General features: G+C 70.5%; 46 protein-coding genes (1 of these 46 running past the window's edge). 32 read left to right on the top strand and 14 right to left on the bottom strand.

The window, feature by feature from the left end:
• The 3 genes from ACTWPT_RS39335 to ACTWPT_RS39325 form a co-directional block, all read left to right on the top strand.
• On the top strand, window positions 1-791 hold a 791-nt coding region (locus tag ACTWPT_RS39335), incomplete at its 5' end, for a hypothetical protein (RefSeq protein WP_443182599.1).
• Window positions 792-797: 6 nt separating this feature from the next.
• Window positions 798-2,093 carry an ABC transporter substrate-binding protein gene (locus tag ACTWPT_RS39330; RefSeq protein ID WP_443182598.1) on the top strand — a complete coding sequence of 432 codons (1,296 nt, stop codon included), beginning with the start codon at window positions 798-800 and terminating at the stop codon, window positions 2,091-2,093.
• Window positions 2,094-2,262: 169 nt separating this feature from the next.
• Window positions 2,263-3,681, top strand: coding sequence for a hypothetical protein (locus ACTWPT_RS39325; RefSeq protein WP_443182597.1), 1,419 nt, complete (start codon window positions 2,263-2,265; stop codon window positions 3,679-3,681).
• Between the two features lie 46 nt (window positions 3,682-3,727).
• Here ACTWPT_RS39325 and ACTWPT_RS39320 read toward each other — a convergent pair whose 3' ends face one another.
• Together ACTWPT_RS39320 and ACTWPT_RS39315 are read right to left on the bottom strand one after the other, a co-directional pair.
• Window positions 3,728-5,059, bottom strand: a complete 1,332-nt coding sequence (locus ACTWPT_RS39320; RefSeq protein WP_443182596.1) for a hypothetical protein — start codon at window positions 5,057-5,059, stop codon at window positions 3,728-3,730.
• A gap of 169 nt (window positions 5,060-5,228) precedes the next feature.
• Window positions 5,229-5,864, bottom strand: coding sequence for an HNH endonuclease family protein (locus ACTWPT_RS39315; protein WP_443182595.1), 636 nt, complete (start codon window positions 5,862-5,864; stop codon window positions 5,229-5,231).
• A gap of 411 nt (window positions 5,865-6,275) precedes the next feature.
• On the opposite strand from ACTWPT_RS39315, the gene ACTWPT_RS39310 reads away from it, so the two are divergent.
• From ACTWPT_RS39310 to ACTWPT_RS39275, 8 genes are all read left to right on the top strand, one after another.
• Window positions 6,276-6,647: an Hsp20/alpha crystallin family protein gene (locus ACTWPT_RS39310; protein ID WP_443182594.1), complete on the top strand. Its 372-nt coding sequence runs from the start codon at window positions 6,276-6,278 to the stop codon at window positions 6,645-6,647.
• Window positions 6,648-6,669: 22 nt separating this feature from the next.
• Window positions 6,670-7,224, top strand: a complete 555-nt coding sequence (locus tag ACTWPT_RS39305; RefSeq protein WP_443182593.1) for a hypothetical protein — start codon at window positions 6,670-6,672, stop codon at window positions 7,222-7,224.
• 6 nt (window positions 7,225-7,230) lie between these two features.
• On the top strand, window positions 7,231-7,581 hold the full coding sequence (locus ACTWPT_RS39300; protein WP_443182592.1) for a hypothetical protein: 351 nt from the start codon (window positions 7,231-7,233) through the stop codon (window positions 7,579-7,581).
• 39 nt (window positions 7,582-7,620) lie between these two features.
• Entirely contained in the window at window positions 7,621-7,890 is a 270-nt protein-coding gene (locus ACTWPT_RS39295; protein WP_443182591.1) for a hypothetical protein, read from the top strand.
• Between the two features lie 185 nt (window positions 7,891-8,075).
• Window positions 8,076-9,008, top strand: coding sequence for an alpha/beta fold hydrolase (locus tag ACTWPT_RS39290; RefSeq protein ID WP_443182590.1), 933 nt, complete (start codon window positions 8,076-8,078; stop codon window positions 9,006-9,008).
• Window positions 9,009-9,107: 99 nt separating this feature from the next.
• Window positions 9,108-10,496 carry a family 2B encapsulin nanocompartment shell protein gene (locus ACTWPT_RS39285; protein WP_443182589.1) on the top strand — a complete coding sequence of 463 codons (1,389 nt, stop codon included), beginning with the start codon at window positions 9,108-9,110 and terminating at the stop codon, window positions 10,494-10,496.
• Between the two features lie 27 nt (window positions 10,497-10,523).
• A complete protein-coding gene (locus tag ACTWPT_RS39280; RefSeq protein WP_443182588.1) occupies window positions 10,524-11,675 on the top strand; it encodes a family 2 encapsulin nanocompartment cargo protein terpene cyclase in 1,152 nt (383 codons plus the stop codon).
• Entirely contained in the window at window positions 11,675-12,547 is an 873-nt protein-coding gene (locus ACTWPT_RS39275) for a geranyl diphosphate 2-C-methyltransferase (protein ID WP_443182587.1), read from the top strand. The genes ACTWPT_RS39280 and ACTWPT_RS39275 overlap by 1 nt, the downstream gene beginning before the upstream one ends.
• Before the next feature lie 3 nt (window positions 12,548-12,550).
• Here ACTWPT_RS39275 and ACTWPT_RS39270 read toward each other — a convergent pair whose 3' ends face one another.
• The 4 genes from ACTWPT_RS39270 to ACTWPT_RS39255 all read right to left on the bottom strand — a co-directional run bounded on the left by ACTWPT_RS39270 (window position 12,551) and on the right by ACTWPT_RS39255 (window position 15,779).
• Window positions 12,551-13,765, bottom strand: coding sequence for a S1C family serine protease (locus ACTWPT_RS39270; protein WP_443182586.1), 1,215 nt, complete (start codon window positions 13,763-13,765; stop codon window positions 12,551-12,553).
• Window positions 13,766-13,919: 154 nt separating this feature from the next.
• Window positions 13,920-14,579 (bottom strand): class I SAM-dependent methyltransferase, encoded by a 660-nt coding sequence (locus tag ACTWPT_RS39265; RefSeq protein ID WP_443182585.1) that lies wholly within the window; start codon window positions 14,577-14,579, stop codon window positions 13,920-13,922.
• A gap of 104 nt (window positions 14,580-14,683) precedes the next feature.
• Window positions 14,684-15,136 carry an STAS domain-containing protein gene (locus ACTWPT_RS39260; protein WP_443182584.1) on the bottom strand — a complete coding sequence of 151 codons (453 nt, stop codon included), beginning with the start codon at window positions 15,134-15,136 and terminating at the stop codon, window positions 14,684-14,686.
• 73 nt (window positions 15,137-15,209) lie between these two features.
• Entirely contained in the window at window positions 15,210-15,779 is a 570-nt protein-coding gene (locus ACTWPT_RS39255; RefSeq protein ID WP_443182583.1) for a helix-turn-helix domain-containing protein, read from the bottom strand.
• Window positions 15,780-15,850: 71 nt separating this feature from the next.
• Here ACTWPT_RS39255 and ACTWPT_RS39250 point away from each other — a divergent pair, with 71 nt between their 5' ends.
• From ACTWPT_RS39250 to ACTWPT_RS39235, 4 genes are all read left to right on the top strand, one after another.
• On the top strand, window positions 15,851-16,441 hold the full coding sequence (locus tag ACTWPT_RS39250; protein ID WP_443182582.1) for a CGNR zinc finger domain-containing protein: 591 nt from the start codon (window positions 15,851-15,853) through the stop codon (window positions 16,439-16,441).
• Between the two features lie 63 nt (window positions 16,442-16,504).
• Window positions 16,505-16,981, top strand: coding sequence for a protein-tyrosine phosphatase family protein (locus ACTWPT_RS39245; protein ID WP_443182581.1), 477 nt, complete (start codon window positions 16,505-16,507; stop codon window positions 16,979-16,981).
• 36 nt (window positions 16,982-17,017) lie between these two features.
• Window positions 17,018-17,533 (top strand): GNAT family N-acetyltransferase, encoded by a 516-nt coding sequence (locus ACTWPT_RS39240; protein WP_443182580.1) that lies wholly within the window; start codon window positions 17,018-17,020, stop codon window positions 17,531-17,533.
• Window positions 17,534-17,700: 167 nt separating this feature from the next.
• Complete coding sequence (locus ACTWPT_RS39235; RefSeq protein ID WP_443182579.1) at window positions 17,701-18,879, top strand: site-2 protease family protein; 1,179 nt, start codon at window positions 17,701-17,703, stop codon at window positions 18,877-18,879.
• 4 nt (window positions 18,880-18,883) lie between these two features.
• On the opposite strand, the gene ACTWPT_RS39230 is transcribed toward ACTWPT_RS39235, so the two are convergent.
• Complete coding sequence (locus tag ACTWPT_RS39230; protein ID WP_443182578.1) at window positions 18,884-19,072, bottom strand: hypothetical protein; 189 nt, start codon at window positions 19,070-19,072, stop codon at window positions 18,884-18,886.
• A gap of 206 nt (window positions 19,073-19,278) precedes the next feature.
• Here ACTWPT_RS39230 and ACTWPT_RS39225 point away from each other — a divergent pair, with 206 nt between their 5' ends.
• From ACTWPT_RS39225 to ACTWPT_RS39215, 3 genes are all read left to right on the top strand, one after another.
• Entirely contained in the window at window positions 19,279-20,016 is a 738-nt protein-coding gene (locus ACTWPT_RS39225) for an STAS domain-containing protein (protein WP_443182577.1), read from the top strand.
• Between the two features lie 316 nt (window positions 20,017-20,332).
• On the top strand, window positions 20,333-22,438 hold the full coding sequence (locus ACTWPT_RS39220) for a PQQ-dependent sugar dehydrogenase (RefSeq protein WP_443182576.1): 2,106 nt from the start codon (window positions 20,333-20,335) through the stop codon (window positions 22,436-22,438).
• Window positions 22,439-22,449: 11 nt separating this feature from the next.
• Window positions 22,450-23,346 (top strand): sugar phosphate isomerase/epimerase family protein, encoded by an 897-nt coding sequence (locus ACTWPT_RS39215; protein WP_443182575.1) that lies wholly within the window; start codon window positions 22,450-22,452, stop codon window positions 23,344-23,346.
• A gap of 108 nt (window positions 23,347-23,454) precedes the next feature.
• Here the strand turns inward: ACTWPT_RS39215 and ACTWPT_RS39210 are convergent, their stop codons facing one another.
• From ACTWPT_RS39210 to ACTWPT_RS39200, 3 genes are all read right to left on the bottom strand, one after another.
• Window positions 23,455-23,865 carry an ATP-binding protein gene (locus tag ACTWPT_RS39210; protein ID WP_443182574.1) on the bottom strand — a complete coding sequence of 137 codons (411 nt, stop codon included), beginning with the start codon at window positions 23,863-23,865 and terminating at the stop codon, window positions 23,455-23,457.
• Between the two features lie 131 nt (window positions 23,866-23,996).
• Complete coding sequence (locus tag ACTWPT_RS39205) at window positions 23,997-24,833, bottom strand: SAM-dependent methyltransferase (protein WP_443182573.1); 837 nt, start codon at window positions 24,831-24,833, stop codon at window positions 23,997-23,999.
• Between the two features lie 169 nt (window positions 24,834-25,002).
• Complete coding sequence (locus ACTWPT_RS39200; protein WP_443182572.1) at window positions 25,003-25,173, bottom strand: hypothetical protein; 171 nt, start codon at window positions 25,171-25,173, stop codon at window positions 25,003-25,005.
• 97 nt (window positions 25,174-25,270) lie between these two features.
• Between ACTWPT_RS39200 and ACTWPT_RS39195 the strand changes: the two genes are divergently transcribed.
• A complete protein-coding gene (locus ACTWPT_RS39195) occupies window positions 25,271-26,155 on the top strand; it encodes an SDR family oxidoreductase (protein ID WP_443182571.1) in 885 nt (294 codons plus the stop codon).
• 48 nt (window positions 26,156-26,203) lie between these two features.
• Here ACTWPT_RS39195 and pstS read toward each other — a convergent pair whose 3' ends face one another.
• Together pstS and ACTWPT_RS39185 are read right to left on the bottom strand one after the other, a co-directional pair.
• Entirely contained in the window at window positions 26,204-27,277 is a 1,074-nt protein-coding gene (gene pstS, locus ACTWPT_RS39190; RefSeq protein ID WP_443182570.1) for a phosphate ABC transporter substrate-binding protein PstS, read from the bottom strand.
• A 136-nt stretch (window positions 27,278-27,413) separates the two neighbouring features.
• Window positions 27,414-30,905 (bottom strand): hypothetical protein, encoded by a 3,492-nt coding sequence (locus tag ACTWPT_RS39185; RefSeq protein WP_443182569.1) that lies wholly within the window; start codon window positions 30,903-30,905, stop codon window positions 27,414-27,416.
• 366 nt (window positions 30,906-31,271) lie between these two features.
• Between ACTWPT_RS39185 and ACTWPT_RS39180 the strand changes: the two genes are divergently transcribed.
• From ACTWPT_RS39180 to ACTWPT_RS39125, 12 genes are all read left to right on the top strand, one after another.
• Window positions 31,272-31,478 carry a cold-shock protein gene (locus tag ACTWPT_RS39180; RefSeq protein WP_443182568.1) on the top strand — a complete coding sequence of 69 codons (207 nt, stop codon included), beginning with the start codon at window positions 31,272-31,274 and terminating at the stop codon, window positions 31,476-31,478.
• Between the two features lie 266 nt (window positions 31,479-31,744).
• On the top strand, window positions 31,745-32,983 hold the full coding sequence (locus ACTWPT_RS39175; RefSeq protein ID WP_443182567.1) for a DUF5994 family protein: 1,239 nt from the start codon (window positions 31,745-31,747) through the stop codon (window positions 32,981-32,983).
• Between the two features lie 191 nt (window positions 32,984-33,174).
• Window positions 33,175-33,564 carry a hypothetical protein gene (locus tag ACTWPT_RS39170; protein WP_443182566.1) on the top strand — a complete coding sequence of 130 codons (390 nt, stop codon included), beginning with the start codon at window positions 33,175-33,177 and terminating at the stop codon, window positions 33,562-33,564.
• 155 nt (window positions 33,565-33,719) lie between these two features.
• Window positions 33,720-33,923, top strand: coding sequence for a hypothetical protein (locus ACTWPT_RS39165; protein WP_443182565.1), 204 nt, complete (start codon window positions 33,720-33,722; stop codon window positions 33,921-33,923).
• 350 nt (window positions 33,924-34,273) lie between these two features.
• A complete protein-coding gene (locus ACTWPT_RS39160) occupies window positions 34,274-36,073 on the top strand; it encodes a hypothetical protein (RefSeq protein ID WP_443182564.1) in 1,800 nt (599 codons plus the stop codon).
• The gene (locus tag ACTWPT_RS39155) at window positions 36,070-38,001 is read left to right on the top strand and encodes a TOMM precursor leader peptide-binding protein (protein ID WP_443182563.1); all 1,932 of its coding nucleotides are present in this window, start codon (window positions 36,070-36,072) and stop codon (window positions 37,999-38,001) included. Before ACTWPT_RS39160 ends, ACTWPT_RS39155 begins: the two co-directional genes overlap by 4 nt.
• A 16-nt stretch (window positions 38,002-38,017) precedes the next feature.
• A complete protein-coding gene (locus ACTWPT_RS39150; protein ID WP_443182562.1) occupies window positions 38,018-39,490 on the top strand; it encodes a SagB family peptide dehydrogenase in 1,473 nt (490 codons plus the stop codon).
• 63 nt (window positions 39,491-39,553) lie between these two features.
• The gene (locus ACTWPT_RS39145) at window positions 39,554-39,733 is read left to right on the top strand and encodes a hypothetical protein (protein ID WP_443182561.1); all 180 of its coding nucleotides are present in this window, start codon (window positions 39,554-39,556) and stop codon (window positions 39,731-39,733) included.
• Window positions 39,734-39,785: 52 nt separating this feature from the next.
• Window positions 39,786-42,323: a lantibiotic dehydratase gene (locus tag ACTWPT_RS39140; RefSeq protein ID WP_443182560.1), complete on the top strand. Its 2,538-nt coding sequence runs from the start codon at window positions 39,786-39,788 to the stop codon at window positions 42,321-42,323.
• Window positions 42,320-43,255 (top strand): lantibiotic dehydratase C-terminal domain-containing protein, encoded by a 936-nt coding sequence (locus ACTWPT_RS39135; protein WP_443182559.1) that lies wholly within the window; start codon window positions 42,320-42,322, stop codon window positions 43,253-43,255. The genes ACTWPT_RS39140 and ACTWPT_RS39135 overlap by 4 nt, the downstream gene beginning before the upstream one ends.
• A gap of 3 nt (window positions 43,256-43,258) precedes the next feature.
• Window positions 43,259-44,311 carry a thiopeptide maturation pyridine synthase gene (locus tag ACTWPT_RS39130; RefSeq protein ID WP_443182558.1) on the top strand — a complete coding sequence of 351 codons (1,053 nt, stop codon included), beginning with the start codon at window positions 43,259-43,261 and terminating at the stop codon, window positions 44,309-44,311.
• Window positions 44,312-44,481: 170 nt separating this feature from the next.
• Window positions 44,482-44,868 (top strand): hypothetical protein, encoded by a 387-nt coding sequence (locus ACTWPT_RS39125; protein ID WP_443182557.1) that lies wholly within the window; start codon window positions 44,482-44,484, stop codon window positions 44,866-44,868.
• 46 nt (window positions 44,869-44,914) lie between these two features.
• Here ACTWPT_RS39125 and ACTWPT_RS39120 read toward each other — a convergent pair whose 3' ends face one another.
• Together ACTWPT_RS39120 and ACTWPT_RS39115 are read right to left on the bottom strand one after the other, a co-directional pair.
• The gene (locus tag ACTWPT_RS39120) at window positions 44,915-45,211 is read right to left on the bottom strand and encodes an antibiotic biosynthesis monooxygenase (protein WP_443182556.1); all 297 of its coding nucleotides are present in this window, start codon (window positions 45,209-45,211) and stop codon (window positions 44,915-44,917) included.
• A 123-nt stretch (window positions 45,212-45,334) separates the two neighbouring features.
• Window positions 45,335-46,141 (bottom strand): MOSC domain-containing protein, encoded by an 807-nt coding sequence (locus ACTWPT_RS39115; protein WP_443182555.1) that lies wholly within the window; start codon window positions 46,139-46,141, stop codon window positions 45,335-45,337.
• Between the two features lie 110 nt (window positions 46,142-46,251).
• Here ACTWPT_RS39115 and ACTWPT_RS39110 point away from each other — a divergent pair, with 110 nt between their 5' ends.
• Window positions 46,252-46,819, top strand: the 5' portion of a protein-coding gene (locus tag ACTWPT_RS39110) for a LacI family DNA-binding transcriptional regulator (protein ID WP_443182554.1). The gene runs 461 nt beyond the window's last position; only the first 568 of its 1,029 coding nucleotides appear in the window; the start codon lies at window positions 46,252-46,254; its stop codon lies off the right edge, out of view.

The raw sequence follows: 46,819 nt of genomic DNA, 5'->3' as shown, positions 1-46,819 counted from the left end.
TCTTCGGCCCGTACGAGGACCGCATCGTGCTGCGGCAGGGCGGCACCGACGTCAACGGCCCGCACCAGGGCGGCTGGGTGGACACCCCGTCCGGCGAGCACTGGTTCATGCACTTCCAGGACCGCGGTCCCTACGGCCGGGTCGTCCACCTGCAGCCCATGGCGTGGAACGGCGGCTGGCCGGTCATGGGCGCGGACGGCGAGCCGGTGCCCGGCGGACCCATGCCGGTCCCCGGCGGCACCCCCAGCACGCCCGCCACCTCCGACGACTTCTCCGGACCCGAGCTGGGGCTGCAGTGGAGCTGGCAGGCCAACCCCGACCCGTCCTGGTGGGAACTGCGTGCCGGCACGCTGCGCCTGGCCTGCGTGCCAGGACCGGACGACCTCAGGGAACGCCCGTCCGTGCTCGGGCAGCGGCTGCCCGGCGACCCCTGCACGGTCACCACCACCCTGACCATCGAGGGCGAGGGCCGCGCGGGCCTGGCCGTGGTCGGCGACACCTACGCCTGCGTCACGCTGGAGAGCACCCCGGACGGCACGTTCCTGGTCTGCGGGGATGCCGAGCCCGTGCCCGTCAAGGCGGGTGAGCCCATGACCGTCGGCGCGCGGATCGGGGAAGGCGCCCTCGTCACGTTCCTGGCCGACACCGGGGACGGCCTGCGCGAGGCCGGCGAGCCCTTCCAGGCCACGCAGGGCCGATGGGTCGGTGCGGTCATCGGCCTGTTCGCCGCGGGCGCCGGCGGGGCCGGCCAGGCGATCTTCGACGCGTTCACCGTGGACATCGAAAGGTAGGAGCCAATGAGACGACGTGTGGTGCCGGCGGCGTTCCTGGCCGTGGCCGCGCTGGCTGTGATGGCCGGATGCGGTTCGGACGCGGGCTCCGGCGGCAAGACCGAGATCACCTTCTGGGACACCAACGCCGGGCCGTCTCGCACGCCCATCTGGCAGCACGCGATCGCCGAGTTCGAGAAGGCCAACCCGACCATCAAGGTCAAGTACGTGGGCGTCCCGATCGCGCAGGCGCCGCAGAAGCTCGACACGGCCATCGCCGGCGGCGGCGTGCCGGACGTGGCCGACATCTCCACCTCCGGGCTGGGCAACCTCGTCGCGCAGAAGGCGCTCGAACCGGTGGACCAGCGCATCACCGCGAATCCGGCGTTGAACGGCAAGTTCAACGAGGCGCTGCTGACCACCGTCAAGAAGGTGGTGCCGGACGGGAAGACGTACATCTTCCCGCTGTCCACGAACGCCGGCGCGTTCTGGTACCGCAAGGACTGGTTCAAGGAGGCCGGGCTGGAGCCGCCCAAGACCTGGTCTGAGTTCTTCACGGTGGTGGACAAGCTGACCAAGCCGCAGGAGAACCGGTTCGGCTTCACCATCCGCGGCGGCGCCGGCTCGATCGCCCAGATGCTCGAGGTCGTCTACGGTCAGTCCGGCGTCACGGAGTTCTTCGACGCCGCGGGCAAGTCCACGATCAACGACCCGCGCAATGTGACGGCGCTGGAGAAGTACGCCGGGCTCTACAAGAAGAACACGCCCGAGGCCGACCTGCAGAACGACTACGTCAAGATGGTCGCCCAGTTCGACACGGCCGGCAGCATCGCTGTCATGCAGCACAACCTGGGGTCCTACCAGGACCACATGAAGGCGCTGGGAGCCGAGAAGGTGGCCTCGTTCTCGGTGCCGAAGTCGGACTCCGGTGTGCAGGCGGTGCTGTCCAACCCGGTCGGCGGCGTCGGTGTCTTCTCGGCGAGCAAGAACAAGGACGCGGCGTTGAAGCTCGCCGAGTTCCTCACCTCGAAGGACATGGGCGGCTACATCGCGGAGAAGACCGGTGTCATCCCGGCCAACACCGAGGTGCAAGGCGCCCAGGCTCCGCACATCGTCGAGGCGCAGCGGGTGCTGAACGACCCGGCCACCAAGGTCGTGCAGATGCCGTACCACTTGCCGGAGTTCAACGAGATCACCAAGACCTGGGCGGAGCCGCAGTTCCAGAAGGTGCTGCTCGGTGAGCTGAGCGCCAAGGACTTCCTGGACCAGTTCGCGGCCAAGCTGACCGAGGCCCAGGCCGGATACAAGGAGCGGCACGGCTGACCTACCAGGCAGCGCACGGCCTGGAAAACACCCGGATAGGACCTTTACCCGGCCCACCGCTCAACCCCAGTGTAATCATGTCAACACACACAGTTACTATGTGTCAGGTTCGTGCATGTACGCATCGTGCGGGTGCTCTCAAAAGGAGCAGCCGTACCGGGGGGATGAAATGAACAACGACGACGACACCAGGGCTGACAGGGTAGACATCGCGGAGGAGATCGGCATCGACGCCGAGGAGCCGCTGCTGCGCGCGCAGGACGACCCGGTCGCCGCCGCGGCGGTCGACATGGCGGTCGAGATCGAGCTGCTGGAGGAAGACGATCTCGCCGACCGCGCGGCCGCCGAGGCCGAGTGGCTGGCGGCCGAGCGGGAGGGCGAACGCCAGATCGCCGAGCTGGACGCCAAGGACCAGGACCGTGTCCGGCGGGTGCAGGACGAGCTGCGTGCATTCGGCGCCGACGTCTGGCCGGTCGCCAGGTGGTGGGGCTTCGAGATCAGCCTCAACGAGAACGCCGGGGTGCGCGCCGCCGAGATCTCGAAGCTGATCAGCGAGGCCGCGGCCGCCGTGCTCGGTGGCTGGCTCGCGCCGATCGTCGAGCAGTCGGTCCAGGACAAGGCCGACTGGATCACCTCGATCGCCCGGCCGTACGGCGTCAAGCTGGTCTCGTCCTGGACGGTGCCCGCCGCGCTCATGCCGGTCCGCGTGGGCGGCGCGCCCGACGGCGACGCCCGGCTGTGGTGGGCGGTCTACGAGCCGGGCGAGGGGTGGAGCGAGGACCAGCGGTTCGTCGACCACTTCACGGCCTCGGGACCGGCGGTCGCCGAGTTCAAGGACCGGCTGTACCTCGCCCACCGCGGCAACGACGGCGACTCCGCCCTGTGGTGGACGGCCTACGACGCGGAGCGGGGGTGGAGTGAGGACCAGCGGTTCCCCAAGCACTTCAGCGCGAGCGCGCCGGCGTTGGCGGCGTACGACGGGCAGCTTTTCTGCGTGCACCGGGGCGGGGCCGACGACAACCTGTGGTGGACACGGTGGGACGGGTCCAGGTGGAGCCCGGACGTCAAGCTGCCCAAGCACTTCAGCGCGAGCGCGCCGGCGTTGGCGGCGTACGACGGGCAGCTTTTCTGCGTGCACCGGGGCGGCGACGACGACAACCTGTGGTGGACCGTCTGGGACGGCGCCACGTGGAGCACCGACCAGCGTCTCCCCGGCCACGCCAGCCGGTCCAACCCGGCGCTGGCGGTGTACAGGGGCCACCTCTACTGCGTGCACCGTGGCGCAGGCGAGGACACGTCCCTGTGGTGGACCCGCTGGGACGGCTCCAGCTGGAGCGCCGATCAGCGGCTGCCCGGCCATTTCGCCGCCGAGGGCCCGGCCTTGACCGTCTACAAGGACCGGCTCTACGTCGTGCACCGCGGCGCGTCGGACCAGAGCCTGTGGTGGGCCTCCTTCGACGGCTCCAGCTGGAGCCCCGATGAGCGGCTGTCCGCACACCACAGCGCCGAGGCGCCGGCCGCCATCGCCTACCGCGACAAGAACGCCACCCGCGACCAGCTCCTGGTCGTGCACCGGGGCAACCGCTGAGGCGCCGGGTGCCGGCTCCGCCGAGCCGGCACCCGCTCAGGGCCGCTCACCAACCGGCCAACTGGGCCACGAACCACTCGACGAGCGCCTTGGAGACAGCACCGTGCGGGTGATTGCCGGTGTCGCAGCAGAACGTGTCGAGGAACGTGTCGTCCTTGGGCAGCTCCCGCAGGTCCGTGTACAGGTCGGCCTGCCAATGGCGCGGATCCCTGGCCAGCGCGACCGCGCTCACCGATGGGACGAAGCAGGTGCCGCGGAAGCGGTCCTGGATGGGCAGCCCCATCGCGTCGGCGACCCGCCCGAACGCGTCCAAAGTCCCGCCGGGCGCCCCGTCGAACGCGGCCACGTGCGAGGTCGCGCTCGTCCACACCGGCTCGCCGAAGCCGATCGCGCCGACGTTACGCAACTCGCCCATGTCCGGCTGGATCCTGGCGACCAGCCGCAACGGCCCTTCGCCCAGGTCGAGGACGGGCGTGCCGGGCTTCAGATGCGGTCCACCGCCGTCGCCGGTCCCGTTGGCCAGGCCCAGCTTGTACGGCCGCATCGGGAACCAGCCGATTCCGCGTAGATCGTCGAGGAACTCCTGCCGCAGCGGGCCGGCGGTGACCTGGCCCGAGTAGCTCGCGCTCTCGGCCCAGCCCCAGAGCAGCTGCTGCGCCGCCGGGCTGCGGATCAGCTCGGCCTGTCCGGCCCCGTCGTGCCGCGGCTGCAGCGATTCGTGCAGGTAGGCCAGTTGCTGGAGCACCAACGGGATCCAGGCGCCGAGGTGCGGGGTGTCGTAGGAGAAGTACTTGTCGGTCTGGTGGTCGATCCGCTCGTTCTCCATGCGGGCCAGCGCGTACCGGGTGACCAGTCCGCCCATGCTGGCCCCGCCGACCACCAGCGGGCTGTCGCCCCGCCGCTCGGCCAGCGCCCGCATGACGCAGGCGACCGCCACGCCCGCGTTGGCCTGAATGTAGGTCTGCCGCTGGTCGAAGCCCAGCAACACGACGTCGATGCCCAGCGTCCGCAGCTGGTCGAGTAGGCCCGGGACACCCTTCTCGTACGGGGCGTTGAAGTGCCGCCACATCGCGTTCAAGTCGCTGGGCCCGTAGTTGAAGCCGTCGGCGAAGATCAGCGGCCGGGCCAGCGCGGAGTGTGCCTCGGCCAGGTAGACGTGGGCCCGGCCGGTCGCGATGTGCCCCCGGTGCGGTTTGTCGCCCACGAGCTCCCAGATGAAGTCGGGCCTGGCCGCCTCGCCCATGCGCACCGGCGGGGTGGCGAACCACACCCCCGGGTCGCCGAGCGCGCTCGCCACCCGCTGGACCTGCTCCGGGGTCAGGCTGCTCTCGACGGTCCTGGCGTTGATCTCGACGTCGATCCTGGGTTCCTGTGCCATGGTGGATCCCCTCCCACCTGTCTCAATGACGTGTGATCACTCACAGTAATCGAGCAGGTGGGAGGGGTGGCGGCGGCGGCCGAGCTCCGGCGCGTCATCCGGTCGCGCAGGAGTTGACTCCTCTGATGCGGTGACGATCAAGCTGGTCCTGTTGCCGCGGCCTGGCGCGTCAGCAGGAGGAGAGCATGTCGCCAAGCGCCGATTTCTCGGCGGTGTCGACGCTCAAACCCCAATACCACTTCACCTGGATCCAGGCGCGGGCGTAGCGGCAGTGCTCGGCGGTGCGCGGCGGCTGCCACTCGGCCGGGTCCTGGTCGGACTTGGACTGGTTGACGTTGTCGGTCACCGCCCACAGCTCCGGCCCGCCCAGGTCGTTGGCGAACTGCTGGCGGCGTGAGGTGGACCATGACCAGGCGCCCGAGGCCCAGGCCTCGGCGAGCGGGACCATGTGATCGATGTCGACGTCGGAGGCGGCCGTCCAGGTGGCGCCGTCGTACGGGCTGTACCAGGAGCCGGAGACGGCCGCGCAGGAGGAGTCCGTCACGACGTTCGTGCCGTCCCGTTTGAGCACCTCCTCGCGGGTGTTGCAGGCGCCGCTGATGGTGATCCAGTGCGGGAACAGGTCACGGTCGTAGCTGCTGCCGTGGGACTCGGCGGTCACGGTGAGCGTGGTCAGACGGGAGGCGGCGGTGGAGGCGGAGGGGATGTTCGGGGGGATCGCGGCGGCGGGCCGGGCGGTGACGACGAGGGTCAGGGCGGTGGCACAGACGAGACTCAGGGCAGCGGCGGGTAACGCTCGGTGCATGGGAGGGCCCTTCTGCCGCCGTCCTCGGACCGGCGCGAACGGCCGGTCAGGGGGCGAGGAAGGCAGGCACCTCGACGGTGCCAGTGCCCGATTGATCCATAAATGGCCAGGTTTGCCGAGTGGTACAAGAAGTGTTGATTGAGTCCTGACATTGGGCCGTAAGGAAGTCGCCGCCGGGTATGTCAGCGTTGGGACATCGTTCGCCAGAGTGTCATGCAAGCGGAGCGTCGCATCGTTTGCGGGCAGCCGCGGGGGTAGAGGCGCGATGAATAAGCAAGCAGGGACGATCGGTCCCTGGGGTCATGGAGGTGAGAAGTGATGGCTTTGCCCATCAGACGAAATCGGGCACCCGTTCCGTGGAGTGGTTCTTGGCCGACCCGGTCGTGGGATCCGTTCACGGAGTTCCAGCAGTTGTGGGATCAGATGGGGCGGCTGTTCGAGCAGAGCGCCGAGACCGGCGTGGCCGGCTGGCGGCCCCTGGCCGAGACCGAGGAGACGCCAGACGCGTACGTCGTGCGCACCGAGCTGCCCGGACTCAAGCGGGACGACATCAACGTCGACGTCAACGGCAACGAGCTGTGCATCTCGGGGGAGATCGACGAGGAGGAGAAGGACAAGGGGAACGTGCTCCGGCGGCGTGCCGGGAAGTTCGTCTACCGCACGATCCTGCCGACCGACGCCGACACGGACAAGATCGACGGTGAGCTGCACGACGGCGTGCTGACCCTGCGCGTACCCAAGACCGAGCAGGGCCGCGCCCGACGCATCGACATCAAGGGCTGACGAGCGAGTACAGGGGAGGCATATGGCCGGGACCCAGGCGTTCTGGATCGACGCCGGGCACGCGGGCACGCAGGAACGCTACGGGGAACAGCTGCGCAAGTGGCGGCACGTCTTCACGGTCGCGGCAGGCGAGCCGGGGTCGGGCGGGATCACGCTGGACCCGCTGCAGTTCGCGCTGGGCGCGTGGGAGATCGCCACCCGTCCGATGGCCGAATCGCCCTACGTGCGCTCCCACCCCCGCGTGCTCGACGCGACCTGCCACCGGGCGGAGGAGACGCGCGGCCCGCTGGCCGTGGTCGAGCTCGCGGTCCCGGCCCCGGTTCCGCTGCCCGACGGCTGGTCCACCTGGCACCGGCAGAACGGGGACGACCCGGCGTACGTGGCGCCGCCGTACGAGCGGCCGACCGCGCTGACCACGCTGGAGCTGCGGGTGCCGCTGGCGGCCGACCGGCTGCCGACGCCCACCCGGGCCCGGGCCGAAGGGCTGCCGAACCTGGACGACGCCCAGGCCTCGCTGGAAGCGCTCGTGGCGGAGCTGAACGACGTCGTCACGCCCTTCCTGCGCGAACTGGACTGAACTCCGATGAACAAACGACATGACGACCCGGACGACGAGTTCTTCGCTCCGGTGTTGCGTGACCCGCCGCCCCGCGGCTCGGGGAAGGTGAGCGACACCGGCGTGCCGGGTGTGGACGGCGCCGGCCGGGGGCGGTGGGCGAAGTCGCCGCCGCCCTCCAACGTCCTCAGCCTGCGCCTGCTGGCGGCCGCGCTCACCCTGCTCGCCGGGGTGGTGCTGGCCGTGTGGGCGCTGCTGGCCGGGCAGGCGGCGCTGGCGATCCCGCCGGCCGTTGTGGCGCTGGGCGCGGCCGCGTACCTGGTGGTGTTCGGCGTGCGGCGGGCCCGCTCGGACGGTGGGCCCCCGACGTTCGGATGAGCCGGGTTTCGGGCCTGTCACCTGGGTGAGGAGAACGGCATGAAGCACCATCCTGAATTGACACGGCTCATCGACCGTGAATGCGTCCGGCGGCTGCTGGAGTCGGGGGACACCGACGCCACGCTGGTGTACGTGCGCGGCGACTGCTTGGTCATGCCGGCCGCTGAGGTGGACGACGCGCACAAAGGGCTGGTCATCGCCCGCCGTGACGAGGTCCTGGCCCATCTCCCGGACAGTGGCCTGACCGACCGGGTCCTCGACAACCTGGCAGACCGGTTGGACAACGTCGTCCGGGATCTGGGCGCCTGACGCCGCGAGGCGCTGTAACCACCAGGCGCTACGCCCGGCGCTCGCCGTAGGCCGGGTGCCGCACGGCTCCGTCCGGCGCCAGCACGGCTCCTTCTCGCGGCGGATGTGCTCTGGGGTCCTGGTCCCAGACGGGGTTCGATCGCCAGGACGAGGAACCGCGGCGATCGTGCTCCTAGATTCGTGACGTGAGAGCACGATGGTTGCGCAGGCTCGTCCTGTGGTTCGCGGCCCTGATCGCGTTGGCGGCGGGTGCGGGGTTCGGTTACGAGAGCCTCGCCCGGCAGGGGGACGGCACCCGGCATCCCGCGCCGGGCAGGCTCGTCCGCGTGGGGGAGCACCGCCTGCACATCACCTGTACGGGAGCCGGTGCCCCCACGATCGTGCTCGAAGCCGGGCTCGCCGAGTCGAGCGCGAGCTGGGACGACATCCAGCGCGGGCTCTCCGGCGGCCCTCGTGTGTGCTCTTACGACCGGGCCGGCTACGCCTGGAGCGACGATGGTCCGGAGCCACGTACGGCCTGGCAGGCGGCGGGGGAACTGCACGCCCTGCTCGCCACGGCCGGGGAACGCGGCCCGTACGTGCTGGCCGGGCACTCCTACGGCGGCACCATCGTGCGGGTCTTCGCCGACCGCTGGCCGGGCCTGACCGCCGGCCTGGTGTTGATCGACGTCACCGACGAGACCGCCGGCGACGCGCTGAAGGTGTCCCGTCCGCTGCTCGCGACCCAGTTCACCGGCTATGGCCTGCTGGCGCGCACAGGCCTGCTGCGGCTGGCCGGCGACGCCCTTGTGCCTGCCGAGGCCACCGGCTTGGCACGGGTCCATGCTCCTGTGGTCTACGGGGGCAGAAGCATGGACGCCGCGCGGGCCGAGGCCTGGTCCAGTCTGGAGAGCGCCGCGCAGGTCAGCGCGACGGTACGGCCGGGATCGTGGGAGAATCGGCCGGTCGTGGTCATCGTCCCCGCGAGGCAGCCCGCCACCGCCGTCGACCGGGCCCGCCGCCTGGCCACGCTGTCCGGCCGCGGCCGCCTGGTGGTCGCCGTCACCGCCGAGCACTACGTGCAGGCCTTCCAGCCTGAACTCGTCATCGCCGCGATCCGCGACGTCGCCGGCGGGTAGACCGCCGTAAGCATTCCCTTCCCCTCAAGCGACTCTACTGATCGTGCTCACATGATTACGTTCGGTAGCTAGAGGCGGAAGCGGCGATTGCGAGGGAACATGCCTTCCACGGATGCGCGGACGAGCCTGGACGTCCGGGCCGCACGCAACCTGGCCACCACCACCAAGACCCGTCCGCAGATGCAGGCCATCACCTCCCGGTGGTTGCTGCGCATGTTGCCCTGGGTGGACGTACGCGGCGGCACCTACCGGGTCAACCGCAGGCTGACGCACCGGGTCGGGCGGGGACGGGTGAGCGTGGCCCAGCACGGGGCGGACGACGTGCGCATCATCCCGGAGACGCTCGCGGAGCTGCCGCTGCTGCGCGGCTTCGCGGACGTGGACGTGCTGTCGGCCATCGCCGCGACGTTCACGCCGCGGGAGGTCCAGGCCGGCGAGGTCATCGTCGAGGCCGGCACCCCCATCACCGACACCTACGTGATCGCCCACGCTCGGCTCGAGCGGCTCGCCACCGGCCCGTACGGTGCCCCGCAGGCCCTCGGCGTCATCGCCGACGGCGAGCAGTTCGGTGACGAGGCCGTCGGCAGGGAGGACCCGCGCTGGTCGTGCACGGTCAGGGCGGCGACCGCGGGGACGATCCTGGTGTCGCCGCTGGCGGAGTTCCAGCGGATCGCCGGCAGCTCGCCCGCCCTGCGTGAGCACGTCGAGCGGTATCTGGCGGGCCTGCGCAAGCCCGTCAACCGCCGTGGCGAGGCGGCGGTCGACATCGCCGCCGGTCACGTGGGCGAGCCGGTCATCAACGGCACGTTCGTCGACTACGACCTCCATCCCCGCGAGTACGCCCTCAGCGTCGCCCAGACGATTCTGCGCGTCCACACCCGCGTGGCCGACCTCTACAACGAGCCGATGAACCAGCTGGAGGAGCAGCTGCGCCTGACCATCCACGAGATCCGCGAGCGCGAGGAGTGGGAGCTGCTCAACAACCGCGAGTTCGGGCTGCTCCACAACGCCGACTACGGCCAGCGCATCTCCACCTGGTCGGGGCCGCCGACCCCCGACGACCTGGACGACCTGATCAGCATGCGGCGCAAGACCCGCCTGCTGTTCGCTCACCCCAAGGCGATCGCGGCTTTCTTCCGCGAGTGCAACAAACGCGGGTTGGTCCCGGGCAGCGCCGAGGTCAATGGACACGAGATCCCCGCGTGGCGGGGCATCCCGATCTTCCCGTGCGGCAAGATCCCGATCAGCGGCGAACGGACCAGCTCGATCGTGGCCATGCGGACGGGTGAGGACGACCAGGGCGTCGTCGGCCTCTACCAGACCGGCATCCCCGAGGAGTACGAACCCGGGCTCAACGTGCGCTTCATGGGCATCGACCCGCAGGCCGTGATGTCGTACCTGGTCAGCGCTTACTACTCGGCGGCCATCCTGGTCCCTGACGCGATCGGGATCCTCGAGAACGTCGACCTCGCCGCCCCGCGCTCCTGACCCATCGATCCACGGAGGAGAGGCGTCATGCCCGCGAACGAGGCGACCCCGGCGGTGCGGCTCCCGGCCCTGCCCACGGGCCTGGGAACATCCACGCTCAGCCTCCGGGCCGCGGATCCGAGGCCTGCCTTCGAGGAAGGGGACGGGCACGAGCCCGGCCTGCCCGGAGGCCGGCGCTGCTACGACCTCGCCCCGCTGGCCTATCGGGAGCGGCAATGGGGCGACGGGTCGTATCCGCCGCTCTACTGCCCCGAGACCGTCCGCGTCGACGACGCCCTGGGCGCGGAGGTCGACCGGCGGCTGGCGGCGTGGGCGGAGCGGATCGGCCTGCACGAGGGGCGGATGGAGGAGTTCCGCGACACCGGGTTCGGACGGCTGGCCATGCTCACCCACGCCGACAGCGACGACCCCGACCAGCTGCTGGTCGCCGCGCAGATGAACGCCGCCTGGTGGGCGGCCGACGACTACTACGCCGACGAAACCGACCTTGGCGCCACCCCCACCGAGTTGCCGCCACGGCTCGCGCTGGTGATGTCGGCGATGGACCCGCCGCCGCCCGCGGGCGACCACACCCGCAAGCTGGAGGAGGCGATCAAGGGCGACCCCGTCCTGGTCGCACTGCGCTCGGCCCTCAGCCACGTCTCCCGCCACGCCACCCCTGCGCAGGTCATGCGGGTCTCCAGCATCACGTCCCAGATGTACGTGAGCTGGTGCGCGTACGCCGCCTGGCGCTACCTGGAGACGCCGCCACCGGTCTGGCGCTACCTCGCGGCCCGCCAGCACGACAGCTTTTACACCTCGATGACGCTCATCGACATCGTCGGCGGCTACGCGCTGCCCGCCGAGCTCTTCTCCGACCGGCGCTTCCACACCGCGCTCATGCAGGCGGGCACCGCCAGCGTCATCGTCAACGACCTGCACTCGGCGGCCAGGGAGGCGGCCGACGAGCTCCCGGACTCCAACGTGATCCTGCTCATCGCCGCCGAGGACGACTGCTCCATCCGCGAGGCGACCGAACGCGCCGTCTCACTCCACAACGACTTCGTCAGGGACTTCGAGGTCGGCCAGCGCAGGCTGGCGGCCATGCCCTGCCCCGAGCTGAAGCGTTTCCTGCGCGGCGCGCAGGCGTGGATGGCCGGATGCCTCGAATGGCACGGCAGCACCAGCCGCTACCAGTAATGACACCGCATCGAAAGGAACTCCCGGTGACCGCCAACCCCGTGCTCGAAAGCCTCTATCAGCATGCCGTCGCGGACTATTGGAACGCGGAACGGAATCCGGTCAATTTGCGGCTGGGTGAGGTGGACGGCTTCTATCACCACCATTACGGCATCGGCGACGTGGACTGGTCGGTCCTGGAAGGCCCCGCGGAGACCAAGGAGAAACGCATCGTCACCGAATTGCACCGGCTCGAGATGGTGCAGGCCGAGACCCTGGTCGCCCGCCTCGGCCCGCTACGTTCCGAGGACCGGGTCATGGACGCCGGCTCGGGCCGCGGCGGCTCCAGCTTCCTCGCCAACCTGCGCTACGGCTGTCACGTGGAGGGGGTGTCCATCTCCGAGTCGCAGGTGGCCTTCGCCAACGAGCAGGCCAGGCGGCGCGGCGTGGCCGACAAGGTCCGCTTCCACTTCCGCAACATGCTCGACACCGGCTTCGAGACCGGCTCCTTCCAGGCCACCTGGAACAACGAGAGCACGATGTACGTCGAGCTCGCCCTGCTGTTCGCTGAGCACGCCCGGCTCCTGCGCCGCGGCGGCCGCTACGTCTGCATCACCGGGTGCTACAACGACGCCTATGGGCTGCCGTCCCGGGCCATCAGCCAGATCAACGCCCATTACATCTGCGACATCCACTCCCGCAGCACCTACTTCCGGGAGATGGTGGCCAACCGCCTCGTTCCCATCAGCGTCCTGGATCTGACCGCCGCCACCATCCCCTATTGGGAGCTGCGTGCGAAAACGCATCTGGCGACCGGTATCGAGCAGTCCTTTCTCGACGCGTACAAGAACGGCAGTTTCCAATATCTGCTCATCGCCGCCGACCGCGTCTGACGGTCACTTCTGCTCTTCCATGGTGACGGTCACGGTCTCCGTCTCGCCGTTGCGTACATAGGTGACCGGCACCTGCTGGCCCACCTTGAACCCGCGGACCTGGCCGACGACCGTGTCGCCGCCCTCGACCTTGGTTTCGCCGATCTTGGTGATCAGGTCGCCCTGCTTCAGACCCGCCTTGTCCGCCGGGCTGCCAGCCGTCACCTGGCTGATCAGCGCGCCGGGCGCCTGGCCGGCGGCGTCGGCGACGCTCACCCCGAGGAACGCGTGGCTCACCTTCCCCTTGCTGATGAGCTGCTCGGACACCAGCTTGGCGGTGTTCACGGGGATCGCGAAACCGAGGTTGACGCCCTCGGCGGACACCGCGCTGTTGATGCCGATGAGCTCGCCGGCCGCGTTCACGAGGGCGCCGCCGGAGTTGCCGGGGTTGATCGCCGCGTCGGTCTGGATCATGCCGCCGAGCGTGGTGGTCTCGCTCTCCGTGCCCTGCCGGCTCCAGCCGGGCGGGAGCTGCTGGTCATTGGGGCTGCCACCGACGGTCACCGTACGGTCCAGCGCGCTGACGATGCCCGACGTCACCGACCCGTCCAGGCCGAGCGGGCTGCCCAGGGCCAGCACCTCGTCGCCCACCTTGACCTGGTCGCTGTCCCCGAGCGTGGCCTTGGCCAGCCCCTTCACGCCCTCGGCGCGGATGACGGCGAGATCGGTCGCCGGGTCGGTGCCCACCACGCTCGCCTTGGCCGTGTTGCCGTCGTTGAACTTCACGGTCAGGGCGTTCTGGCCGGACACGACGTGGTTGTTGGTGAGGATCAGGCCGTCCTCCGACAGCACCACGCCGGAGCCCTCGGCCGTCTGCCCCTGGATCATCACGACCGACGGCTGCACCTTCTCCGCCACCTGCGCGACCGTGAGCTGGTCGGCGACCGTGCGGAAGACCGGGCTCGCCGCGGTCGTGGTGGCGGCCGGGGCCGGGCGGGCGGCGCCGGCGACGTACGCGCCCACCGCGCCCCCGCCGAGCGCCGACACCCCCAGGGCGGCCGCGGCCGCCAGCGCGATCCCCGCGATCGCCTTGCGAGTCAGCAGGAAACCCTGCCGCCGCGGCGGCGGTGGCGGCGGCAGGCTGGGGCCCGTACGCGGGAACCCTCCCGCGGTGGGCGGTGTGTCACCGAACTGACTCCAGCCGCCGGCACTATGCTCGCGAGGCTCGTTCGTGTCCATGTCATCTCCTTGCGTCCCGATGACACAAGGGTGATCAATGGCGAGTAAGTGCTGCTTAAGCGCAAGATCCCGGCGACCGGCGCCTGCTGATCCCGGCCTTATCGCCGCTGGCAGGACGCGAGCGCCGTTGCACGAAATCCGATGAAATCAGTAGTCAGGAAGCGGCGCGGGACTCGCGCGCCGCCCGGTAGAGAGACACCGAGAAGGGGCGGTGGACCTCGCGCTCTACGCGTTCGCCGATCTTGGAGAGGCCAGGAGCGGCGTCGGCGAACCGGTGCAGCCGTGTGGCCTCCGGCCACGGGTGCACGAGGACGAGCAGCCCGCCGGCCGCCAGTAACGAGGTCAGGCGGTGCGAGGCGTGTCGTAACCGGTCGGCGCCGCCGACGTAGTAGAGGGTCTCCGCGCAGATCACCAGGTCGAAGCCGGTACGCAGGTCATGCTCGAGGATGTCGGCGTGGATGAAACGCACGCGATCGGCGAACTTCTCGTTGCGCCGGCGCGCGCGTTCGAGTGCCTTCTCCGAGATGTCGACGCCGGTGATCTCCGCGTCCGGGTACGTGGTCGCGAGGAGTTCGGTGAAGACCCCCTCGCTGCAGCCGGCCTCCAGGACCTGCCGGTAGGCAGGGTCGGGCAGTTGCCCGAGCGTGGTCTGGTATTTGTGCTGTTCGTACGCGTCCGTGGCCAGGCGCCACGGGTCGGGCTGCCGGTGCCACCAGTCGAAGTACCGGCGCAGGACGGCTCCCTGGGATCGACGGCCGAGCAGGGAGAAGGACCTGAAGAGGGCGCGATGCAAGATGTCGGGAAACCTGGTCACAGGGCTCCTTCGGAAGACGGTCACCGATCTTGAACCTATGCGCGGGACCGCGGACGCGTCATCGTCCTACGGAAGGATTCTCCGTAATCTCCGACACTCGCCCTTTACGCTTGTGTAAGAGTTTCCTCCGTTGCGCGGGATTGCTGGAGTGCGGCGATCACCGCCGCCTCGACCGTGGCGTGCACGTGCAGAACGATATTCGCCTGGGTGACGTCCATGAAACGCGCCACCTTGGGATGGGGTGCGGCCAAATGCAGGGTGCCGCCGTGCTGGCGGGCGAAGGCGTGGGTGTTGAGCAGGACGCGCAGGCCGGCGCTGCCCAGGAACCTGGCCTCGCTGAGATCGATCACCATGTGCTCGCCGGGCATTCGCCGGCTCTGCTGGATATGGCGGTCGAGCCGGCCGGCGTTGGCTGTGTCGATCTCTCCTGCCACGGAGATCACACTCACACCGGGGAGCCACTGGGTGGCGAACGTCAAATCCAGCATGCGAGGCCCACCGATCGGAATTCGGAGACGAATTTCGGAGATATGGACGCAGGCGATGGCTTGCCTCATCGCACAATAACCGGCGGCTCCCCGCCTTAGAAGATGCCTCGCGCCTCTTTTTCACTCGAGGTCCAGTTATTTGTCAGCGCCGGGCTCGACGGGGCCGCATGATGAGCGCGGCGACGTAGTACGTGCACGGTGACGCGCCCGGATTAGCGTAGGCGTGCTCGACGTCGGCCGCGAAATAGGCCGAATCGCCCGCGGCGAGGTCGAGATCTCTGTCGCCGAGGGTCAGCCGGAGGGTGCCGGACTCGACGGCCACGTACTCATGGGAGCCGGTCGCGTACGCGGGGAACCGCCCCGCGTCGCACCCTGGTGGCAGTGTGGTGCGGATCCACTCGAAATTCACGCCTGGCACCACCGGCGTGAGGATGGTCCGGTGCCACCCGCCTGGCTCGTCGATGTGCTCCTGGTCGGCGGCGCGGCGCACGACGACGCGGTGGTCGCCGGGCGGGGCGACCAGCTCGGCGACGGGCACGCCGAGCCCGTCGGCGATGCGCGCCAGCACGACGATGGTGGGTGCCTTGTGGCCGCGCTCGACCGAGGACAGCATGCTCACGCTCACGTCGGCCGCGTCGGCCAGCTGCTGGAGCGTCATGGACCGGTCACGGCGGAGCTCCTGAATGTGCCTGCCCAGGGCTTCGAGATTCACTGGCTCCCCATCGTAGCCCAGGATGGTGTAAGGGTTATAGTGCGACTATAAGCCTTACGGAGGGTTGGTGCGTGCACATTTCGATCAGCGATTACGTGGTGGGGACGGCGGTGGCGACCGACCTGGTCAACACCTCGCCCACCGTGCGGGCCGCCGCCGGGGAAGCGCTGCCGGACCCGGACACGCTGGCGGCCTTCCTGACCGAGCACGATGTCCGGCCCGACGCCCTGGCGGGCGGGCGACTGCCGGACGGCGACGACCTGCATCAAGTGCACCTGCTGCGCCGGGAAGTGCGCGCCGTTCTGGAGACCGAGACGGAGGAACAGGCCGTTGCTGCCGCGAAGGTGCTGGCCGGGTGGGCGGGCATGGCCCCGGCGTTGCGCCGCGAGGACGACGGTGGCTGGCAGTGGTACGTCCCGACCGCCCCGGGCGCGTCGCTCGCCGCCGAGCTCGCCGCCCTGATCGGCGTCGGCCTGCTCGGCGCCGTCCGCGCGCTCGGCCATGGGCGCTTCCGCCCCTGCGCGGCGCCCGGCTGCCGGGGCGTGTTCGTCGACACCAGCCGGGCGGGCCGCCGCACGTACTGCATGCCGGGCCTGTGCGGCAACCGCGTCAACGTCGCCACCCACCGCGCCCGCCGACGGACGACGAGCGTGGCCCGATGAGCGTACCGACGGGAAGAGGAGCGTGACCCGATGAGCGATCGGCGACATGAGCAGCGTGGCCCGATGAGCGACCGACGGGATGAGGAGCGTGGCTCGGTGAGTGGTCCGACTTTGGTGGGGGCGTTCCGGCTGCCGGACGGTTCCTGGGTGCGTGGACGGGGCCTGCGCCATTCCCTCCCCGCGGGGCCGGTGCCCGATTTCGGCCTCTACCTGGGGTCCAAGCGACTCCGTCGCCGCCATGACGGGGCATTGCCGTGGCGGCACGTGTGGGTGGAGTGGCCCGACTTCCTGCTTCCCCGGGACCGCGAGGAGGCCGTCCGGCAGATCCGGGCACTGCACGAGCGGGCACTTGCGGGGGAGGCCGTCGAGGTCGCCTGCGGCGGCGGCGTCGGCCGCACCGGCACGGTCATCGCCTGCCTCGCCGTGCTGGCCGGGTTGGACCCCGCCACCGCCGTGGCCTGGACCAGGGAGCACCATCACCACCGCGCCGTCGAGACCCCGTGGCAACGCCACTGGATAGGCCGATTCCCTGCTCTATAATGCGGTTTAGTTTCGCTATAGAGAAAGCGGTTTATCGTGGTGCCTCCCCAAGCCCTCATCCGCCCGGCGGTTCCCGCGGACCTGAAGGCCGTGGCCGAGATCAACGCCCACTACGTCACCAACACCGTGATCACCTTCGAGGAGACGCCGCCGACCGTCGACGACTGGCACAGGAAGCTGGCCGACCTGACCGCCCGCGGCCTGCCTTTCCTCGTCGCCGACGTGTCCGGCGAGGTGGCCGGATACGCTCACGCCGGCCCCTGGCGTCCCAAGCCCGCTTACCGGAACACCGTGGAGGACACGATCTACTTGTCTCCCGAGCACACCGGCAGGGGGCTGGGCGGAGGGCTGCTGGCCGAGCTGGTGACCCGGTCGATCGAGGCCGGGATGCGCCGCATGATCGCGGTGATCGCCGACGCCGGCGACGACCGCTCGATCGCGCTGCACCGCCGTTTCGGCTTCACGGAGGCGGGCCGGCTGACGGAGGTCGGCTACAAGCACGGCCGCTGGATCGACACCACGCTCATGCAACGCGCCCTGGCCGTCGTCTGAGAAGGGCCTAAGCGAGCTTCGGGGTGGCGCGCAGACGCGAACACTGCGCGCAGATGGGAAGCGGTTCGTAGATTGCGTACATCGTGCGCAGCGTCTGGGCGGCAGGTTTCCTGAGCGCCACCCGGGTAGCCGGACCTGGTCAGATCGTTCGCTAAGGAAGTGGGCAGATGCGTTCGTCGTTCCAGCTGGGCCGCGTCGGCGGGGTCGCCGTCGGGCTCAACGTCAGCGTGCTGTTCATCGTCGCGATCCTGGTGGTGGGGCTGGCCTTCGGGCGCTTCCCGATCGCCTTCCCCGGTCACTCCACGGCCGTCTACCTGCTGGCCGGCCTGGGTGCGGCCGTGTTGTTCATGGCGTCCCTGCTCGCACACGAATTGGCGCACGCCCTGGTGGCCAAGCGCCACGGCATCGAGGTGCCGCAGATCACGCTCTGGCTGCTCGGCGGGGTGGCCGAGCTGCGGAGTGAGCCGCGGACGCCGGCCGCGGACCTGAAGATCGCCGTCGTGGGCCCGGTGGCCAGCCTGGCCTGCGCCGTCGTCTCCGGCGCTCTGGCGTTTCTGCTGTCCGGCGTGCCGCTGGTGGCCGGGATGTTCGCCTACGTGGCGGCGGTCAACGTGTTGCTGGCCGTGTTCAACCTGATCCCGGCCGCGCCGCTGGACGGTGGCCGCGTGCTGCGCGCCGCATTGTGGGCGCGGTGGCGGGATCGGGTGCGGGCCGCCGTCGCCGCCGCCCGTGCCGGGCGGTTGTTCGGGTTCGCGCTCATCGCGCTCGGGTTTGTGCTGATCGTCACCGGGCTAAGTCTCGACGGGCTCTGGCTCGCGCTGATCGGCCTGTTCGTCGTCAACGCCGCCACCGCCGAGGAGCAGCAGGCACAGCTCGGCGCCGCCCTGCACGGGGTACAGGTCGGGGACGTCATGTCCGCCCAGCCCGTTGCCGCCCACCCGGACGAGACCGTGTCCGGGCTGATCGATCGGCTGGTGATGAGCCGGCGCCTGTCCACGTACCCGCTCGTGGACGAGAACGGCGGATTCCTCGGCCTGGTGACGCTCAACCGCATCCGGCAGGTGGCCCCGGAGGCGCGGGAAACGACCCGGCTACGCGAGATCGCCTGCCCGCCCGAGGAGGTGCCGCGGGCCACCAGAGAGGAGCCGCTGACCGGCCTGCTGAGTCGGATGACCGGGTGCGCGGACGGCCGTGCCGTGGTGCTCGACCCCTCCGGCCGCCTCGTCGGGCTCCTCACGCCGACCGACATCAGCCGCGTGATCCAGATTGCCGGCCTGCGCGGAAATGACCCTTATCCGCATCCGCGCGGCGCCGACATGACCGTGCCGCACCGCGACGGCTTCTGACGCGCTACTCGAAGTCGTCAGGGTTCAGTTCCTTGCTCCTGATGAAGGCCGCGTCGAATTCATCCAGGATCTCACCGGGCTCCTCGTCCGCCGCGAGCACGGGCGACTCCTCCTTGGCCGTGGTCAGCAGAGTCCGGATGGTCTCTTCGTTGTCTCCCCGCTCCGCAGGCGCTTGATCCCTTGGGCTGCTCATCTCGATTACCCCCTTCTCTCCTCCCCTGCCCAGCAGGCCCCATCTCATCGCGGCAGAGACGGGATTCAATCACCAGGTGTCGTCCGTCGGCCGCGGGGTAGTGTGCGACGACTCGGGGAGGGGCTGGTCGTCGTCCCGGATGCCGTACCCGCCTCTTGATCGCTACTCTTGTCCCGCGGCGACGCGGGGGCCCGGGAGGTGGCCAGATGACGCACCGCGGGCGAGGGTTATCCGGCAGCCCTTCCACTGCCGTGGAGCAGCCCTTCGACCGCGACTCGCTGCACGTCCTGCGTGCGACGGTGGAGGCGGAGGCGAGCCAGGCCGGCCTGCCGGAGGGCCGCACCGCCGACCTGGTGCTCGCCGTGCACGAGCTGGCGACCAACGTCATCCTGCACGGCTCGGGTGCGGGACGGGTGCGCCTGCGGGCCGTGGACGGCATGCTGCACTGCCAGGTCAGCGACCCCGGCAGCGCATCCGAGGAGTGGGGAATCCCCGCGTGGCCGTACGAGTACGGTCATGGGTTGTGGATCGCCCGCTCCCTGGGCGACAGCCACTCCGTGACCAGCGGCCCGGACGGCACCGCCGCCACTGTCGGCTTCGCCCTTCCCTACCCCCGATGCCCCTTTTTCCGGCTCATCCAGCACGACCAGGACGGCCACACCACGCTGCGCCTGATCGGCTACCTCGACCAGGGAGCGGCCCCCGACCTCGCTGCCACCGTCGAGTCCCTGATCGAAGCCGCCCGGCCACGCCGCCTCGTCCTCGACCTCAGCGGCATGACCTTCTGGGACTCCATCGGCATCGCCGCCCTCCTCACGGCGCACGAACAGGTGAGCGCCGCGCCAGGCGTCTCCATGACCCTGAAGGGGATCTCCGCCGACTTCCGCCACCGCCTCGACTCCCTCACATTCGTACCGCTCGACTACGAGAGTCCGGGGGACTAGCCGCGTGGCCTGCGCCACTCCGGCCCAGGCGACAGCGGGCCGGAGCCGGCAAGGTCGTCACCGGACGGTCGTAGGTGACGAACGGGGTCAGGCCGCCCGCGAAGATCGAGGCGATCTCGCGCCCCGCCGCGGCGCCGCTAGGCCGTGCCTGCGCGGATGTGCCCCAGCAGCGCGCCCGTTTGGGGCACTTACTCCGATCAGACGCGAAAGAATGCTCGATTGCCGGTAATTGGGGCCTCGTCGATCGGCGTAACTCGGGTTACATTCACGTTACTTTGCCCTCTCTTATCCCCCCGAGCAGACCGAAGGGAGAGGCATGAGAGCGCGAACCGTGATCGCGGCCATGACTGCTGCGGCGATCCTCATGCCGGCCGCCGCTGCGAACGCCACGGGAGCCGCAGGAGCAGCGGCCCCGCCGCCCGACGACCAGTTCCAGAAGGTGACACTCAACGACAATCCCGGCGAGCCGATGGACCTGGCGGTGCTACCGGATTCGAGGGTTCTGCACACCACCCGGCCGGGCGAGGTCTGGTTGCACGACCCCAAGACCGGCCTCAACACGCTTGCCGCCCGGCTAGACGTTTACCAGCACGACGAGGAGGGATTGCAGAGCATCGCGCTCAGCCCCGGCTTCGGCACTGGCTCGAAGCAGGACGACTGGGTCTATCTGTACTACTCCCCGCCGCTCAACACCCCGATCGACGACCCGGCGACGCCCGACGTCAACGAAGGCGACGCGCCGTTCACCGGCACGCCGGCGGACTTCGCGCCCTTCAAGGGGCTGATCCGGCTGTCCAGGTTCCGCTTCACCGGCGCCACCATCGACCTGCGCAGCGAGCAGCGCGTCCTCGACGTGCCGGTGGACCGCGGCATCTGCTGCCACGTCGGCGGGGACATCGTCTTCGACGCCGACGGCAATCTCTACCTGTCGACCGGCGACGACACCAACCCGTTCTTCTCCGACGGCTACAGCCCGATCGACGAGCGGGCCGACCGCAACCCGGCGTTCGACGCCCAGCGCAGCTCCGCCAACACCAACGACCTGCGGGGCAAGATCCTGCGCATCAAGGTACGCGACGACGGGTCCTACACGATCCCGCGCGGCAACCTGTTCAGGCCCGGCACGGCGGGCACCCGGCCGGAGATCTATGCGATGGGCCTGCGTAACCCGTTCCGCATCGAGCTCAACCGGCGAACCGGGGATCTGTACGTGGCCGACTACTCGCCCGACGCGGACGAGGCCGATCCGCAGCGCGGCCCGGCGGGGACCGGCAAATGGGCGGTCGTCCGCAAGGCCGGCAACTACGGCTGGCCCTACTGCGCGACGGCGCGGCTCCCGTACATCGACTACGACTTCGCCACCGGCGCGTCAGGCGCGCCGTTCAGCTGCGCCGCGCCCGTCAACGAGTCGCCGCGGAACACCGGCCTGCGCCCGCTGCCGGCGGTGGTCCAGCCGGAGGTTTGGTACTCGTACGGGCCGTCGCAGGAGTTTCCGCAGCTGGGCACCGGCGGCATCGGCCCGATGGCCGGGCCTGCGTACGACTTCGACCCGCGCGACACGGAGGGCCGCGCCCCCATCGCCTGGCCGAAGTACTACGACGGCGTCCCGCTCTTCTACGAGTGGACCCGTGACTACGTCAAGGCGTTCCACGACAACGGGCGGCGGATCGAGGACGTGCTGCCCTCGCTCGTCTTCGACAACCCGATGGACATGGAGTTCGGCCCCGACGGCGCGTTGTACGTGCTGGAGTACGGCGACGGCTTCTTCAGCGAGAACCCGGACGCCCAGCTAGCGCGCTTCGATTTCATCGGCTACACCGGCAACCACACTCCCATCCCGGTGGCCGCGGCGTCGGTGACCGCCGGCCACGCGCCGCTCACCGTCGCCTTCACCAGCGCGGGCACGTCCGACCCCGACGGCGACAGGCTCCGCTACGCGTGGGACTTCAACGCCGACGGCACGGTCGACTCGCGCAGCCCCGACGCGTCGTACACGTACAAGCAGAACGGTCTCTACAACGCCACGCTCCGGGTCACCGATCCCGGCGGCATGTCCGCGGCGACGTCGGTGCGGATCGTGGTGGGCAACGCCGCGCCGGTCGTGGAACTGGTCCGGCCCGCCGACGGCGGGCAGTTCGCCTTCGGCGACGCGGTCGAGTTCGAGGTACGCGTGACCGACGACCAGCCGGTGGACTGCGCCAACGTGACCGTGAACTACATCCTCGGACACGACGACCACGGCCATCCGCAGACCACGGCACGCGGCTGCACCGGCTCCATCCAGACCACCGAGCCGAGCGGCCACGACCCCGAGAACGACGACCTCACCGGCGTCTTCGTCGCCACCTACACCGATCCCGGCGGCGACGGGCTGCCCCCGCTGACCGGTAGCGACCAAGCCGTACTCGAGCCCACCAGATAGGAGAACCACTCATGTGTTACGGCTATGGCCCGAGCAGGCGGTCCCTGCTCGCCGCAGGCCTCGGACTCGGAGCGGCCGCCTTCGCCGCCGCTTCCCCCGCCGCCGCGGCCTCCCCGACGCACCACCATGGCGGGGACCGCGTCCCGCCGGGCCAGATCAGCATCCAGCTCTGGACCGTACGCGACGACCTCGCCAAGAACTACGACGCCACCCTGGCCTACCTGGCCGAGATCGGCTACCCGAAGGTCGAGCTGGCGCTCGGCTACTTCGGCCGTACGGCCCAGCAGCTGCGTGCGTTCCTCGACGGGCTCGGCATCCACGCCACCTCCAGCCACGACGGCATCAGCGCGGACGACGCCGGCCTGGAGACGAAGATCTCCAACGCGCTCACCCTCGGGCAGTCCTTCATGGTGGTGCCCTACCTGAACTCCGACAGCGAGGACCAGTGGAAGGCCTGGGCCGAGCGCATGAACGTCGAGGCGGAGGCGGCCCGCAAGGCCGGGCTGCGGTACGGCTACCACAACCACGCCCACGAGTTCACGATCGACCTCGGCGGCGGGAAGACGCCGTGGGACGTGCTCACCGCAGAGCTCGATCCCCGGCTGGTCCACCTGGAGATCGACATCTACTGGGCGGTCACCGGCGGCGTCGGGCGCGGCGTCGCCGACCCGGTGCGCTTCACCCTCGACGTCATCCGCGAGGCGCCGCAGCGGGTGCTGCAGTTCCACGTCAAGGACCGGCACCTCGACGGTGACATGGCCGATCTGGGCACCGGGACGATCGACTTCCGGCGGATCTTCGACAAGCACCGTGTGATGGAGTACATCGTGGAGAACGACACCCCCGACGTGACTCCCCGGCAGACGGCGGAGGTTGGATACCGCTACCTGCGGAAGATCAGATTCTGATCATCACGCCGCCGAGCCCGGCCCTCCGCCTGCCCGTTGGCGGCGCCGGGGCCGGGCCGGCGCGAGCTGAAGGCCGCACGCCGTCAGGCGCCGGCCCCTATGCAGCCGTCAGGCAGTGTGGCTGACGGAGAACCACACGATCTTGCCGCCGTTCGCGGCGGAGACTCCCCAGTCGTCGGCGATCGCCGCGACGATCTGAAGCCCTCGTCCCGAGAGCGCGTCGACGTCCACTGCGCACGGGCGGGGATTGCCGTCGCCCGGGTCGAAAACCTCGCCGTACAGCCGGTCGTCACGTTGTTCCAGGCGCAGCGCGTAGGCAGCCCCGCCGTACCGTACGGCGTTGGTGACAAGTTCGCTGACGATGAGCAGGCAATCGTCGATGGCCTCCTCGAGGCCCCAGACGGTCAATTCCTTGCGGACAAGGGAGCGCGCCTCGCCGACGCCGGAGGGCACTGACGGCAGCACGTACTCCGCCGTGCGGATCGGTGTGGCCGACAAGGACCCGGGGAGGAGGGACATCTGCATCACATCTCTCGATTGGGAGCGCTCCCAACTCCTACGGTAACCCGTCGTCTTCACTCTTGGAATCCGGGACAGACAGGATTGTTGCGATTTTGTGTCTCTGTGGTCGTTCGGATTGGTATCCGTGCTCAGGGGATGCGGGCCACGGCGCCGTAGTTGCCCGATGAGCCTGGCTGGTCGCGGCAGGCGAGATCACGCTCGGCGGGACGCCACTGCGGCACCCATACCAATCCGGGCTCCACCAGGTCCAGACCGTCCACCAAGGCCGCGACCTCGTCCCTGGAGCGGATCGTGAGACCGGGCAGCGTCATGGCGAGCAGATCGCGGATGGCCGGCAGCAACTCCCGCGGGATGCTGTCGAACGTGGTGTGCAACAGGCCGAGGAAGCTCCCGATCGGCGCGATGTGCCGGAGCTGCTTGATGACGTAATGGGCGTACTCGTCGTCGTCGAGGCTGTACGTCGACAGCAGCAACACGGCCAGGGGCCGGTCCCAGTCGAGGAACGTCTGGACCACCTGGTCCCCGAGCATCTCGTCGATCTCCCGCACGTCACCCTCCACCACGCGGACCAGGTCGGTGAAGGGTTCGATGGTGGCCTGCGCCATGGTCACCACCATCGGGTCGTTCTCCACGTACACGACACGCAGATCAGGATTGGCCGAGGCGCGGCGCGCTATGTCGTGCAATCGGTGCCCGGCCGAGAGGCCGCTGGGGACTCCGCTCCCCACGATCATGAATTGATCCACGCCTTCGTCGGCGGCCAAGTGGCGTACTACTCGGGACAAAAATTGAAGCACGGCACGGGCGGCGGTGGTGATCGCGGGGGTCACTTGATCGAAATGGCGCACCGTGGCCCTGTCCAGCAGGAAGTTGTTCTTCCCGCCTGCTGCCGCGTCGAATATGCGGGTGATTCTGGCTTGCGTGGAATCGAGCTTGGCCAGGTTTCGGACAGCTCTTCGGTGCATGAGCGTTGCCCCTTTCCCCTCGCCGCCCACCTTCTCGCGGTAAGCGATCTATGGACCGCACTCGATTGACTCAGACCATATGTTCCAACAATTCCAGTCAATGGCAATACGATAGACCGGTTATTTCGGGAAATGTTTGTTACCAGAATCTTCGTGAAATGATCTGTCGTTACCGCGCGGCGGAGCCGGTCTGCCGCGCCCCAGGTGGGCGTCGCACGCCCACCTGGGGCACGGCGTCGACCTGCGTACCGGCGTCACCGTGGCGGCCGTGTGCGACGGCGGGGTACGGCTCGCCGACGGTGAGCTGGTGGAGCCGGCGTGCTTTCGGCAGGCATGCCACCGAAGGCCGTCCGTGCCTGGCGACAGGCCATCGCGGCCGGCGCCGGCTGGCACGAGGCAGATGTCACACTCCGAGAGTCGGGTCCCTCTCAAGGGCCATGACCATTCTCGTCACGGGCGCGACAGGAACCGTCGGTCGCCACGTCATCGACCACCTGCTCCGTCAAGGCCAGAAGGTACGGGCGCTGACCCGCAACCCGGCCACCGCCAACCTGCCAGAAGGCGTCGAAGTGGTGGCCGGGGACCTCACCGACCCCGGCACCCTGCACCCGGCCTTCGACGACGTCAGCGCCGCTCACCTGATCACCTTCGGCGGTGACTACCAACCGCTGCGCCACGGGCAACAGATCGTGGATCTCGCCGAGAAAGCCGAAGTCGGCAAGATCACGCTGCTCGGCGGCTGGCAGGAGGGCACTCTGGAGTCCGCCGTCCAGGCGAGCGGTCTGGAGTGGACCTTCCTCAACCCCGTGCAGTTCATGGCCAACTTCCTCACCGACTGGGGCGAGCCGCTGCGTACCACCGGGGTCGTCCGCGAGCCGTACGGCGACCGCAAGAGCCCGCCCATCCACGAGTCCGACATCGGCGCCGTGGCCGCGACGGTCCTGACCCAGGACGGCCACGCCGGCCAGGCGTACCACCTCACCGGGCCCGAAGTCCTGACCGCCCGCCAGATGGTCCGCCACCTGGCCGAGGCCACCGGCCGCGAGCTCCGTTTCGAGGAGCTCACCCCCGACCAGACCCGGCGCGAGTGGGGAACGGGAGGCAACCGACCGGACCTGTCCCTCTTCCGCGCCTTCACGCAGACGCCTGGAGTCAGCGATGAGGACCTGGTGGAGATCCTGCTCCAGATGTACGGCACGCCCCACGAATACGGCACCATCCTGACCGACACCGTGGAGCGGATCATCGGCCGCCCGCCGCGCACGTTCGCGCAGTGGGCGGTGGAACACGCCCATCACTTCCAGCCCCATGGAGCGGCATGATCGGCTCCTCGGTCGCCGGCACCGGGCGGGAAAGGGCCGTGCGGCGGCTCAGGTGCTGACGCTGAGCCGGTTGCGCACCTTGGCCAGGAGGTCCTGCGGGAGCGGGGCGTAGCCGTACAGGGAGAGGTAGGACTGGCCGGCGTCGCCCGCGGTGTAGCGCAGGAAGGTCTCGACCAGCGGGTCGGCGTTCTTCGAGCAGGTGATCTCGTACGTGACCAGGACGATCGGGTAGGCGCCCTTGGCCTTGGTCAGGTAGTCGAACTCCACCACCAGGTCATCGTTCCGGTCGGCCATCCGGGAGCCCTCCAGGGCCTTGGTGGCGCTCTGGGGCGACAGCGCCACGAACTGTCCGGAGGCGTTGCGTACCTTGACGGTACGTAGACGGGCGTTGCTGGCGAACCCGTACTCCACGTACCCGATGGAACCCTCGGTGTGCTGGACGGCGTCGGAGATCCCCGAGGAGCCGGCGACGCCGTGTTGCCCCGGGCTGGGCCACTTCCTGGACGGTTGGTGCGGCCAGCGGCCCGCCGCCTTGAGATAGGTGGTGAAGTTGTGGGTCGTGCCCGAGTCGTCGGAGCGGTGGAAGAAGCGGATGCCGGTATGCGGCAGTTGCTTGCCGCGGTTGTCGGCGGCGATCTCCGGGGCGTCCCATCTGGTGATCCGCCCGCTGAAGATGCCGGTCAGGGTGGTGGGCGAGAGCTTCAGATCCGGTACGGACGGGAGGTTGTAGGCCAGCGCGATGGGGCCGACCACCATGGGCAGGTGCACCGCGCGGCTGCCGCAGCGCCGGTCGGCCTGCGCCTGTTCGGAGGGGTGCATCGCGACGTCGGAGCCGGCGAACGCGGTGTTGCCCGCGATGAAGTCCCGGATGCCGCCCCCCGATCCGTTCGCCTGGTAGTCCACCCGCAGGCCGGGGTTCAAACGGTGGAACTCGGCACGCCAGGCGTCCATCGCACCCTTCTGTGCGGTCGAGCCCGAGCCGGAGATCGACGCGGTGATCGGGGGGCTCACGAGTCCGTCTTCGCGGGACAATAGTGCGGCCCCGCTCACACCGGCGGCTGAGGCGGCCAGGAGCAGGGCGGCGAGGAGGGCCGGCCCAGTGGCCCATGTCAGCTTTACCATTTGATCGAGCCTATGAAATGGAGATGACTGAGGCGTTAATCGCTCGTCAATCTCCCGGGCATATAACGTCATTTCCTCGTCAACTTATCCCCGAATCCGCAGACATGGGCGCAGAGCCGGCTCGCCCCCTGGAGTCTCAGTCGACGGTGGTGTCCCAGGCCTCCTGACGTACTTCCAGGTGCGGGGAGTCGCGTAGGTCACGGAGGATCTCCCGCCATGGGGCGGCCCAGTCGGTGCGGTCCCCGCCGACCCGGGTGAGTGCGCAGGCGAACAACGCCCCAGCCAGATCGCCGCGGTCCGTCAGGCGCCGGGCGGCGGGTAGCCCGGCCGCAGGCGGCATCGGCGGCTGCCTGCGGTAGTTCCCGAACAGCTCCGAGATTGCCTGGCCGGCCGTCCGGGCCGCGAGGACCGGCCGGTCCCGGAGCAGGTCCGCCAGCGCGCACAGGGCATCGGCGACCTCCGCAGGATCGCCGGCGCCGTCCGCCTCGTCGGTGGGGAGCAGGGCCACGGCGAGCCGGACCGCTTGGGGGAGCAGGAGCGGTTGAGCGGCGAGCACGTCCATGGCGTCACGGGCGAGCCGCCGCTGCCAGGGCTCCGCCTGGTCCCGCATCGCGGCCAGTGCCATGGTGATGGTGGCCACGCGGTCCCGCGCCGGCGTCTCCAGGCCCTCGCCGGGTACGGCGGCGGCCAGCCGGGTGAGGACGTCGAGCGTCTCAGACCGGATCGTCCCGGTCCGCAGCAGGGCCACGAACACCTTCATGACCCGCTCGTTCGCCCCTGGGTCTGCCGCGGCGTCGATGATCTCCTCGAGGTCGCCCCGGTACCAGTCCGCCCACACGCCGAACGCCTTCGACCCGCGGAAGCGTACCCCGGGCAGGTCGGCGGCCATGAGCAGCCGCCGTACCAGGTCCGCGTAGGCGGGGCGGACGTCGGGGGCGTACCCCATCGGGTGGGCCTGGAAGAGCGTGCGCAACATCGGCTCATCGGCGTGCCGGCCGGCCGCGTCGGCGAGCGCGTCCAGGGTGCGCGGGTCCTCCGGCATCCCGAGCAGCACCGAGGCTACGGCGACGCGTACGTCCCGATGTAGCCCGGAATCCGCCCACGTCCGCAGCAGCACGTCCACCGCGCCCGGCGGGCGGTTGCGGCCCAGCTGGCGGGCGGCCAGCTTGCGCAGCGTCACCTTGCTGCCGGGCGCGGTCAGCGCCTCCTCCAGAAGCGGGCCGAGCTGGGACGGGGCGACCGCCCCGCAGCAGCGCGCCAGCGCGGCCACGGCGACGCGGGAGGCCTGGCCGCCGGTGTGGCGCAGGAGCACGGGTGCGGTCCGGGCCGGCACGTCTGAGTTCGCCATGGCCGTGATGGCGGCTTCGGCCAGCACCGTCTCCTCCCGGTCCGCCCACGTTGCGAGCAGGTCGAGGCTGCCGCCGATCCGGCCGGTCGCCTGGACGGCGGCCACCCTGGCGCCAACGGGCAGCCGCTCGTCGTCCACGGCGGCGGCGAGCGTGGCGCGTATCCGGTCGCGCTGCTCGGGCGTCCACCGGCCGGCGTCGCCGCCGCGGACCGGCGGCACCCACATGGGATCGGCGACCCGGACGCCATGGCCTGGCGGCCCCCACGCGGAGTCGGCGAACCGGCCGCCGCGGTTCCCGTTCAGCAGTGGGAGGAGGAGGTCGGTGCGGTGCCGGGCCACCGTGCGCCAGACGGCGGGCAGTGTCACGGCAGACGGATCCTCGCGCACGAGCTCGACCGCCCGGCGGCGGCGGCCGTGCGGGCGGGTCAGCCACAGGTCGGCGGCCTCGCGGGCGAGTGGCTCCGGCGCCGTGCGGATGGCGGCGCGCAAATCGTCCTGGAGCTCGGCCGCCGCCCATGAGCGGCGGCCGAGCGCGTGGGCGAGGGCTACGGCCAGGGTGAAGTCCTCCCGCTCGCGCGCGGCGCGGAGATGCGGGCGCAGCACCGCCAGCAGGTCGTGCTCCTGCCCCGCGCGCAGCACCCGGTCAAGACCGTGCGGCTCCACGGGCGCGTCGGCGTAGCGACGACGACGGCTGCGGACGGGGGAGGGCTGGAGCACCCTTGTGGGCAGGCCGCCCGCGCCGTGCCGGGCCACCAGCTTTCCGTACGCGCCCAGCGCCCACGTGGTCAGCGCGGGTGCGGTAGCCGGGTCGTGGTGCCGCAGGATCCGTCCGGCCAGGCCGCGAAGCGCTTCCTGCGTGGCGGGGGAGGAATCCGGGGCCTCGACCGCGTCGGCGGCGATGCGCTCGAGCGTCCTGGCACAGGAGTCGTCGAGCAGTCCCGGCGGTAGGTCCGCCAGGGCGGTCAGCAGGTCCCGGCGGAGCGGGTCCTGTTCGTTGACGGTACGCAGGGCCAGGTCGGCCAGGAGCGCGTGGAGCGCCGCCCGGTCCCGGGTGCGGGCCGTGCACTGCACCAGGAGGGTCCTGGCCAGCCCGCGCCGCCGCGGGTCCCCGCCCACGGCCGCCTCGCGCAGCGGGCCGACCGCCTCCTCGTACGGCAGGTAGGAGGTGAGCTCCAGCGGGATGTCCGGATCATCCAGGCGGGAACGGGCCGAGTGCCACACCGAGTCGTGCCAGGCCAGCATGCGCCTGGCCGCGGCCGCCGCCGTCTCGGCAGGCAGCCACCTGAGCACCCCCATCCCCCACAGCCCGGTGAAGCCACCTCTACGCTCGGCGGCCGCCTCGAAGATCGCGATCCGGCGGGCGGGTGGCAGCGACCGCAACACCGGGCCGAGCCGGTGATCGGCCGAGGCGAGGCGCAGGATCTCCGCATCCGAACCCGAGCGCAGGTGCCGGAGCAGCGCCTTAGGCGGCTCCGCCCAGCCGTCCGATGAGCCGTCGACCAGCACTTTTATGGCACGTGCCGCGTCCGACCTGAACAGCGCGTTCAGCACCGCGCCCGGCAGCCGGAAGGGCAGGTGACGCATGTCGTGTCGTTCCAGTAGGCCCAGCATGAGTGCCGGCTCGGCGAGCGAGGCGCGCGCCACGCCCGCACCACGGCGGCGCCACCAGGTCCACACCTGAACCCCCGTGGACAAATCCTGCTCGGCCACCGCCATGACGGCACCCGCGTGCCGTTTGGCCAGCGCCGTCCAGGACGTCACCGCATGGGCGACCTTGGGCAGCCATTGCGCGACGGTCCCGGTGTCGCAGGCAGGCAGCAGCGCGGCGGCCTCGCGGTCCCCCCACCGAGCGTGGACGTCCGGCAGCAGGGACCCGGCCAGAGCGGTCCGCCGGGCCTGCGCGAGCGTACGGTACAGCGCCAGCCGCAGCTGAGTGGGCGCGTCCAGGAGCACGGCGGCGACTGCCGGATCAGGTACGGGGAGGGTGCGCACGGCGCGCAGGGCCGCGCGTCGCAGCCCCATGTCCGGCCCGGCGAGGATCTCCTGGATGAAGCCGAGGTCGCGGGCCGCTATGGCCACGTGCAGTGCCATGCGTCGCGCGTACTGGTCCTGCGAGAACAGCTCCTGCAGGAGAACGCGCAGGTGGGAGGTGCCGGCCAGGCGGCGGGCGTGGAGCGCCAGCGTGCGCATGCGGCGCGGGTACGGCAGGGGATCGAGATGCGCCAGCAACGTGGCGGCGGGGAGGTCGATGTCGTGGGCCGGCTCCTCGGCCGGCTCCATGGGCCTCAACGGCCTGGGCGGAGAACGCCCTTTCCACTAGTCATGCCGACGATGGTGGCCGATCATCCCTTTCCGCGCAAGGGTGTGGCGCTTGGCCGTTCGGGCGCGCGTGGCCGAGAAGCGGTCAATCCGGACAAGGCTCATCGGAACGCGATGGCCGGTGAAACGACTGGTGCGGTGCACCGGAAGGGTGTGCTAGACTTTTAGCTGTTGCAGTTGTTGTACCCATAACATGCTTTGTGCGCGCCGCAGAGTGATCTGCAGGTGCGTTTTTGTTTTTCCGGTCATCTCCGGATGGGCTCAAAGCGGCGACACGGCAATTCGCACGGTGCGAATTGCGTCCCTGCACATCTCTAGGAGATCGACATGGCATCCGGAACCGTCAAGTGGTTCAACTCTGAAAAGGGCTTCGGCTTCATCGCGCAGGACGGCGGGGGCGCCGACGTCTTTGCGCACTACTCCAACATCGTCGCCAACGGTGGCTACCGCGAGCTGCACGAGGGGCAGAAGGTGTCCTTCGACGTGGTCCAGGGCCAGAAGGGCCCGCAGGCGGAGAACATCGTTCCTGCCTGACCTCGCACGGTCATGAGTCTGGGCCCGCACCCGCACTGGGTGCGGGCCCAGACCGCGTTCAGCCCCGCTGCCTCCGCATTCCCGTGTGTGGTGACAGGGTGAGCCAGGTCGAGCGGCGTATGGTGGGTTACCTGGGATATTTCGCATGCCGGCAGCCGCGTCGGCGTCTTCCCGGACCAGCCGGTCCATCGCACCGGAGACAGGCGGCACGTCAGATGCCGAACCACCACTCGCCAGTCGTACCCATCGCCCTTCAACCGGCGCGGGTGTTCCTCGAGCCCACGCTGACCAGGGACGGAACTCTCGACGGGGCCTGGTGGCCTCACTCCACTGATCTCCACCGCGAGCTGCCTGCCCTCGTCCGCGTCCTGGAGGACCGGCTCGGTCCCATCCTGCGGGTCAGGCTCGACACGGCCACATGGGACGACGTCCCCGCCCACCTGCTCATCGACGGTCATTTCCTGCGCGTAAGCGGCCTCTCGGCAACCTCGAACACGATCAGGGTGATCCGCGGCAACCAGGACGGCTTCCTGCTCCTGGTCATCCCGCCGGACACCACCGGGCCCATCGCGGCGGCCGCCATGAGAACCGCCGCACGCACCGGCAACACGATGTCCGCGAACGAGATCCTCACCTGTTGCCACTGGCTCGCGCCCGCACCCACGCCGGGGACGAGGATACGCCGCTACCGTGACGCCGACAGGGAGTCCGTGCTCGCGCTCATCGACGCCGACCGCCTGCCCGGACAGCCGTCGTGCACGCCGGACATGCTCGATCAGGCCGTGGCCGGAACGTCCCGCCGCGATCCCGATCCCTGGGCCGACATCGAACACCCCAGCATCGACGTGCTGGTGGATCCGGACGGTCACGTTGCGGGCGCGGTGTCGTACGCGGCACATCGCGATCGCAGCGCCGGGCAGATCCTGTGGTTGCATGGACGCGAGATCCTGGACGTCGTCGAAGCACTCGTCTCCCACGCCCTTCGCGAGCTGGGCGGCGGCAAGCCCGTGCACGCCTTCACCGCCGTGCTTGGCCTTGGCCTGGCCGCCCTGCCGACGGGCCGCCGGCCCGTCACGCGAAAGGTACTCGAACACGCGGGTTTCGTCGCCCGGAACTCCTGGCGCTACCTACGCCGTACGACACCCTGTGACCTCTCGCGCGCGGAGTGCCCGTTGGTCGAGATCGTCGCCAGCGCGGTCCCCCCGGGCTGGTTGCTGAAGGCCTGCGACGACGATTCCTCCGCCGAACTCGTCGCCCAGGAGCCGATCGACGGCCTCGGCGTCCTGTGGTGGTTCAGCGCGGCCGACAGCCACGCCGATCCCAGCCTCGAACGGGCGCTGCTGCTCCAGGCCGATGCCCTCATGCACGAACACGGAGCATCGGAGACGATCCTGTACGCGGCCGGTGACCCGGAACCATCCGGGGCGCTGTTCGACTCCGCCGGCTTCGCCGAGATCGACCACCTCGTCTCCTTCACCCGGCCGAACAACGCCTTCGCCGACTGACCACACCGGTGCCCCGCATGTCCGAGCCCGTACCCTGTGGCCTGGCCTCGCCACCAGACACCATGCGGTCCGGCACCCGACCCAGAGATCCGTCCCCACCTGCAGCCGCGGCACCTGTGAGAAAGGATTTGATCATCGTTAGCGGTTCCTTTCCCCCGTCGGAGCACCCGGCGCGGCGCGTACGTCGCCGTGTGACAGAGACGGCGAAGCTGGGCGGCCGCGACCAGTCCCACGCCGACGTCGTCCGATGGACCTGCCCACACGACCTGCACGCCGGCCAGGGCTGTGTCGCCTGCTACCACGCTTCGACCGAGGCCGACCCTGCGTTGCCGCTGTGGGAGGTCGCGGTGTGGTTCACCTCCACGCGGCCGATGTCCATCAGGGCTCTGAAAGACGTACGCCGCCACGGCTGTAGCTTTTCGCTCGACCAGCCGTCCACTCCGCTGGTTTATCTCCTCAGCGGACAGGCGCGGGCAGCCACCGGGACGGAGGCGGTTGCGGGGCTGGTCGGGTTCCTCATCGCGAACCGGCACATCACCGACGCGTTCACCGTGACGGAGGTCCGCGCCGTCCACTCCTGACGAGCGACGGCGCGCTGCGGCAAATAGACGGCGGGATACCAGTTTTACCGATTTTGTTACGGCTTGAGGGCGGTTTTAGTTGAAGTGAGGCTGCACTCGTGTGACCGTTTATTTAGGCGAACAATAAAGTGCAGCTCTCCGAAAGAAGGTCACCGATGAGTGTGACACAGTTCCCGCTCACCCTGCGTGTCACCGTGAGTGGAGCGACTCCGGACGAGATCAAAGAGAACGCCATGGCCGAGGCCCATGCCTTCTTCGGTCCTGGCGCCGAACTGAACGTCATCAGTGCTGATGCCGAATCGGAGGGGGAGCAGCACCACAGCTACCGCGCGACCGTCGCCTTCCGCCGGATCGGCTGACGGCCTTGGACACGCACCTCCTCGTCGGCGGCCTGATCCGCCACTCGTCGCACCCGGAATGAATAATTTCACTTACCGGCCGTCGGCGCCTCGGACCCAAATAGGGGTTAGGTCGCATCGGTTCGGCGGTGGCGTCGTTCGCGTTGCGTGGTAGACGGCGAGGACCGCCCATCGCGTCCCAGCGCAAAAACGGACACCCGTAAAGCCAGGGGACTTGCGGACACGTTGCCGGAGGTAAGCGAGCCGGTATCGTCCGCCGCATGGGAGCGCTCCCAAAGGGGATGAAGCCCAGGCTTCGAGAAGACGTTCGATTCGTAGAGATTTCCGACGGGGCATATGTGCAGGGGGGTTTGACCACCTGCATCCTCCGCGGCCCGCACGCCTACGCCTGGCTGGCCCGGCTCGCGCCGGCGCTGGACGGCCGCAGGACGCTGGCGGAGCTGACCCGGGCCTTGCCCGATGACAAGCGGGCCATGGTGGACCGGCTGGTGGGCAGCCTCGTGGAGCAGCGGTTCGTGGTGGATGCCCGGGGCGAGCCCGAAAACGGGCTGACCGACGTCGAACGCCGCCTCTACGCCGACGAGATCGCGTTCATCGGGTACGCGTTCGACTCGCCGGAGAAGCGTTTCCTACAGGCGCGGCAGTCGCGCGTCACGGTCAGCGGAGAGGGGGCGCTGCTGGGGGCTGCGCTGACGGCGTTCCTGGGGTTCGGCTGCCGGGACCTGCGCGTGGTCACCGCGGACAGCTCCGGCCTTGCCTCCCTGATCAGCCGCGAACGCCGCGATCCCGGGCAGCGGGTACGGGTCGAGCGACTCGATACGGATGCGGAGCCGGACGTGGGCGGGAGCGACCTGGTCGTCCAGCTCGGTGATGACATCGACGAGCTGGTGCGGGCCTGCCGGCCCTGTCATCGATTGGGTATTCCGATCGCCCAAGTTCTGATCCGGCCCTCGGAGGTGTGGCTGAGCGGGGTGGGGCTGCCCTCCGTCACACATGCCGAGTCCGGCTGGCACCGGCTGGCCGCCGCGCCGGTCGAACCCAGGCTCCACGTCGAGGAGGACTGGCTGATCGGGCCGGTGCCGTCGGTGGTCGCGGCGGTGCTGGGATTGGCGTGCTTCTCCTACCTGACCGGCATGGAACGCCCGCTCGAGGGCGGCACACCGCGTCTGACCAGGATCGATCTGCGTAACCTCGACACCCGCTCCCACCGCTGCCTCCCGCACCCGCGCGCGGTCACGGCAATCGGGATCGGCACAGCGCCGGGGCCCGATGGCGATGCGGAGCCGATGACGGCCGAACGGGTGCTGGAGCGGGTGCCGGACCTGGTGGATCCCCGGCTCGGCGCGCTCACCTCCCTGGACGAGGGCGAGCTCGCGCAGAGCCCGCTCGCCGTGTGCCGGGCGCGCCTCTCCGATCCATTGTCCGTGCTGCCGCGCTGGGTGCCCCTGCCTGAGGTGGCGGGCTGGGGTGAGGACCGTCAGACGGCCCGGTTTCGCGCCCTGCTCGCCGCCGCGGCCGTCTATGGCGGCTTGACGACCCAGGAAGGCGTGTACGAAGGGGTGGAGCTGCTCACCGGACGGATCAGGCCGATAACCCTGGACCAGGTGGCCACGTCCGTCGGCGTGGCGGCGGGTCTGAGCTGGGACCAAGCGGTGGCAGCCGGGCTACGCGCCCACTGCGAGCACCTTCTGCGGGCCGGGATCGACGGCGATCACCCGGCCGTGGAGGGGGTCGACGGCGACCACCCGGCCGTGGAGGGGGTCGACGGCGACCATCCGGCCGTGGAGCTGCCTGACAGCCACCTCGGGCGGATGATCGCCTTGGCCGGTCTGGACGTCGCCGTGCGCGATCTCACCGACGTGCTCGGCGTCCCCGCCTTCGACTTCCGCCTGGCAGGCCGCAGCGTGGTCGTCTCCTGCGCGCCCACCGCCTACCAAGCCATGCACGACGGTCTGGAACGGGTGCTGCTGCACTGGCAGAACCCGGTGCACGGGCGGGAGACACCACGCTGGCTCGACGGCCCGCCCGACACCGCCCTGCTGGCCGGCGCGTTACGGCGGCAGGGCCGGGTGCCGGTGGCGGTCCGGCTGGCCGGCGACCCCGCGGCGGCCCGGCTGCTGCCCTACGCCGTCCGAGTGGTCCTCCTGTGACGCCGGACACCGCTGTGCTGGGCACGGGCACGTTGCACGCTGCCATCACCGCGGCCTTCGCCCCCGGCCGGGTGGTCATCACGAGCCCGCCGGATGAGTCAACGGGCCTGGTCACCGTGAGCGATGCCAACGACGAGCGGGAGTATCCGGCGTTGGCCCGGTTGGCCGCCGGCCGCGGGATCCCTTGGCTGCCGGTGCGGGTGGACGCCGGCTGGGTGCTGCTGGGCCCCGCCGTGCGTCCGCCCGCCCCCGGCTGTCCCACCTGCGTGGCGCGGCGGCGGGCCGCGAACCGGGCCGACGCCCAGGGCAGGGACGCCATGCGGGAGCGGTTCGGCGAGGAGCTGGTGGCACGGCCGTCCGGATTGCTCACCCGGGCGATGGCCACGGCCGTCGCCGCGCTGGCCGCCGCTGAGCTGGAGCGGCTGCGCGCGGACCCCGCCACCGCGCTCACGGCTAGGGCGCTGCTGCGTATGAGCGTGTCGACCGGCCTCGTACGCAGGCACCCGTTCCTGCCCGACCCTCTGTGTCCCGACTGCGGCCGCCGCCCGCCCGACACCCCGGACGCCGCGCGCCCGCCGGCAGGGCCTGCGCGGAAACCGGCCCCCGGCGAGTTCCGGGTGGCCGATCTGGCGGGCAGGGAGGAGGAGTTGCGGGAGCTGTTCGTGGACGGGGAGACCGGGCTGATCCAGTCCCTCGTCTCCGACACGCGGGGCGGCAGCCCGATGGCCGTGGCCCGCCTGGCCCCGGCCCGTACCACGGACGAGAGCCACCACGGCTACGGCCGCTGCGACGACTTCCCCGCGGCCAGGGCGACCGCGATGGCCGAGGCCTTGGAGCGGATCGCCGGCATCCACCCGCGGGCCCGCCGCCCCACCGTCCGGGCCGCGTACGCCGACGTGGCCGAGCGTGCCCTGGATCCCCGCACGCTGGGCCTTTACCCGGACGACCGCTACGACCTGCCGGGTTTCTGGTTCGCCCGGTTCGACCCGGGCCGGGAGATCTCGTGGGTGTGGGCGTACTCGTTCGGGCGGGACACGCCGCTGCTCGTACCGGAGAGCTACGTCTATTACGGTCCGCACCCCGGCCCCGGGCTCGCCTACGAGAGCTCCAACGGCTGCGCGGCCGGTGGGTGCGCGGCCGAGGCGGTCCTGTACGGGTTGCTGGAGGTGGCCGAACGGGACGCCATCCTGACGACCTGGTACGCCAGGACGCCCATGACCCCCGTGGACCTGGACTCCGCCCTCGACCGGCGCATCCCGATGATCGCCGAACGGCTCCGGCACCGGCTCGGTTACACCGTCGAGGCGTACGTGACCGCCATGGAGCAGGGCGTGCCGGTGTTCTGGGCGATGGCCGTGGACCCGGCCGGCATCCCGGAACGCCCCAAGGCCGTCTGCGGCAGTGCCGCTCACCTGGAGCCCGAGCACGCCTTGCGCCGTGCCCTGGTCGAGCTGGGCCCCACCCTGGAAGGCCAGCTCGACCGGTACGACCCCGCGCGGGCCGCACAACTGACCGCCGACTCCGACCTGGTGCGCACGCTGGAGGACCACCCCATGCTGTACGGCCACCAGGGCGCGTACGACCGGCTGGCGTTCCTCCACGAGGGAGGCCCACGTCTGGCCCTGGCCGACATCCAAGGCTGGCCCGCGCACGACGACCTCACCGCAGACCTCGCCGAGCTGGTGCGGCGCTATCTGGACTCCGGCATGGACGTGATCACCGTGGACACGACCTCACCCGAGATGGATGCGGCCGGGCTGCACGCGGCCAAGGTGATCGTGCCGGGCGCGGTGCCCATCACGTTCGGTCACCGGCACCGGCGTACCCACGGCCTGCCCCGGCTGCTGTCCAGACCGCGCCTGCTCGGCCACCGCGCCGAGGACCTGCGGCCGGACCAGCTCAACTCGTTCCCCCACCCCTTCCCGTGAAAGGGCCGACGTGGCCATGAGCCCGGCGAACACAGCGGTCCACGACTACGTGGCCGCGCTGCGCGAGCGCGGGCCGCTCGCCATCGACTGGAGCGCCGCGCCGACCCGGCACAAGCGTTACCCGGACGCCGCCCGCATCTCCCTGCCGGCGAAGAGCCGGTCCGGGCTGGGCGAACTCGCGGTCGCGGGAGAGCTGCTGCGCCAGATGCTCGGCCTCGCCAGGCTCATCTGGTACCACCCCACCGACGATCATGGCCGCCCAGAAGGCGGCCCGCCGCTGCTCCTGCTGGGCCGCCCGGCGCCGTCGGGAGGCGCGCTCTACCCGGTGGAGGCCTACCTGGCCTGCGGCGACCTGTACCACTACGACCCCGTGCACCACGCACTCGAACGGGTACGCCAAGGCGAGCACACCCCTGAGCTGACCTCCTGCCTCGCCGCCGCGCCGGCTGTACGGCCCAACGCGGTGCTGGTGCTGGCCGGAGTGTTCCTGCGGTCGATGTTCAAGTACGGCGACCTCGGATACCGGCTGGTCTGCCAGGAAGTGGGCGTCCTGGCCGCGCAGGCACTGGCGGTCGGGCGGCGGATCGGCGTGGAGGTGGGCGTTCACCTGCGGTTCGAGGACGAGCGGGTGGAGCGGCTGCTCGGCCTCGACGGCGCCAGGGAGGGCGCGCTGGCCGTGCTCACCTTGCGGCTGCCGGCCGATGGCCGCAGGCACCGGCACCTGCCCCGTGGTCCGTGGGCGCAGGAGAGCGAGCCGCGTCCCCGGCCGGTGCCGCCTGGACCGGCCGCCGCCCTGCACGAGGCCGCCAGGACCGACCCCGGCTCGGTCGCGCGGCGGCCCGCGGTGCCGCCGCTGCCACCCGGCCCCGGGCTGGCGCTCCCGGACCCGCCACCGGTACGGCTGGCCGACGGCGTGCCCCACCGCGCCTCCCCTCCGGCGGGCTACCGGCCGGAGCCGATCCCGCTGCGTTCGCTGGCGGCCGTGCTGGCCGAGGCGGCGCGGCCGTACCCGGGCGACGGTCTGGGAACGGCGGGGCTGTACCTGCTGGCGCAGCGGGTGCGCGGCCTGCCCCCGGGGGCGTACCGCTACGACTCGGGCAGGCACGTGCTGCACCGGGTCGGGGCGACGGCCGTGCCGGAAGCCGGGAGGCTGCTGGCCAACACCAGGAACGCCCTGCGCACCGCCGCGATCGCCGTCGTGCCCGTCGCCGATCCGCTGGCGGGTATGGGCGCCCGCTGGTACCGGACGCGGCAGATCGAGGCCGGGCTGGCGGCACACCGGGCCGCGCTGGCCGTGGCGGCGCTCGGCCTGGCGGCACGCCTGCACACCGACGGCGCCGACGCCGCCGACCAGGCACTAGGACTCGCGGGGACCCGCTGGAGGAGCCTGACCTTCCTCCTGGCCGGAACCCCGCGCGCGGGCGGTCCCGCGCTGGCCCGCCCGATCCACCGTCCCCCGACCCGAGGAGGTGGCGCCGAACCGTCCTGAGCCGCGCCGAACAAGCATCAACAGCTCAAGAAGCGTCACAGCTCAAGAGACACAAGGAGAACCATGAGCAACGACATCCTGCCGCTCGACCTCAGCGGCCTCGAAGTGGCCTCCATCGACGTCCTGTCCGCCGACTCGATCGTGATCGAGGGGCACGGGGCCATCGAGACGGGCGCGTCCTCGTACAGCCCGTACTGCTCGTCGTACATGCAGGCGTGCAGCTGCTGGGTGCCCGAGCAGTAGTGATCACATAGGCCGGGGGCGCTTCGCGCGCCCCCGGCCGCTAGGAGCTTTGATGAGCCGAGCAGTGGGGTACGTGGTCGCGCCCGTGTTCGGGGTGCGGGTCGCGAGCGTGCCGGTGGAGCGGCTGGAACGCATGCGCTGCACCGAGACGTGGGCGCTGGTGGACGAGCTGGCCGAGGTATCGGCCTGGCTGGCCCGCGAGGGCGCGGAGTTGTCCGAGCCGCTGCACGAGGCCATCGGCGTGGCCGCGGGCACGCCGGCGAAGCCGCTGCTCGTGGCGTTGCGGCGGGCGGTGTACGCGGGCCGGCGACCGGATCGGCGCAGCCTGGAGGCACTCGCGCACCTGCCCGGCGACCTCGCGCACCGGGTCGAGGCGTGGCTGGAGCGCCGCCGGCACCGTGACCGCGTGCGAGCGCGGCTGCCCGAGGTGCTGGCCGCGGAGGCGGACGCGGCAGTAGAGGCCCTGCGGCAGGCCGTGGGCGCGTACGCCTTCCGCCGCGGGCTCGCGCAGGGCAGTCCGGTCCTGTCCACCCAGGTGGACCGCTGGATCGCCGGCCGCCGCCCAGGACGCCAGGAGCTGCTGGCCCTGGCCAGGTACGTGGCCAGGGCCGCGGCCAAGACCAGCCCGTACGCGACGTTCACGCTCAGCGGGCTCGGCGAGTGGGCGGCCGGCGGACCCGCCGTGCAGCCACCGGACTCCCTGGACTGGCAGGGGGTCGTCGAGCTCGACCGGGCGGTGCTGCAACCCGTGTGGGCGGCGCTGACCAGGCATCCCGAGGTGTACGCGCGGGCGCGGCTGCGGGTCAACCCGGCGGCGTTCGACGACGGGGAGCGGATCTGGTTCCTCGGGCCCGGGGCCACTGAGCGGCTCTCCAGCGTGCCGGCAGGGAAGGACGTGCGGGCGGCGCTGACCTGGCTGCGCGCGCACCCGGACGTGGCGGCGGGGGCGGTACCGGGGCTGCGGCCGCTGGTGCAGGCGGGGCTGGTGGAGCTGGTGCCTCCCTACGACGAGCAGGGGGACGACCCGGTGGGCGTCCTCGCCTCCTGGCTGCCGGTGCCGTCGTCGGCGGCGGTGGTGCGCCGCATCTCCGAGGCGGCGCACGGTGGCGATCGCCGCAAGAGCATCGACACCGTACGGGAGGCGTTGGAGGAACTGCTCTCCCCAGGGGCCCGGGCCCATCCTTGGCTGCCTGACAAGAACCTGTGCCCGGAAAGTGCCCTCGTGACGGGTAGCGCCGGGCGGTGTGGGGCCGGTGCGTGGCAGGCTGCCTTGGCTGATCTGGACGCCGTTCGTGGCCTGCTCGGGTTGTTCGACTCCGACCTGCCTGCCAAGGTGAGCGCGGCCGCGTACTTCCTCGACCGGTACGGATCGGGCGCCTCCGTACCGGCGCTGTCCTTCTACCGTGACCTGCACACCGCGGACCGGCCCGGTCCGGCCGGGCTGATGCTGCGGGAGCTGCTCGGCAACCCGCTGGCCACCCCGGGCGGCGCGGGGCTGCCCGACCTGCCGGGAATGCGGGCGCTGGCAGCGGCCCGCCGGCGCTTCTGGCAGGCCGCGAACGCGGGACCGGGCGGCGGCGGCGTGGTTCGTCTGCAGGTGGAGGAGCTGGCGGAGCTGGTCGCCGGGTGGCCGCCGTTCGTCCACGCGCCCGGGTCGGTGTGCTGCTACGTGCAGGTGATGCCCGACCCGGACGGCGTGCGCCTGGTCCTCGGCACCGTCTCCGCAGGGTACGGGCGCGGGCTGTCCCGCCTGCACCGCCTGATCACCCTTGCCGGCGGTCAGTCTCCGGCCGCCAGGCACCTGCGAGCTTCGCAGGCGGGCGTCCGCCTGGCCGAGTGCCGGGCCATCGCGGGCGGCGGCCTGAACCTCCGCACCGCAACCGCCGACGTCGCCCTCGCCTACCCGGGCACGGCCCCCGGCTACCCTGACGCAGCCGGTGGCGGTGGCGGGTTGCCCGAGATTTCGGCGGACGAGCTGGCGGTCACCTATGACCCCGCCACCGAGCGCCTGGTCCTGCGCGACACCACCGGCTGCCAGGTCCGGCCCGTGCACCTCGGCCTGGCCGCACAGCACTGGTTGCCGCCCGCACTCCAGTTCCTCATCCGGGTCTTCGGCGAGCCCGCCACGGCGATGGTTCCCGGCTGGGTGTTCCGCGCGGGCGGTGACGTGCCCCCGCCGGGCGTCGTGGAACGCTGGCCGCGCCTGGACGTGGGCCGCGTGACCCTGGCCCGCGCCTGCGTACGCCTGCGTGCCGGCGACTTCCCCGTACCGCTGCCGGGCGAGGCGGACGTGGCGTACCTGCCCCGGCTGGCCACCTGGCTGGCCGGCCACGGGGTGGCGCGCCGCTTCTTCGCCCGTGTGGTGGACCTGGGCGGCGGTCTGGGCACCGGACTGCTGAGCAAGGGACGCAAGCCGATGTACGTGGACGTGACGGACCACCTCCTGCTCACCGGGTTCATCCGGTCGATCGGTGACCCGGATGCCCTGATGGTGCTGGAAGAGGCCCTTCCCGATCCGGCCGACGCCCCCGTGTACGGCGATGGGGAACGCCACGTCACCGAGTACGCCGTACAGGTGTCGCGGTCGTGAGCGGGCAGTGGGTGAGTGCGCACTTGTTCCACTACGGCGACCTCGACGGGCTGGTGACAGAGGTTGTGTCCCCTGTCGTCGGCACGCTGGACGTGCAGGAGCACTTCTTCCTGCGGTATTGGGAGGGCGGCCAGCACGTACGGCTGCGGCTGAAGGCGGCCGACCCGGACCTGGCCCGCGACCTGGTGCGTTCCGCCGCTGCCGCACACTTCTCCCGCCACCCCTCCACACCCCCGTTCGACCAGGACGTCTACCGTCGCTTCGCCGCGGTCGTCGCCCGTGAGGAGCGCAGGGAGCGCTTCGACGAGCGGCTGCGGCCGGCGGGGACGACCGAGTTCATCGCGTACGAGCCGGAGCACTCCGCCTATGGGGACGCCGCCTGCCTGGCGGCCGTGGAGCGGCACTTCACCGACTCCAGCACACTGGCGCTGCGCGTGCTGCGCGCGGGCACGCCGATGGACCAGCGGGTGGCCATCGGCCTGGCGGCGCTGACGCTCACCCTGGCCGTCGCCGAACCCGATCTCGCCGCCGCCGCGACCCGCTTCGCCGAGACCGCCGGGACGGCCGCGACCGCCTGGCCCGCCGAGTCTCAGGGTGGCGAGCCGCCGCGGCAAGCGCTGCTACGCCAGACCGCGAACCTTTGGAGCTCGACCCCCGGGGGCGCGCTGGAGACCTGGCGCGAGTCGGTCGAGTCGTTGCGCGCGGCGCTCGACCCGCTGCACGCCGCAGGGCGATGCAGACCACGGGATCCGGGCTCACCGCATGCCCACCTGGCGATGGCCCTGCCGCCCGCCCGACGTACCGTGCCGCTCGTCCTCCTGCGGTGCGCCCATCTCTTCCACAACCGGCTGGGGCTCGGCCGCGAAGCCGAGCTGCGGACGTCGTCCCTCCTTGCCGGTGCCCTGACCGAACTCGCCGCGTCGCGGAGGTAACCGATGTCCACCTGGCACTGCGCCCACGTCTACTACCACGCCGACAGGGACGCCCTGCTGCTGGGCGCCGTACGTCCGCTGCTGGCCCGGGTGCGGGAGCAGGTCGAGGCGGCGTACGTGCTCCGGCATTGGCGCCAGGGCCCGCACTTGCGGATCAACGTACGGACGTCGCCGGACGTGTGGCGGGAGGTCGTCCGGCCCGCCCTCGACGAGATCGTCGGCGGCTACCTGAAGGAACACCCGTCAACCACAACCCTCGACCCCGAGGCGATCCTGGCCAGGCACCGGCTGATGGCCATGCGGGAGGAGGAGCGCGGCCCGCTCACGCCGTGGCGGGCCGACAACTCCATTCACGAGGAGCCGTTCGACTCGCGCCACCACGTCCTCGGCAGCGACCTGGCGGTGGACCTGCTCACGTCGTTCTACACCGACAGCAATGACCTGCTGTTCGACATGCTGGAACACGCCGGAGGAAAGCTGGGTGCGGCCATGAACCTGATGCTGACCGTCGCACACACGTCCCAGCCGATCACCAGCAGCTACATGTCGTTCCGATCGCACGCGGAGGGCTACCTGACCTGGGCGGCCGACCCCGCCGCCTCCCGGGCCGCCTTCGACCGCGCTTACGCCGCCCAGCGTGACGCGCTGGTCGCGCGGGTCCGCGACGTGATCCGCACCTTGGACGACCACGAGTCCGAGCCGATGCCGTTCGTACGGGAGTGGGCCGCCCTCATGGACGCCTACCGCGAGCGCGCCGGCGAGCTCGCCCAGCCCATGACCGGACCGGGCGAAGCCCCTGCCCAGGCGCCGCGGCGCGAACCGAGCGAGCTCCACCGGCTCATCTTCGACAGCCCCGCCTACCAGGAGGCCGTCTTCGCCGATCCGTCGTTCCTGCGCTACCGGGTGCTGCTCAACTACACGTACCTGCACCTCACCCGCCTGGGCCTGACCCCGCTCGAACGTTTCCACCTGTGTCACCTGACGGCCAACGCGGTGGAGGAGGCGTACGGGGTGTCGGGTCTGGAGCAGATCCGGCAGTACGTAGAGACCCGATAGAGCCGTTCGGGGTCTAACACATCTTGTGAGATGAATGTCGCCTCAATGGGCGGGTGTATACGTTTGCGTGTCTAAGTGGCGAACACTGAGTGTCAGGCCTTTTGTCATGATGGCCGGCTGGTCAAAGATCGACAACGAGCGGCGAATGATCCGCTCGAGCCGGAAGGGAAATGATGAAGAAACTGATCAAGACGGCCGTTGTGGGCATCGGTGTGGCAGCGGCGAGCATTGTTCTCGCTCAGCCGGCCTCGGCCGCCTCGTTCGAGTGGAACGTCGGCGACGGCGTCGTCACCTACAACGACAGTACCGACACCATCTGCGCCCAGGCATACAACAGCGAGGGCCCGCGCTGGGTCGAGGTGGCACTGACCCCGGTCAACGGCGGCGGCCCCTCCTACACCTGGCGGGACAACAACAACTACTACGGCCACTCGGGCAGCACGTGCCGGAGCCTGGCCACCGCTTACGAGGACACCTACTACCGCGCCACGGTCAGGACCTACTGGGGCGAGCGCGGCACCACGGTGAGCCGCGGCAGCAAGTACTTCTACAGCTGATCGAGCCAGGCGACGGCGCGGCAACGCGCCGTCGCCCCCCGGGCCTCTACCGCACGGGTACGGCGAGCTCGCGGCCGAAGTAGAAACCTTCTTGCTCCCCGACGACGTACGGCTCCATCGCCTCGCGTCGTCGTGCCTCGCCCTCCGAGTCTCGCCAGGCGTCGCACGCCTCCTTCGAATCCCAGAAGGACACCCCGGTGATCTCCTGTCCGTCCTCGGACCAGTACGCGTAGGCGTGGCGCAGACCCTCCGGGTAGGGCTCCGGGCGCCAGGCCCGTTCGAACTCCTCCAACATGCCCGGTCTGATGCGGCGTGTCGTTACCCAGACGAAGTGTTCCCTCATCACAGCCTCCTCTGGAACACAGGTTCGGCTTGATGACCCTCCCTCACTTCCACCATAGACCCTGGACCGGGACCGCCTGCAGGGCCATCCACTCGCGCGGCGTGCCGTTGCCCGGAGTCGAGTTCACCCCCGGCCATCCGGTTTGACGATCACCGGGTCGCCGAGCCGGAGCCGTCCCGCGTTCCGCGGCACCAGGCGGATGCCGAACCAGGTCTTGCCGTCCCAGCGGCGGTGTTTCGCCAGGGTGCGGATCGGCTCCTTGCCCTTGACCAGGGTCACCGGGTCGATGGTGGTGACCGCGCAGCGGTCGCACAACTCGGAGACACGGAAGTCGACCTCGCCGATCCTGACCTCGCTCCAGGAGTCCTCGGCGTACGGCTCGGCGCCGTCGATCACCGCGTTCGGGCGGAACCGCGCCATGTCGAGCGGGGCGTCCCCACCGATCTGCTCGTCCAGGAGACGCAGCGACGCGGCGGACGTCAGCAGTAGCGGTGCGTCCCAGGCGAAGCTGACCACCTCGCCGGGCAGCCCGCCGTGGGCCGGATCGATGGTACGGCGGCGCGGGTCGTCCAGCCAGACGAGCCGGGCCGGGCGGCCCAGGAGCAGGGTGAACCAGGCATGGGCGGCGTCGACGGCGGCGATCGCCTGCTCCAGGCCGGTGAAGCCCACAGGCACCGGCTCCCCGGCAGCCGGGGGGACGTTCAGGTCGGGCAGGCCGGGTGCGGACAGCAGCAGGCCGCCGCCGTCCACGTTCTGCGCGCGGACCGACGCCATTCGGGGATGTTCGCCGAGCCAGAGGTTGTCACCCGCCTCGTCGACGACCGCCCACCGCCGATCTCCGGCCAGCCCCCAGGGCTCCACGTTGGCTTCGGACACAGGACACCCGGCACCAGATTTAACAGGATAAATCCGGATATCGACCAGTCTCATGATCGAATCGTAGGGTCCGCTGGAACGCACGCACAATGCCACGCGGAAGGAACCATGATCTGCCGTTACGATTCAGGTTGATACCCCGGATCCCGCAGGAGAAGCCGGCGTTGAGCGAGAAGCCGTCGGGGCCGCGCAAGCGGCCGTCGCTGATCGACGTGGCACGCGTCGCGGGCGTCGCCCCGATCACCGTCTCCCGCGTCGCCAACGCGCAGGACACGGTACGCGAGTCCACCCGCAAGAAGGTGCTCGACGCCATGGCCCAGGTGGGCTACCAGCCCAACACGGCGGCCCGTGCCCTGGCCACCGGCCGCTTCGGCACGATCGGCGTCATCACGTTCACGATGGCGACGTACGGCAACGCCCGCACCGTCGCCGCGACCGTTGCCGCCGCCGAGCGTCAGGGCTACGCGGTGACGCTGCTGACCGCCCCGTCGACCAGCCAGGACGAGGTGCACAGCGCCGTGGCCAGGCTGAAGATGCAGGCCGTCGACGGCGTCATCGTGATCGTGGAAGCGCGGCTGCTCGGCGGTGAGCAGCTGTCCCTCCCGCCCGGCATCCCGATCGTGGTGGCGGACTCGGGCGGGGCGTCGGAATTCTGTGTCGTGGACAGCGATCAGGAAGGCGGCGCGCGGCTGGCCACCGAGCACCTGCTGTCGCTGGGGCACCGTACGGTCT

Source organism: Nonomuraea sp. 3N208 (genome assembly GCF_052245935.1).
Taxonomy (GTDB): domain Bacteria; phylum Actinomycetota; class Actinomycetes; order Streptosporangiales; family Streptosporangiaceae; genus Nonomuraea.
Note: the sequence above shows the minus strand (reverse complement) of the source record. Positions and strands in the feature narration are given on the sequence as shown.

Excerpts from the sequence above, each read along its gene's own strand:
- ACTWPT_RS39330 (WP_443182598.1), top strand. The coding sequence starts at position 798 with ATGAGACGACGTGTGGTGCCGGCGGCGTTCCTGGCCGTGGCCGCGCTG.
- ACTWPT_RS39325 (WP_443182597.1), top strand. The coding sequence starts at position 2,263 with ATGAACAACGACGACGACACCAGGGCTGACAGGGTAGACATCGCGGAG.
- ACTWPT_RS39320 (WP_443182596.1), bottom strand. The coding sequence starts at position 5,059 with ATGGCACAGGAACCCAGGATCGACGTCGAGATCAACGCCAGGACCGTC.
- ACTWPT_RS39315 (WP_443182595.1), bottom strand. The coding sequence starts at position 5,864 with ATGCACCGAGCGTTACCCGCCGCTGCCCTGAGTCTCGTCTGTGCCACC.
- ACTWPT_RS39305 (WP_443182593.1), top strand. The coding sequence starts at position 6,670 with ATGGCCGGGACCCAGGCGTTCTGGATCGACGCCGGGCACGCGGGCACG.
- ACTWPT_RS39300 (WP_443182592.1), top strand. The coding sequence starts at position 7,231 with ATGAACAAACGACATGACGACCCGGACGACGAGTTCTTCGCTCCGGTG.
- ACTWPT_RS39295 (WP_443182591.1), top strand. The coding sequence starts at position 7,621 with ATGAAGCACCATCCTGAATTGACACGGCTCATCGACCGTGAATGCGTC.
- ACTWPT_RS39285 (WP_443182589.1), top strand. The coding sequence starts at position 9,108 with ATGCCTTCCACGGATGCGCGGACGAGCCTGGACGTCCGGGCCGCACGC.
- ACTWPT_RS39280 (WP_443182588.1), top strand. The coding sequence starts at position 10,524 with ATGCCCGCGAACGAGGCGACCCCGGCGGTGCGGCTCCCGGCCCTGCCC.
- ACTWPT_RS39275 (WP_443182587.1), top strand. The coding sequence starts at position 11,675 with ATGACACCGCATCGAAAGGAACTCCCGGTGACCGCCAACCCCGTGCTC.
- ACTWPT_RS39270 (WP_443182586.1), bottom strand. The coding sequence starts at position 13,765 with ATGGACACGAACGAGCCTCGCGAGCATAGTGCCGGCGGCTGGAGTCAG.
- ACTWPT_RS39260 (WP_443182584.1), bottom strand. The coding sequence starts at position 15,136 with ATGAGGCAAGCCATCGCCTGCGTCCATATCTCCGAAATTCGTCTCCGA.
- ACTWPT_RS39245 (WP_443182581.1), top strand. The coding sequence starts at position 16,505 with ATGAGCGACCGACGGGATGAGGAGCGTGGCTCGGTGAGTGGTCCGACT.
- ACTWPT_RS39235 (WP_443182579.1), top strand. The coding sequence starts at position 17,701 with ATGCGTTCGTCGTTCCAGCTGGGCCGCGTCGGCGGGGTCGCCGTCGGG.
- ACTWPT_RS39230 (WP_443182578.1), bottom strand. The coding sequence starts at position 19,072 with ATGAGCAGCCCAAGGGATCAAGCGCCTGCGGAGCGGGGAGACAACGAA.
- ACTWPT_RS39225 (WP_443182577.1), top strand. The coding sequence starts at position 19,279 with ATGACGCACCGCGGGCGAGGGTTATCCGGCAGCCCTTCCACTGCCGTG.
- ACTWPT_RS39220 (WP_443182576.1), top strand. The coding sequence starts at position 20,333 with ATGAGAGCGCGAACCGTGATCGCGGCCATGACTGCTGCGGCGATCCTC.
- ACTWPT_RS39215 (WP_443182575.1), top strand. The coding sequence starts at position 22,450 with ATGTGTTACGGCTATGGCCCGAGCAGGCGGTCCCTGCTCGCCGCAGGC.
- ACTWPT_RS39210 (WP_443182574.1), bottom strand. The coding sequence starts at position 23,865 with ATGTCCCTCCTCCCCGGGTCCTTGTCGGCCACACCGATCCGCACGGCG.
- ACTWPT_RS39205 (WP_443182573.1), bottom strand. The coding sequence starts at position 24,833 with ATGCACCGAAGAGCTGTCCGAAACCTGGCCAAGCTCGATTCCACGCAA.
- ACTWPT_RS39195 (WP_443182571.1), top strand. The coding sequence starts at position 25,271 with ATGACCATTCTCGTCACGGGCGCGACAGGAACCGTCGGTCGCCACGTC.
- pstS (WP_443182570.1), bottom strand. The coding sequence starts at position 27,277 with ATGGTAAAGCTGACATGGGCCACTGGGCCGGCCCTCCTCGCCGCCCTG.
- ACTWPT_RS39185 (WP_443182569.1), bottom strand. The coding sequence starts at position 30,905 with ATGGAGCCGGCCGAGGAGCCGGCCCACGACATCGACCTCCCCGCCGCC.
- ACTWPT_RS39180 (WP_443182568.1), top strand. The coding sequence starts at position 31,272 with ATGGCATCCGGAACCGTCAAGTGGTTCAACTCTGAAAAGGGCTTCGGC.
- ACTWPT_RS39165 (WP_443182565.1), top strand. The coding sequence starts at position 33,720 with ATGAGTGTGACACAGTTCCCGCTCACCCTGCGTGTCACCGTGAGTGGA.
- ACTWPT_RS39150 (WP_443182562.1), top strand. The coding sequence starts at position 38,018 with ATGAGCCCGGCGAACACAGCGGTCCACGACTACGTGGCCGCGCTGCGC.
- ACTWPT_RS39145 (WP_443182561.1), top strand. The coding sequence starts at position 39,554 with ATGAGCAACGACATCCTGCCGCTCGACCTCAGCGGCCTCGAAGTGGCC.
- ACTWPT_RS39140 (WP_443182560.1), top strand. The coding sequence starts at position 39,786 with ATGAGCCGAGCAGTGGGGTACGTGGTCGCGCCCGTGTTCGGGGTGCGG.
- ACTWPT_RS39130 (WP_443182558.1), top strand. The coding sequence starts at position 43,259 with ATGTCCACCTGGCACTGCGCCCACGTCTACTACCACGCCGACAGGGAC.
- ACTWPT_RS39125 (WP_443182557.1), top strand. The coding sequence starts at position 44,482 with ATGATGAAGAAACTGATCAAGACGGCCGTTGTGGGCATCGGTGTGGCA.
- ACTWPT_RS39120 (WP_443182556.1), bottom strand. The coding sequence starts at position 45,211 with ATGAGGGAACACTTCGTCTGGGTAACGACACGCCGCATCAGACCGGGC.
- ACTWPT_RS39115 (WP_443182555.1), bottom strand. The coding sequence starts at position 46,141 with ATGAGACTGGTCGATATCCGGATTTATCCTGTTAAATCTGGTGCCGGG.